This window comes from Pseudomonas sp. LBUM1648, assembly GCF_059716145.1.
In genome coordinates this window covers 3,245,400-3,303,070 of record NZ_CP166808.1, presented here as the reverse complement: position 1 = coordinate 3,303,070, position 57,671 = coordinate 3,245,400, and the positions used below count along the sequence as shown (strand labels likewise).

Genomic DNA, 57,671 nt, shown 5'->3' with positions numbered 1-57,671 from the left:
TGGGCAACTTGTTGCTCAATCCTAAGGCTGGATTGGTCTTTGTCGATTTCTCGTCAGGTGATGTGCTTCAGGTGGCAGGGCGCACTGAGATTATTCTTGAGGGGCCGGAAGTCGCAGCATTCCAAGGGGCGGAAAGACTCTGGACTTTAACGGTAGAGCATGTCGTTAGAAGGCGAGGCGTACTGGCCCTGCGCTGGGCGCTTGAAGGTTTCTCGCCTAATAGTCTGATGACTGGCAGTTGGGAAAAAGCAGAAGGCCGCTTAAAGGCCGATGCACTACGCGACCAATGGCGGCATCTGCGCGTGACCCGTATCGTTGAAGAGAGCAGCACCATCAGTTCTTTTTATCTGGAACCTGACGATGGGGCAGGATTGCCGCGCTTTGAGGCTGGCCAACATTTACCCGTACGGTTTCACCTGGCTGAAGGACAGCCACCCCTGGTCCGAACTTACAGCGTGTCGAGCGCACCTTCTGACACTTTCTTCCGGATCAGTGTCAAGCGTGACGGGTTGGTTTCGTCGCACCTGCACAACCAGATTCGGGTGGGGGATCTCATTGAAGCTCGTGCCCCCCAAGGTCGTTTCACAGTGCACGCCGATGAGCATCGGCCATTGGTTCTATTGGCCGCTGGCGTTGGGGTCACGCCGTTGCTGTCGATGCTGCGCGAAGTCATCTATGAAGGAGAACGAATCCGTCGCACTCGGCCGACCTGGTTCATTCAAAGCGCGCGTAGTCTGGCGGAGCTGGCATTTCGCGATGAACTGTTTGAACTGGCGACCCGTGCAAAAGACAAGATTCGCGCATTGCGACTTCTAAGTCAGCCGGAGCAACACGCTCGCGAGGGCGAAGACTTCGAATTAGCTGGACGTGTGGACGTAGCTTTACTCAAAGCGCTGTTGCCCTTGGATGATTATGACTTTTACTTGTGCGGTCCGGGCGCCTTCACCCAGGCTCTATACGATGGGCTACGAGAACTACGCATTGGCGATGATCGCATTCACGCCGAAACATTCGGGCCTTCGACTCTGGTTCGATTACGCGATCAGTTGACCCCGGCGGTAGAGCAAGTTCCGCCAGCCAGTGGACCGGTTAAAGTGCTGTTCGCGACTTCTGCGAAAGAGGCCCGTTGGGAACCAGGAAACGGCAGCCTGTTGGAGCTGGCTGAAAGTCGTGGTCTGAATCCGGACTTCAGTTGCCGCGGCGGGTCATGTGGGACTTGTCGTACAAAATTGATCAGTGGCGAAGTGCACTATTTGAACTTGCCCGCTGAAATGCCGGCGCAGGGAGAGGTCTTGATTTGCTGCGCAGTACCAGCGCAAAGCAAGGAGGGCGACGCCCCCCTGATTTTGGATCTGTGACATGAACGCCTTCTCTATCGCTCATCCCGCGAGACGCGGGTTGAGCGCTTGAGCCAAACCGCCTTCACGGTCGAGTTGAGCGAGGTCGTCAAATCCACCCACATGCCAGTCGCCGATGAAAATTTGCGGAACCGTGCGACGGCCGCTGCGATTTATCATTTCGATCTTCTGATCAGCTGACTGAACGTCGATTTCGGTGAAAGAAATACCTTTAGAGTCAAGCAGCTGCCTAGCACCACGGCAGTAAGGGCAGGTGCTAGTGGTATACATAATGATTTCAGGCATGAAAACTCCTCCTCGTTTAGACAATGTCAGGCTGCGGCTTTTTCTTCGCGAGCGTGTGCAGCGCAGGTATCAGGGTACTGTGCCAACGATTTGAAGCTGCGGTTATCAGAGTCAAGAGCGTCAACCGATCCGGTTTCGATGTCGTAAACCCATCCATGCAAATTCAACAAGCCTTTTTCCTGAGCGATGCGCACGCTCGGGTGAGTCTGGATGTTGGCGAGTTGGGCAATCACGTTTTCTCGAACCATCGAGCTTACTTTTGCCGCGTCATTGACGTGAGAGCGAGACTCGTTGATTACTTTTGCGGACTCTGCATGCTGCAGCCAACCGGCGACGGCGGGAAGGTGATCCATGCATTTGCACTTGGCGACAGCCGTCATTGCACCGCAATCCGAATGGCCGCAGATCACGATGTCGGTCACCCCGAGCACCGCCACGGCATATTCGACCGTTGCCGACACACCGCCTGGATGGGGGCTGTACGACGGCACGATATTGCCCGCGTTCCGGATTACGAACAGCTCGCCAGGTTCTTGTTGCGTTAACAGTTCCGGTACTACGCGGCTATCTGAACACGTGATGAACAACGTGCCTGGATGCTGTGTGGTGGCCAGGTGTTTGAACAGGTCTGTCCGTTGCGGAAATGCTTCTTTCTGAAACTTCAAAAAACCTTCAATGAGCGCTTTCATGGGATTGGCCTTTAGCAGGTAGTTAAGTTGGGTGACATTCAGTTAGTACAGCCGCGACCTATCACGCTGTATTCAAGAGCACGAGTGTCACCGTGCGAATCTTTGTAGGTCATTTGCACTGGCACTGGACCGCAGATGTCTGCTGCTTCAGTGATGTTGATGACCTTGGCAATATCCAAGTGCATGCCGTAGACATACGGAGTGGCTTTTGTCGCAACTGAAACTTCCTGTGCATAGGCCGACAACGAAGCTGACAGGGACAGGGCGAGAAACAGAAATTTTTTCATGACGAATCCTCCATTTAGATTTGGTGAGTCGGTGAAATGGGTAAATGTGTTTGGGCTGGCCCGCTTCGAGTGCGAGCCGAATTACATTTCCAGTCGCTTTCTTAGAAAGGACGCAGTGGCAGGAACTTGCCGTCGAGGGTGATCAACGCGCGGTGGCCGCCTTCAGGATCCTCAACTTTTTTCATATCGAGCTTGAAGTTAATCGCGCTGATGATGCCGTCGCCGAACTGTTCGTGAACCAAGGCTTTCAAAGTAGTGCCGTAGATTTGGATCATTTCGTAGAAGCGGTAGATGGTCGGGTCTGTAGGGACCCCCGAAAGGCTTCCACGCAGTGGGATGATTTGCAGGCGCGCTATCGAGTCGGCGTCCAGGTCCAGTTTTTTACCGATCACTTTCGCGGCAGTTTCTGGAAGTGGGTGCTGGCCGAGGAGGGCGGCGGTCACGTAGGCCAGACCGAGGCCAGTGCCTTCTGCCATGTCTTCGAAAGACAGGTTTTTGCGGGCTTTGGCGTCCAGAATTTTAGCGGTCAGTTCAAGACTGGTGTCGTTGTAAGCGTGGGACTGTTGCATGGTGTTTCTCCTATCGGAATGCTTGGGTTAGTGCGGCTTGGTGTGAAGCTATGTTCTGCCGTTTGCTTGATAGCGTCCAAGACCGATAGACAATGCTTCGCATAAGCTCAACCTATAGATTCGAGTCGGGAGAGTTCATGAACGTTTAAAACTCGGAAGCGATATTGCTGATTACTGGCGGTTACTTGGTTTGGTTTGGTTTGGTTTGGTTTGGTGCAGTTGAACGCGGTTCCCGAGAAATCGCAGTGTTGGCTGAACCAGGCACAGAAGCTCAGCCTTTCTTTTTACTGATCAGATTCTCCGACACAATCTCACGGACAACGTTGACGAAAGCCCGAAGCCCCGCAGGCATATGACGATTCGCGGGATAGTAGAGACGCAGTCCCGGATACGGAGGTGTCCAGTCCTCCAGTACGCGGATGAGTCTTCCGGACGCAATATGGGCTGAAGCGGCGAAATCATTGGTCCAGGCTATGCCGGCACCTTGCAAAGCAGCCTCTAACATCAAGTGGTGGCTATCGAGGGTCAGCGATCCTCTGACATCGACTGATTGCTCTTCACCGCGCTTCTCGAATTCCCATTTGTAGATCGTGCCGCTGGGGAAGCGCACGCGTATGCAGTTGTGTGCGAGCAGGTCTGCCGGAACTTTTGGTTTTTTGCATTTCGCGAAGTACTGAGGAGAAGCAACCACCGCAAAACGGAGCGGTGGAGTGATCGCAATGGCGATCATGTCCTGCGGAACGCTTTCCGCCAACCGTATGCCGGCGTCGAATCCACCAGCGACGATGTCTACCAGGCTTCTATCGGTGACGATGTCCACCCGCATGTCTGGATAACGCCTCAAATACTCCAGTACCACCGGGGTTAGCACCATTTGCGCGGCACCTTCGGAGGTGTTCAGCCGCAGGGTTCCCGCCGGTGTATCGCGGAACTCGCTAACCGCCTCCATGGCCGCGGATATATCACGCAGAGCGGGCTGCACTCGAACCAGAAATTGCTCGCCTGCTTCAGACAGCGAAACACTGCGCGTGGTCCTGTGGAACAACCTCACGCCAAGGCGTTTCTCCAGGGCGGCGATCGCATGACTGAGTGCTGATGGCGACATTCCCAATTCCACTGCCGCACGACGAAAGCTGCGATGAGTGGAAACGGCGACCACAGCGTTAAGTTCGAGGAGCCCGGATTTCTGCATTGTGCTAATTCCTGCATCAGTTCATACGATATTAGCCTGATTGTTTGCGACAGTGCTGAGGCCTATCTTGATCGCAGCAACTTAACTGGATCGGGCCCCTATAGCGGGAATGGTGACATCCCAGGCGCCCAGCAGCCATTACACATGCGAGGACTAATTCATGACGCGTATCACTACACCGTTCGGGTTTCACTCAACCGCACAAGAGGTCATTGAAGGGGTCGACCTCACTGGTAAACGGGCGATCATAACGGGAGGGGCCTCCGGTATCGGCATTGAGACAGCGCGCGCATTGGTCAACGCCGGCGCAAACGTGACGCTTGCAGTGCGGCGTCCGGAGGCGGCGGAATCGGTAGCCGCCGAACTGCGCTCGGAGGGCAGGGGTAATGTTGATATCCGTTCAATCGATCTGGCGGATCTGTCCTCTGTGAAATCGTTTGCTGAGGCTTGGTCCGAGCCACTTGATATCCTGGTCAATAACGCAGGGATCATGGCAGTTCCTGAGCGCGAGTTGACAGCGCAGGGTTGGGAAATGCAGTTTGCAACCAACTTTCTCGGCCATTTTGCGCTCGTGCTTGGGTTGCAGGACGCCTTGACCAAAGCCGAGGGAGCCCGAATTGTTTCGCTGAGTTCAAACGCTAATCTTTTGGGGCCAGTGGTTTTCGATGACCTCAATTTCGACTTCCGCCCATACGATGCTTTCGCGTCATATGCCCAGGCCAAGTCGGCATGCGCGCTCATCGCAGTAGAGATAACGCGCCGCTGGGCAGAGCGAGGCATTTTCGCTAACGCTTTGAACCCAGGGGCAATCGCAACCAAACTTCAGAAGCACACCGGTGGGCTTAAGACGCCAATTGAACGTCAGAAGAACGTGCAACAGGGGGCAGCGACATCTGTATTACTGGCGGCGTCTGCGCTGTTGGAAGGCATTGGTGGTCGTTATTTCGAGGACTGTAACGAGGCGCTGGTAGTCACCAAACGGCCCGCCGATTACACGGGCGTTGCACCTTACGCTGTTGACCCTGATAACGCGCAGCGCTTGTGGGAGATCGCCACTCGAATGATTGGGTGAAGTCATCTCCAGGAAAGAACCTTAAAACATTTGTGCTCCACGCCTCCAATCATTCGACGTCATCGCTTGGGCGCTTGAAATCGTCGAAAGGTGCTTCGGACGCTTACCGCAAAATTCGATGTTGTCTGCCTCTCAAGAGCCGGCACATTTATTGCTTTTCTAGCAATAAATTGACTTATAGCTAGCAAAATATGAGAGGCCTTTGATTATGATTGCCACGTCGCGCCGCGCGGTTGTCTGTACACCTCATGCTGAAGCGAGTGCTGCCGGCATGCGCGTTCTCGACGCGGGAGGCACCGCGATCGACGCGATGTTGTCGGCCAGCGCCATGCTTGCAGCGGTTTTTCCGCACATGACCGGGCTGGGCGGCGATGCGCTGTGGATGATCCATGATCGTCAGGTACGCACCATTGTAGGGATCGGGCAGGCCGGGCAGCGCTTGCCAGAGGCCGGCAAGATCAGCCTGCGTGGACCGGCTTCGGTCGCCACGACGGCGGGTGCCCTGGCCAGTTGGCAGACGGCGGCGACTATCAGTCGGCATGAGTGGGGCTCGAAACTGGGCTGGGCCGATTTGCTGGAGGACGCGGCATTCATGGCCGGGCAGGGCACGCCCGTCTCACAATCGCAATTGTTCTGGCAGACCCTGCGCCAGCCGCTGATCGAGCAACTACCGGGTCTCCATCACCTGTGCAAGACCGAAGGTCGCTGGTTGCGCGAGGGCGACATTCTGCGCCAGCCAGAACTGGCCAATACCCTTCGCCATCTCGGGCGACACGGTGTTGAAGACTTTTATCACGGCGAACTCGCGCAAGCCTTCGGCGCTGCATTTGACCGCTTGGGTTGCGGCTTGACGGCCGCCGACCTGGCTCAGACCCGAGCCCTTGAAGCCGCACCGATTTCCGTGCGTTATCGTCAGGGCACGCTGTACAACGTCGCGCCGCCCTGTCAGGGGCTCTATACCTTGCAAGCCATGGCCGCGCTGCAACACAAGCCACTGGCCGACGTCGGCAATGGCAGCGCGCTCTACTATCACTACCTGGTTGAAGCGATCAAACAAAGTCTGCTGCGCCGCAATGCGCAATTGTGCGATCCGCTGACGTCTGAGCGGGATTTCACCTCAAGCCTGCACGCGGCGCAGATTCAAGCCTATGCGGATGCCATCCATGATCAGCGTGCGGCGCCCTGGAACGAACCCGGTCGTCCCGCCGACACCGTCTGGATGGCCGCAACCGATGAGCAAGGGCGTACTGCATGTCTGATCCAGAGCCTGTTTCATGATTTCGGCTCCGGCTGCGTCCTGGGCGATACCGGCGTGCTCTGGCAGAACCGTGCCGCCGGGTTCAATGCCGACGCCAGTCATGTCAACGGCTGGGCGCCGGGCAAGCGTCCGGCGCATACCCTGAACCCTTCCTGCTACCTGGCCGACGACGGGCGTCGCTGGTTTTTCGGGACGCAAGGAGGCGATGGCCAGCCACAGACGCAAATGGTCCTGGCGACGCAGTTGATCGACTATCAGCAACCCATTGACCTTGCCCTGCAGACCCCACGCTTTCTGCTCGGCCGCAGCTTTTTCGACAGCACCGACAACCTCAAGCTGGAAGGCGATATCCACGAGTCGACGATCACAGGACTCGCCGCACTGGGCCACGAAGTGGAAGTGATTCCGGCACTTAGCGCCATGACCGGCCACGCCGGGATCATCGCGATTGGCGCCGATGATCACCGCAGTGCAATGCACGATCCCCGGGGGGAGGGCGTCAGCCTCGGTCAATCGAGCTGAGCTGCCGGTCACAAGGTTTGCCGCCGCCCGGGCGGCTGGCGGATAATGCCGCCCATTGCTTACCGTCAGCAGTTTTGCGCGACGGCATGAGGCCTTTTTTGAAAAAGAGGAAAGGATGGGCTTGACCACAGTCACCGCCAAACAGCTTGAGGTCCAGCGCATCGTCGATGCGCTGTATAAGGCCATCGCACAGCATCGTCTGCCGCCTGGCACGCGATTGATCGAAGCGCAGATCGTCGAAACGCTGCAAGCCAACCGCAATCATGTGCAGGTCGCATTGCAGCGTCTGGCCATGCAAAAAGTCGTGACCATCGAAGCCAACCGAGGCGCAATGGTTGCACAGCCAACCGCGCGCGAGGCGAAGGATATATTCAGCGCTCGGCGGGCCATCGAGCGGGCCATTGTCGAAGCGATCACCCCGGCGGTCATGCGCAAACAGCGCCAGCGCGTGGCCAGCCACATGAACAACGAACGCAAAGCCACCAACGACACCGACCGTCGCGCCATCGTCAGGGAACTGAGTGAGTTTCACTTGATGCTGGGCGAGCTCTGCGGCAATACCGTGCTCAGCGATATCCTCGCCAACCTGATGGTGCGCAGTTCGTTGATCGTCGCGCTGTATCAGCGTAACGACGTACCGTCCTGCGCGTCCGATGAGCACCAGGAAATCATCACGGCGCTGGAAGCGGGCGATAACGCCAAGGCAGTCAAGGTCATGATCGAACACCTGGACGAGCTGGAAGGGCAACTGGCTCTGGAAGAATCAGCGCCTGAAGAGTTCAATCTCAAGCAGGCGTTGAGCGACTGAAATATTGCCGCAAGCCACGCTATGGCTTGAGTAATACCCCTGCTGGCCTGCTGAACGTTTGACGCCCAGCCTTGTAGCCCATTAGCGGCGCGCTGATCTCGGCAATCACCGCTGCCGGTGAAGGCGCGTCGAAGACGATGAAATCTGCACGGCAACCAGGTAGAAGGCCGTAATCCGTCAGGCGGAGCAGGCGCGCCGATTCACTGGACACCCATGACAGGCATTGCAGCAACTCCGGCACAGTGCCCATCTGACTGACGTTGGCGAACAGATTGGCCTGGCGAATCAGCGAAGCGTCACCATAGGGCGTGAACGGGTTGCCGATGTTGTTGGTCGAGACCGAGCAGGTCACCCCGCAGGCATGCAGTTGAGCCAAGGGTGCAAGACCGCGTGGTTTGTTATGAAAGGCATCGCGCCCCATCAGGAACAGATCGGTGCTGGGCAGGCAAGTGACCTGCACGCCAACGTCCGCCAACTGCCGGCCCAACTCCATCAACTGTTCACGAGGCAACGTCGATAGTTTGGTGACATGGCCGATGGTCACTCGACCGCCCCAGCCATGCAGTTGCGTACAGCGGGCAACCTCCATGACGGTCATGCCTTCAGGATTCAGATCGAAATCCAGGTGCAAATCCAGATCGCAATCGTAAGTTACGGCCAGTTCGAACAGGCGCTGAATCTGCCCGAGAGGATCACTGTCCATGTAGGGGCAGCCACCAAGCACCGTGGCGCCGCTCTCCAGCGCCTGGCAAAGCAGGGCTTCGGTTCCGGGGTTGTTGAGCAGTCCCTCTTGAGGAAATACGCAGATCTGGAGCGTGATCGCCCAGGCGTAATCGGTCTGCAGGCGTCGAATCGCATTGAAGCCGATCAGCCCTATTTGCGGGTCAAGTTCGACGTGGGTGCGCATGAACGTGGTGCCCTGCAGAATCGCCTTGTCCAGCACCTGTGCACCGCGCAGATAGATGTCTTGCTCGGTGAATTCGGCTTTCGCCGCCCGAGTCTGGGCAATTGCTTCGGCCAGCGTGCCTTGCTGCAAATGGCAGCGCTGCATGATGCACGCCTTGTCCAGATGGATATGGGTCTCGACCAGCCCCGGTAGCAACAGGCGGCCCTGCAGGTCGAGGGTTTCCCATGCGGTAGTGGCCGGGTGAAAGGCCGGGACGAAACAGCCATTCTCGATGTACAACACCGCGTCCGCAGAGGTCTTTTCGCCGACGCGTGCATTGATGATTTTCAGGGCACTCATGCGCTGACGCCTTCGCCCAGATACGCGGCGGCCAGTTCGTCGTCGCCGCGCAACTGTGCGGCGCTCCCGGATTTGACGATGCAGCCGGTTTCCAGCACGTACGCCCGATCGGCGACTTGCAAAGCAAGGTTGGCCATTTGGTCCACCAGCAACAAGGTCACACCATCGTCGCGCAGGGCTGCCAAGGCGTCGTACAGCTCGCCGATCATGGCAGGGGAGAGGCCCAGCGACGGTTCGTCGAGCAGCAGTATTTTGGGTTTGGCCATCAAGCCGCGCCCCACGGCAACCATCTGTTGTTCGCCACCGGACAGCAGGCCCGCCGGGCTGTCGATGCGGTCGCGCAAACGCGGAAAGCGCCGCAGGAACGCCTCGATTTCGGCATCGGCGTCGAACGCTTCGCGCCGCGAATAACCACCCAGCAACAGGTTGTCGCGCACTGTCAGGTACGGGAATACCTGGCGACCTTCCGGAACCAGTGCCAGACCTTTACCGGCGATGCCACTGGCGCTGACCATCTCAATGTTTTCGTTGTCCAGCAGGATGCTGCCGCTGGCGGCCCGATGCAGCCCGGCCAGGCACTGCAAGATGCTTGATTTACCCGCGCCATTGGCGCCAAGGATCGCCACCATCTCGCCGGGATTGACCACGAGGTTGACCTTGTTGACCACCGGCGCTGCGCCGTAATCGATCACCAGATCTTTGACGTACAAGCGTGCGTCGCGACTGCCATCCCAAGTCTGTTCACGAGGCGTCGCCTGATAGTCGGTCCCGCCCAGATAGGCGGCTATGACCTGTTTGTTCTGGCGGATTTCGGCCGGTGTACCGAAGGCGATGGGCTTGCCTGCGTCCAGCACCAGCAGGCGTTCCGACACCGACATGACCAACGCCATGTCGTGCTCGACCAGAATGACCGTCAAGCCGAAATCCGCCAGTTTGCGCAGCAGCAGCGCCAGGTCATCGGTGTCACGTCGGCTCAGGCCAGCGGCGGGTTCGTCGAGGAGCAGCACCGCCGGCGCGGTCGCCAATGCCCGGGCAATTTCCACCAGACGACGATCCACGTGGGGCAAGTCCTCGGCGGCGATGTTGACCGCGCCGCGATAGCCGACCAATGCCAGCAGATCCAGCGCAAGGTCGCGCTGCTCGGCACTGCAAAGCCTGAACGGTGATCCGAGGCGGCCTTTCTGCATGGCCACCAGCAGATTGTCGAGCACCGACATATCGCCGAATAACTGAGTGGTTTGGTAAGTGCGCGCAATCCCGGCGCGGGCCGTTTTCCAGGCGGGTAAACCAGCGAGGGCGGTTTGCAGTTCGATCTGGCCACTGTCAGGCGTGTAGAAGCCACTGATCATGTTCAGCACCGTGGTTTTGCCTGCACCGTTGGGCCCGATAATGCTGGTGATGCTGGCGGCGGGGGCATCCAGATTGACGTGCTGCGCGGCCTGGACGCCGCCGAAGCGAATGCCGATGTCGGTGACGCGTAAACCGCTCGAAGCCCCTCGACTTTGCAGATGCGCGGCCAGCCTCGCTTGATTGATCGTGTTTGGTGGTACCAAGTGCGTTGGTTTGATCCAGCGACGAGCGAGCGCACCCAATAACCCGTTGGGGGCGATCCACAACACCACCAGAAGCAAGGTCGAGAAAATCAACAGGCGGTATTCGGCGAAATCCGAAAGTAATTCCGGCACCAGCACAATCAGCAACGCCCCCAGTAAAGGGCCGAACAATGTCCCGCTGCCACCGACAATGACGGCCAGCACGAACAGGATCGATTGCGAGAACGGAAAGGATTCGGGGTTGATAAACATCAACAGTGGCGCCAGCACAGCACCCGCCAGACCGGTCAGCGCGGCCGACAGGGCGAAGGCCAGGGTCTTGCTCAGAACCGGATTGAACCCCAGCGAGCGGGCGGCAATCTCCGATGCCTTGACGGCGAGCATGGCTTTGCCACAACCGCTGTGGCGCAGACGCTGATAAAACGCAAGGGCGCCGATCATCAAGGCAGTGGCCAGCAGTGCCAGGAGGATGGCCGGATCGAGTCCGGCGAACTGCGGTAACGGAATGCCCATCAAACCGTTGGAACCACCGGTAACGTCACGCCATTCGATCAGGCTGTGATGGACGATGAAGGCAAACGCGATGGTGATCATCGCCAGATAAGGACCGCTGACACGCAACGCAGGAATCGCCAGCAAAGCGCCGATCAGCCCGGTGACGACAGCCGTCACCGGCATCGCCAGCCACAACGGCCAGCCCGCGATGGTCAGCAGTGCCGAAACATAGGCGCCGATGGCATAAAACGCGATATGGCCGAAGGAGATCTGGCCACTCAGGCCAATCAATATATTCAGCCCTACACCGACCACTGCCGCCAGCGCGCAGAGGGTGAAGACCAACAGGGAATAACTGTCTAGCGTGAACGCCATGACAACGCAGAGCAGCGCCAACAACGCAATGAACACCGGGCCGAGCAGAGTTTTGAAGTCATTCATACTTTCACCAGTGCCTGACTGCCGAACAGGCCGTTTGGACGGATCGCCAACGCCAGAATCACTAGGGCGAAGGTTAATATCTGCGTGAAGGCCGAGCCGAAATACAGGGTGATTAGCGCCTCCGAGAGACCGAATATCAAGCCGGCGGCAAAGACCCCTCCGGCGCTGGTAATCCCGCCAAGGATCGCTACGGCGAACGCCTTGAGGCCGAACAGCAAACCCATCTCGGCATTGACGCTGAACAGGGGCGCAATCAGCAGACCCGCCAGGGCCGCGAACACGGTTGAGATGGCGAAAGCGATGGCAACCACCCGATTGACGTTGATGCCCATCAGCATGGCCGCACGTGGATTTTGCACGCAGGCCTCCAGCACCTTGCCCAACCGGGTGTAACGCCGGACCAGAAATAGCGCGAGCGCGATGGTTCCGCCGGCCAAGGGGATCAACAGTTGCAGCGCGCCAACACTGGCGCCTGCCAGCTCGACATTGACGTTGAGCAGACTGCTGGTGAATTGCCGAGGCTCTTTGCCGAAGGTGAACAACGCCAGGTTATCGACCAGAATGCCGCCGGCCACCGTTGCCATCAGCCAAGCCTGAGAACCACGACTGTGAAACGGCCGCACCAGCCAGCGCTCGATCACCAGGCCATACAGCGCACTGAGGATCAGCGTTGCCGGCAGTGCCAGCCACATCGACCATCCCCAGGTGATGCAAAAGGTGTAACCCAGAACGGCGCCGACCATCATGGCGCTGCCTTGAGCGAAGTTGACGGTGCGTGAAACCACGTAGGTCAGGTGAAAACCCAGCGCCAGCAGGGCGTACATACTACCTAGCCCAAGGCCGGTGACGATGGCGGCGGTGAACATGGCGAACTCCTCAGGGCTTGAGTGGAACGATCTGGCCGTCGACGAAATGAGTGAACAGATAGTCGTCCGGCCCCAGCGCGTCATGTTTTTGTGCCGTAAACGGCTGCTGGTACTGTTTGATCAGGCCGTCATAGCCCTCGATCGCATAGAAGCCGTTGCGCACGGCAGGGCCATCGGTATTGCCTGCCTTTTCAATGGCCAGAGCACTCAAGTGCAGAGCATCGTAAGCATTGGCAATGCCCACGGCGGGCGTGACGTCGGCCAGGCCTTTGATCTGCGGATAAGTTTTTTTCAGTGCGGCGAGCACTGCATCGCCCTTGGCGCTGTTGTGTTCTGTGAACACGTAGGTCTGGACGAAGTGGACCCGCGAAGCGTTCGGGCCGGCCAATTCACCGAAGCGGCCACCGGCCGGGCCCCAGTGTGAAACCACCGGCACGTCCCACCCCATGCGATCCAGAGACTTGACCACTTGCGCCGATGGGCCGACGTTGCCGACCATCAGCAGGGTGTCGGCGCCGGCGTTTTTAAGGCGAGTGAGCTGAGGCACCACATCGAGATCGCTGTCCTGGATACGCTCGACGCCGGCATTGGCCAAACCGCGTTTCTCCAGGGCGCGCTTGAAGCCCGCTTCATTGGATTCGCCCCACGGGTTATTGATGAGGATCATCCCCGGCTTCTTCATCCCTTTCTCGACGCCGTATTCCACCAGCGCTTCGTCCACCAGTTCGTCGACGGCAGAGACGCGGAACACATAGTTATCCGCAGCACCGTTTTCGGTGATTTTCGTGCCGGCGGCCCAGATGCCCATGAAGGGCACTTTCAGCTGGTTGGCCAGAGGCACGATGGCCAGGGAAACCGGGGTGTCCAGCCCACCGAAGAGCACGGTGACTTTCTCGCGCTGAACCAACTCGCGCGCCGCCAGCATGCCTTTGGACGGATTGCTTTCGTCGTCGCGACGCACCAGCTCGAGTGGTCGGCCGAGCACGCCACCCTTGGCATTGACCTCATCGATGGCGATGGTCAGGCCGCGAGTCAGCGCTTCGCCGGATTTCGCCGACTGACCCGAAAGGGCTGCGACCAGACCAACCTTGATCGGAGGCTCGGCCGCCTGGGCACCACCAAACAAAGCCATATTGAGCGTGACTGCCGCAGCCACGGGAAACACAAGACGCTGCAGGTTTAAAAGCGGGAAGGCCATTGATCGTTCTCCTGATTGCTAGCATTTGCATAATTATTGCTAGCAAGTAGGATGCCAGTCAGCCGCCCCAGTAAAACCGGGTGACGGGGCACAAACAACTTGGACTAAACGCGCCAAATTAACGCGCCCTGCACTAAGCAGAGGCGTCGATCCAGTGCTTATCAATAGTCAGTCAGGAGATTCGACGATGTCGCAGGCAAATACAGACGTGCAGATTGTTAGCAGCTTTCTCGAGGCCTCCATGGCGCCCGATCCCGTCAGGGCCGCAACCTTCATGAGTGCCGATGTGAAGATCACTTTCACCGGCGGCCGGGTCATGCCCGACCCACAGGCCATCACGGCGTTCAACGGTTCCCGTTATGCCTGGGTAAAAAAAGCCTTGGGCAACTTCGACTGGATGGATCGCGGTGATCACACCGTGGTGTATTCCAACGGGACCTTGTATGGCGAGTGGTCCGATGGCCGCAGTTTTTCCGGAAATCGCTATCTGGATCGATTCGAAGTGCGCAACGGCAAGATCACCCACATGGATGTCTGGAACGACAGCGCCGAATGGCTTCTGATGCCGGAAATCGCCAAGGCTTGAGTTCACGCAGTGTTGAGGCGACAGGTCGGGTCACCGGTCAGGAACAAGAAGCCAGCGCAACAATGTTCAGAAGTTGTGTCCTGATTTTATGTGCATACAAAAACGCCGCTCAATGAGCGGCGTTTTCGGAGCAGGCAGTGAAGCACCCCTGAATGTTGCGAGCCTTAGGCGTCGCCGTTCCAGGGGCGGTCTCCATTCTCGTCCTTGATGCGGGTCGGCAGACCCATTACATCCAGTGCCTTGAGGAACGGCTCAGCCGGCAGCTCCTCGACGTTGGCCATACGCTGGACATCCCACTCGCCGCGGGCGACCAGCAGGGCAGCAGCGACTGGCGGTACGCCAGCGGTATAGGAAATGCCCTGGCTGTCGGTTTCGGCAAAGGCTTCCTCGTGGTCGGCCACGTTGTAGATGAACACTTCACGCGGCTGGCCATCCTTGGTGCCTTTGACCAGATCACCGATGCAGGTCTTGCCGGTATAGCCGGGCGCCAGCGAACTCGGATCAGGCAGCACGGCCTTGACCACTTTCAGCGGCACAACTTCCAGGCCTTCGGCGGTCTTGACCGGTTGCTCGGACAGCAGGCCGAGGTTCTTGAGTACGGTGAACACGTTGATGTAGTGCTCGCCGAAGCTCATCCAGAAGCGCACGTTGGGCACGTCCAGATTCTTCGACAGCGAGTGCACTTCATCGTGACCGGTCAGGTACAGATTCTGCGACCCTACGACTGGCAGGTCGTCGGTGCGCTTGACTTCGAACATGGTGTTACTGGTCCACTGGCTGTTCTGCCAGCTCCACACCTGTCCGGTGAACTCACGGAAATTGATTTCCGGATCGAAATTGGTGGCGAAATACTTGCCATGGGAACCGGCATTGACGTCGAGAATATCGATGGATTCAATTCGGTCGAAATACTGTTGCTGCGCAAGTGCAGCATAGGCGTTGACCACACCTGGGTCGAAACCCACACCGAGAATGGCAGTGATGTTCTTCTCTTTACACTCTTCGAGATGATTCCACTCGTAGTTGCCGTACCAGGGCGGCGTCTCGCAGATTTTGCCCGGCTCCTCGTGAATGGCAGTATCCAGATAGGCTACGCCGGTATCGATACAGGCACGCAGTACCGACATGTTGAGGAACGCGGAACCGACGTTGATGACGATCTGTGATCCAGTTTCGCGGATCAGCGACTTGGTCGCCTCGACATCCAGCGCATTCAGCGAGAAGGCTTTGATGTCGGCGGGTTGTTTGAGGCTACCCTTGGCCTTGACGCTATCGATGATGGCCTGGCATTTGGAGATGTTGCGCGACGCGATAGCGATACGACCGAGTTCATCGTTATGCTGTGCGCACTTGTGGGCCACCACCTTAGCGACACCTCCTGCACCAATGATAAGAACGTTCTTTTTCAATTGCTTTTACTCTCCTTTATCTGTCCGTTTACGAAAGGCTGGACAGGTAGTCTTCATAACCAAATTGGCGCACCACTTCGACCGTTCCGTCGAGTTGCTTTACCACGATGGATGGCATTTTCAGGCCGTTGAACCAGTTTTTCTTGACCATGGTGTAACCCGCGGTATCGATGAATGACAGTCGATCTCCGATGGCCAGCGGACGGTCAAATTGGTACTCGCCGAAGATGTCCCCGGCCAGGCACGACTTGCCGCACACCATGTAGGTGTGTTCACCGTCGCTCGGTGCCAGTTTGGCGTTGAGGCGATAAATCAGCAGGTCAAGCAAATGGGCTTCAATGGAGCTGTCCACCACTGCCAGGTGCTTGCCGTTGTAGAGGGTGTCGAGCACCGTCACTTCCAGCGAGGCACTGTTGGTGATCGCCGCTTCGCCGGGCTCCAGGTAGACCTGCACGCCGTACTTTTGCGAAAACGCCTTCAACCGCGCACAGAAAGCATCCAGCGCATAGCCTTCACCGGTGAAGTGAATACCGCCGCCCAGGCTGACCCAGCTGACCTTGTGCAGCAGCTCACCGAAGCGTTCTTCGATGGTGCAGAGCATTTGGTCGAACAGACCGAAGTCACCGTTCTCACAGTTATTGTGGAACATGAAGCCGGATATCTGATCGATAACGCCTTCGATCTTCACCGGGTCCCATTCGCCAAGACGGCTGAACGGACGCGCCGGGTCGGCAAGCAGATAATCGGAACTGCTGACTTGCGGGTTGACTCGCAGGCCGCGGACTTTGCCTTCAGCGCGCTTGGCAAAGCGTTGCAGCTGGCTGATGGAGTTGAAGATGATCTTGTCGCAATTGTCGAGCATCTCCTCGATCTCATCGTCGGCCCAGGCCACGCTGTAGGCGTGGGTTTCGCCTTCGAACTTCTGCCGGCCGAGCTTGAGCTCGTACAGCGACGACGAGGTGGTGCCGTCCATGTATTGCTGCATCAAATCAAACACCGACCAGGTCGCGAAGCACTTGAGCGCCAGCAGGGCCTTTGCCCCGGACTGTTCGCGCACATAGGCAATCTTCTGCATGTTGGTCAGCAGTTTCTGTTTGTCGATGAGGTAGTACGGTGTTTTGATCATTTCGAGGCCTCCGGCAAGGCCAGCCAAAAAAGGATGCGCATTGTGCCCGGACTGACTCCATATCGAAAGAGCTGAGCGTACGACTCATTGAGCTAATCAACACGCAGGGCGCGAATGTTGGCTGATGTCAGGCTCTGAGCAAGGGGTTTCGAAACGAACTTGATTGAGGGGAGGGAAGTGCACCATCGCGGAAGGGATGCGCTGATGGAATTGCTGAATTGAGGTTAGAGTGGTCGTCCATTTCTGTTTTCGCGCAGTTGCATCAAGCGGTGCCAGCGAACGTCCAGAGCCAGAAACTGTACATCTATCGCTATGTGACCAATGAATCGTCCGCTGTTTATTTCTCTGGATGGGCCCAAGGGCACCGGTAAAACCACACTGTTGGAGGCCGTTACGAAAGTACTGAGGGCTGACAATAGGAAAGTTGTCCGACTTTGCGAGAGGAAAAGCGATCCCTACAGGGGTAAAACCATGGCCCTGGTTAACAAGCTTGCCAGACATCCTTCCAGGGATCTGGAGTGGGCTGTGTGCCAGAGCTTTGCTGAAAGCCGCTGCTGGATTTCCCGACACGTACTGACTAAACAGCCGCTGGACAGCATCATCTTGATCGATCGCTGGTATCCGTCTGATGCCGCGTTTCGACAAACAATCCCGTTTGCCGAGATTCTCCAGATGAACATGGATCGAGACGTGCGAGTGCCAGACCTGCATGTCGGCGTCGTCACCGCGCCGGATATTTCATGGGCAAGGGCCGCGACACGATCGCGGGGACTGGGCGGCACTGTGATCCAGAAGTACGCAGAGCACGTCGCGTGTACCGAGTTGTTCGAACAAGCGATTGCCGATCACGGCTGGGTTCTATGCCGTAATGAAGGAACGATTGAAGTCGCAACGATGCAGGTGGTTTCTGAGATCTATGAGGTGTTGGGCTGATTGTCGAAATAGAGGCAGGTGTTGCTGCAGGGATGTATAGCGCAATACACGATTTAACATAATATACATTACACGTAACACGATGTTTCGGGATTAGCCCCGTTGCTGTCGAGATTTTTTAAATATGCGAATAAACAGCTAAATATGAAACGGCCGGAAAATCAGCCCCTTTGTGGCCCCCCCTTAAAGATGGCGCCTTAAGTGGCGCTACCATTTTTGTTTCGAAAGCCTTGTAGGTCGTGCCTTTGAGAACATTCCCCACTCTCGGAGACGCCATTTCAGTGCTTTTTAATCTGGCGGAATAGGCCCTAACACGTGGTATGACTACTTTTTCTTTGGTTCGGGGCGCCGTATGCCGCGTAGAAATGCTTCCACACGTGCTAGTAAGCGCCCATTTCGAGCATGTTGCACCAGTGCAATAAAGAGCCCGAATGCACGACCATTTTTAAAACTGGCTAAAACCTTTAAAAATGACCCCGTCTGTAGCCCAATGAAAACGATGGTTTGCGATTTTCTGAAACCTAAAAATCGCTTTCAATATGTGCTTGGCCGCGTAGGTTCGATCGTTCGCATCAGAATATTCCAGTCTCATCGACCGGTAGGCGAAGATCCAGAAAGATCGAATATCAGGGCAGCAACCCGGAACTACACCTAGGTAGTCTAAACCTCGCCTGCGCCATGAAAGCTAAGCTTGGTTGAGGGCGTGCAACACTGGCGCGCGTTGCGTGGATAAACATTGGAGTGAGCGACCGATATTTCGGCTCGGAGAGATTCAATTGGGAGGGTTAGCGCTATATAGGCGAAAGAAGCGTATCGAAAGGTGTATTCCGGGCTGAAGCTTCGAAGAAGCTTCATTATAAAATCACTAACTGTTCTGAATTTCAAGAGTATTTTTCATGGGCTGATTACTGGCTGTTCAAAAAACACCTTCATTTGAAACAGCTTTGAAACAGCTTTTAAAAATGATTGAAACCTTTAAAACTGGTCAGGCCCACTAATTATGGCGGTTGATGCCGGACAGCCCGCATTATTAGGGCAGTGCAGCTAAAACACTTTTAAAAATGGCTGAATCTTTTAAAAATGGCCCTTGGATTATGGTTGTCACAAAGCCCTCCATCTAAAGCGTTATGGGCACCTCTCAATAGTTGGGTAATTTGAGTACAGAACCCGCACAGCCTCGGGCCTTCAGCCGTGCGGTCGGCGTTCCTCAGCAGGGCTCGGTCAAAGCTTGTCAATATATAACTAATTAGTCTTTAGTTGCCTGATCATCAGTCAAGCTTTGTAGAGAAATCTTGCAAAGACATGTTTGCCATGTATAACCTACATGCCATCAATCAAATGGTTAGGGCTATGCGATGATCGACTCATCCAAGCAGACGAGCACGCTCGCCTCGAACAAACGGAAGAATACGCACCCTACTTCCGATAACTCCCAGAATCGGAAGTGTGCAATCCAGCATTCAAAGAAGGATGGCGAGATGCCGAGCCCATATCCGCTGTTTAACACCTATAAAGAATTCATCAACCACACTAGCGATGAGCCCGACCCGAGCCTACCGCTGGTGATGAACTATCTAGCGAACTTTGATGCTTTGCTAAAACCCATAGACGGTTTCGAAGCCGTCAGTGGTTTTCTGCGTTCATACTCCAACGTCGAGGCTACATTCGTTTCGTATCGCACACATGCCGAGCGCCTGCTGCTTTGGGCATTGTTGATCAGAAAGAAGCCCCTCATGGAGCTGCGTCGCGCAGATGCCGAAGCCTTCTTGGAATTCTGCATGAATCCACCCACGGGCTGGCTTGGCCCCGTGACACGCAGCAGATTTCTGATCAAGGCGTCAGACAAAGATTCAGGGTTGTGCACAAATCCACGCTGGCGACCATTCTCAGTGAAGTCAGCGAATCGCACGCCTGATGCCGCTGATCTTGACGGCCCGGGTACCGGCGCTCCGTATCAGCCGTCCCGAGGGAGTATTTCCCAGATTTTCTCGGTTTGCAGCAGCTTGTACGAATATGGTCTCGATGAGGGTCTGACGTCGGCGAATCCCTTCAGAGCGATCAAACAGAAGTCGCGCTTCAAAGCGTCGCGCTCAATGGAGCAAACCGGACGCGCCCTTACGCCTCTTCAATGGGACTTCGTACTTACCACCGCTGAAAAAATGGCAGCAACGGCTCCTGAGCGCTATGAACGCACCCTGTTCATCGCCGCGACGTTGTTCTCGATGTACCTACGCGTTTCAGATGTCTGTGGTCGAGTGAATTGGCAGCCCACAATGGGCTCATTCAAGGCAGATCATGAAGGCAACTGGTGGTTCCACCTCATTGGTAAGGGTGACAAAGCCGCCAAGGTAGCGGTTAGGCCGGAATATATTGATCGGTACCTAAAGCGCTACCGGCGGTTCATGGGGCTGTCCGAACTGCCACTACCTCATGAGCAAACCCCTCTGATTGCGACCTTGAATGGTCGTCCAGGGTTATCCACTCGAATGGTTCATTCGATCATCAAGGAACTGTTCGACCGAGCCATTGATGAGATGGTGAGCGAAGGTCGTCAGTCGGGCGAAATCGAGGCTCTGCTACTGGCCTCCACTCACTGGTTAAGGCATACGGCTGCGACACTTGATGCCCCCTGGCGAGACGCCAAGGACTTACAGATGGATCTACGTCACAACAATTTGTCGACAACTCAGGACATCTACTACAGCAGTTATGAAGATAAGCGCTCGTACTCTCTTAAAAAATTGGGTTTGAAAAATCGCGACTAATTTTCAGAGACAAAAATCAAGCGCCAAAAGTGCCAACTAACGTTTCTTTGCGTGGCGTGGTTAGGATATAGCAGGCCTGCCCTACTCTTTGCAGGTTGTTTCTAGCAAGTCATTATAGCTCAACTAAATAGTTATTTAGTTGAGCTAACTATACTAATTTGTCTGTGGGCTGAATCTCTACATCAGCCACACGACTTGATGTTGAAAGCTATCTTGACTTGGCATTGCTCCTCCTCAGCGACTGGTGGGATACGTGGTTTAGGCAACACTCCTCTTATTAGGCTTACGTGCAGCAAATAGCTAGATGACTTGTTGTGCGATATTGCAAGCTTCCAAAAGCTCCTGACCCCTCATGCAAAATCCTGAAAGCTCATCCTGTGGGGGGCTCTCCGAGCTCGACTGTCGCGAATCAAGCCGCCCGCAAGGCGTCCGTCTTGACACTGCTCACGCCTGAGCGCTCCGCTTGCTTGTTCCTGCGTGGCGGCCATAGCGGCGCTCTCAACGAATTCGGCGCTCGATACGAGTCCCCTGCGCGAGGCTTCAGGCTCTGTTCTTGCGAAATTAACGCTACGCACAGCGATATCCTTTCGCTCTGCCCTGATATCATTACCCTCATGAGCGCCCTGCTCCTTTCAATTATGGCACCCACACCGGCAGTTTGGAGTTACCAGGTTTGTCGATGATGATCGCCAGGCTTTGCTTTGCCCGCGTAGCTGCAACATAAAAGGCGGCTGCGGGAGTTGATTCCAGGTAGATCTGCTTCTGGATAAAGGCCTTGATGGGCGCGGTAAGCATGATCAGCACACGCTCGAATGCGGCGCCTTTCGAAACCTTGAAATTCATAAAGTCAAACGAGAGCTCCTTACCTGAAGCTTGGTGCTGCGAATACACTGAGGCCGGAACCGCTCGACATGCTTTGAATGCACCAAGTACAAGCCATCATGTTCAGACACCGCGTGGTTCTCTGACGTTGTTCCTGGAAAGCCCCATGACGCATCAACAATGGAGTCAGAGAACGTCGCGATCTCAGTTCGGCAGCGGTAAGTCGTTGTCGCATAGTCAATGCTCAGCAGCCCTCCCTTTTCGCGTACAAGGAACCACTCAAGCGCACCTGCGTACCCATACTGTTTGTTTTTCTGTCCCCTCGGGTTGGTCGAAAGCACCGCTTGGCGCACGTCACCAACCATTCGGACGTCGATCCGCAACTCAAGCAATTCATGGACGATTTCCCAGTCGTAGCCACTCAAGTCTTGCACCTCGTCGATCAGAATTTCGTCGTAAAGAAACTCAAGTCTTCGTAACAACACCGGCGTGGCGGCCATCAGCTCTCGCGCGAGGCGTCCGAGCTCGCATGCGAGTTCAGGTAGGCCTACAACCCGCTCATTGTCTCTAAATGATCCAGTGGCTCACGCCCCATCGCCTCCATCAGCGCATTAGCAAGCCAAACGGCATCGAGCATGCTGAATGAATAACACATGAATTCGAAAACAAGCTCAACTCCCCCGTCTTCAACTGTGTATACCCCAACTCTTTCAGTTTTTTCGCTCTCATCCACCGCAAGCTCAACAACATAGGATCCGTCTTCTGTTTCGTGGCATTTGAACCTACCATCGGCGCAGTAACTCCATTCTTCAGATATTCTTTTTCGATATGATCTTTTCAAAATACTATCGCGATCGGCCGGCGTTGGTACAAAACCTGCCTGATTTCCCACGGTTATGAGTACGGCATCGTAAAGGCAGCGCGCGATATCTTCAGCTACGGCGTCGGCAAACCTAAAAGGCATGATGTCTAACTTTAAACTGACATACTGATCAACTTGCCTGGATACTTGGCACGGATACAGTTCGTCAAAGTCTCGACCACGCCAGCATATGAATTCGCGTTCTGCAAAAAACGCTGCCGATTGCATTTCAATTTTGCTCACAAAATTCACCATCGCTATGTTCGTAAAAATAACAACGGATGCTTTATAGAAAAACTTTAGCGAAAAGTTTGATATTTTTTCTGGGGCGGATACATATAACCTTAAGAATCAGTGCTAGGGCAGCGCGAGGTTTGACCACCTAAGCTTGAGACCAAGCTCCGAATCCGCAGGAAAAAGTCTGAGCCTTAGCTGAGCTTGCTGGGCCCGAACAGACGACAATCGGTCGATGCGCACTGACCTTGTTCCTGGTTGCGTCTTTGCCACGGCAAGACTGAATAATCATGGTTGGCACAAAAAGCCCAGGACATTTACCCGCTCTTCAGCAATCATGCTCCCATAAATCTTGGCGTTCAGAGAAAGACATGAATAGGCTCGGACAGTGCATGGCGTGGTTTTGGCGGGACAAGAGGTCTCGATCTGAGCAGACGCGTGAGCGTGCGTTTATCGACTCAGTAAACGGGTTGAAGACTTTGAAGGTCACGCCTGACGGCGGTATGTCGATAGATCCCCAGGAGATACGCGACCGAGTAATTGCGAGTCGGCATGCGCTTAAGCATTTCGTTAGGAAAGCGTAAGAAAACCTCCCCTCTGCGGGCTACCATCAGCACGTTTCCGGCCGACGAGGCTCCGCGTCTCCTCGCGCTTTTCGGGGCCTTACTGAGGCTAGCTGTAACGTAACTTTTTCACTTGTAACGTAGGCAACGTTACAGAGCAAAAAGAACGTTACAGACCAATGAATTCAGGCATTTCGTTGAAGTGGGGTGTCTGAACAAGCTTGAGGTCGCTAATGACACATAACCCGCTCCTCTCTTAACAACGTCGAAATCAGGCTTAACCTGCCTATGAATGACAATGCTGTAATTGGAAATGGAAGATGAAGCGCTGCATGAGGTGGCTAGGTCTATTCATAAAGGTCGTTTGTCGAGACAAGAGAAACCCATGTGCAAGCAATTTTCCTCGCTATCAATCATGGCGATCATTTTGAAATCGGCGAGATGACTAAATACGCGACAAGGTATCCCTGCTTGCTCACAGAGGTGTTTCACCGAGAATGCTTCAACTCTTGTGAAAGGCTGTGGCATCCCCCATCAGTGAGCGTCAGCGGCTAATTTTATAACCATTGGAGACCGCATTTTAAGATCCCAGAGCTAGGATCTCTAGCGCTGCGATGATGCAAGCTATCGGATGCTATCGACAGGTGAAACCAGAGCCACAGTGCCTGCTTTGCAGTGAATTCCATCATATAACCGCCAAATACCATCTCAATGGTGTCCCCAATTTTCGTCGCCACAAACATGCGGAATATGGCCTCTTCTCGACTGCGAAATTCAATCCTTGGGTCGGGGTCAACAAACTTACCACCAGCAATGAACAGGTAATCAGGATCAGGCAAAGTCTCTAAGGATCCCTGCCCATCTTCCGGAAACATTGTGCCGCTAGTCCTATCGCTAGCAAAACACTTGAATACTTCTAGATATTTTTTTGCCTTGGTCGAAGAATCGATAGGCAAGAAAAGTCTAGGTTTAATCTCTTCCATTGCTACGAGCGCATCGAAAATGCACCAGGCGACATCGGCCGCTTGATGCACCGTATAGTACTGTTCGAAATCATCCAATGTCATTCTGATTATCTGGCCTTGTAATGCTATTGATGCTTCGTAAGTGTCACCAGTACGTCCCGGCCAATGGAATTCTTCAAATTCCTCGCACTCCAGATCAGTGCCGTATTCAAGGTCGCAAACATTCTGTGAGTAGGTCATCACGCATCTCCCTTCGACAATCTTATTTATGCTTAATAAAAGAAACGGATTAAAATGAGCAAAACTTTAGCGTGGAAGCAAAATAAAATTTCTCCCATCTAAATTTCAATGCGTGGTTTCAATTTAAGAAAAATCGTCGTGACCACCCTTCCCCACAGACATAACCCCAACCTCATGCAACCATTATTGAACGATCGTCACTCTGTCGAGTTAAAAACGGGCATCTGTTAATGACCCAAAAATGGGACATTAAGTGTAAAAAACGAGGTTAATGTCCCTTTTTGGGGTCTTTAAAAGGGGCGATGATTCATCACCTGACATCCCGTTACGGCAAAAAAATCTTCTATCGCGCTCAAGGTTTTTCAAAACGATCCGTTTTTCATCTGTACGTACACAGTGAGAAATCAGCATTGAGCCTATCGACGATTGCATTCATCGAGTGCCTGCAGAGCGCTATTTCGTTTTCCAAGACGACCCAAGGCAATCGCCAGCGGAGATCGTGGGAGAGACTCATCGATTACATCGAATCATCCAGCTCCCTTGCTGAGTTTGACAAAGCTGCGGCCCGGGCGGAGGGGTATGCTCAAGCACTGGTAGACAGCGAACAGATTTACAGCAAATCCACTGAGCGCGACCTACTGATAATTGCGACCATTGATGCATGGCGCCGGCACCATATTCATTCAAATACTCCGATCAGCGTGTAGCACTACCCTCCCCTAAGGAAATCGATGTCCACTATTATTCAGCGCTACGCCGATGACGAAATTTCAGATTCCACGATCCAAATGCCTCAGCGGATATTGGCCACATCGACTCATCAGTACCCGATTGATGTGCTCGCGGCCGATTGGAGAAGTACCAGACAGATCCGTCGGATGCCCTAGACCGATATCCATGGGCTGCACGGTTTGTGATGGGCATTCCCGTACCATCCTGGGCGCTTCCCCTGGTATGGAATGTCGGGCAGAAGTCTCGCTTTATTGCTGCTGTGTGGACGGGCTCCGATTTGGGGAGCTATCTAACTAACGAATGGTTCAGTTCAGCAGGTGTGGGCAGGACTCTAGCGGAGAACAGTGAGATCCTTCTTGATGGCCAGCAACGGCGGCATAGCCTTGAGGAGTATTTTCTTGATCGACTGGCTGTCCCAGATGCTAAAGGGCAGCCGAGGGTGTAGTCTGAGATTGGAAATGGCGAACGTAAACGTTTCCTGTCGACGATCTTCGCTCAATCCTACGTGTCTTCTGGCGATGAGGAAGCGTTACGGAAAACGTATGATCTTTGCGCAATGGGCGTAATGTCTCGCACGCACGATCAGCGTGCGGCTCGATAAGCTTCGCTGTTCGATTGTTGGGGCGTGCCCCGTTGGGGTCGGCTGCATGAATCAAGCGGCCTTCTACTCGACAAATCTTTCGTGTTGCGGGATTCCTGATCAAACCTGAGTGGTTATATCCTGTTCGCGGGGATCTACCCTCCTCTTGCGTCAAGCATTACAAAGAATCTGTAGATCACAGCCGATTGTTTCCTTCAGATAAACCATGGCAGCGGCGATGACCATGTCCTGATCTTCGCTGCGGTTTGATGCTGAAATACCAGGTTGGGCGATCAGCACTTCTGCCTCGATAGGTTTGAATCGACTCTGCCTAAGGAGCTCGTTGAGCCTAGGCGCATTGCCCTTGAAAAAGCGTGTCGGCCTGGCCATGGTTTTCAGCCGCTCCTCACGACCAAGGAGATGGCGACAGAGATCATTAAACTTCCATTTCCATTTGGCTGAACGTACCGCTTGAGAGCAGACCTCGACGGCATCCTTGATACGTTCTCCCGCTGAGGCAGCACCAGAGAATTTGCAGTGAATCAGCGTGAGTCGGATGACGCTTTCCTCTTCCTTGAGACAAACCAGATCGGCAGCCTCGCCGGCGGAATCATCATCAAAGACGACATCAAACCCGCCCTCCATGTAGACCTGGGCGACCTTCCATTGTATTGAGTCTTCGCGACCCGCCCCTTCTTTCCAAAAGCTTTCTTTCGTCAGGTCGACGCCAGTCCAATCCCAAGGTTCAAACTGGCTAGGGTTAAGTACTAGCTCCCGAGGGTTCCTCGGCTGGATCAGCAAATTGCCGTCCAGCTCACTCAGGTCTACAAAGCGGGCCAGTGGTGGGTAGTCGCAGAAGAATTCGTCGAGCCGGCGCGTGTGCCTGCCCAATGTGATCATCAGAGGATCACCACCAACTTGCTCAGCTTTGAAACCCAATTGGGGGTCGAGACGAAGGACGAACTGAGCAACACCGGCTTCATCCTCCGTCACCAGCGAAAAACGCAGCGAATTAGGATCGAGCGACACAAAAGTGATTTCAAACATATAGAGGGGTTGCGGGCTATCGACGGAAGCAGGACTCAGTACAATTCTCTCCTCCGACATGCCTAGGAGTTCCGCAGGCCACTCAAGAGCGAGCACGACCCTATCAGTCGGGAACTCGTCGATCTCAGCCGGAACCAGGACGTTAGCGATTATGTCTTCGATGTTTATCGTGTCATCAAGTAGCTTTGTCCCCACCCTCCTACACCAAGACAAGAGCGCTGGGATCGATCCCTGATCTCGCGACCACACTCGGCCTTTAACAGAGCATCCCACCGTCGCCCGGGCTCCCAGTTCCCACCCTGCTCCGCTCACATTGTTTTTGACCGAATTCTGACGTTCTGTGAGCCCTAGGGCCTCGTCTACGTTTCCCCCGGTATACATCGCGAAACTAAGATTTCGCCGTCCGTGCTTTTTAACCCCTAAATTCTGGAATACCAACCGGTTGATATAGCCGAGACTTCGAAACATAACCTGACCTTTGATCAGCACAGCCTCGCCGGCGACAGCTGAGGCGAGTTCGGGAAACAAAGAATCATGATTGGTAGAGGACAGATACAGCAGACCACGCTCGGTGTCGTGGTGCAGAACGAAAAGAGCCCACTCGCTATCCCGAACACCTTTTGTATTCGTCCATAGAACACGTGACTCGCTGCGTGTGACGAAATATAAGGTAGGACTGTCGGTGTTTTTCCAAACAGCTAGAGGGATAAGATGGCCTGGTAGACCGGCGTGAAAGCGGTCTGGTAAGAACTCCGTGGCTCGGTAAACTGCGGTGCTGAATTTAGGCTTTAACAGATGGGGTGAAAGGACGATTGCATCTGTTGGATCATGCTCGTCCACGCGGCGGGAGGCTTGCAGGAATGCTACCAGCTCTGCATGATCCTGCGCCGCAGCCGAACTCATTTCTGACAGGATCAGATTCCAGTCAGCATCCTCACTGTACAGACGCTCAAGTGCGTCCGAGACGTTTTTATCTCCGATGTTGGCTACGACCGTCGCATCACCGATGTTGTCACCGGCAACTCGCGTGAACCGCCCAACAAACTGCAACAGGATTGCCAGGCTTCGGTGCATGTCGTGCACGGCTGCAACCTTGAGTTGAGGCAGATCGAATCCCTCGCCGAGCATGCCTACACAAATAACAATTTTCGCCTCACCCTCTTTTAACGCGGTGAGCCGTACTTGGGCCTGATCAGAGTCCGAGTGAATCAGTACCGGATTCAGGTCTGCGGCAATGGCACGGTATATCCTCTCAACCAATGTCGCCCGTGCGATGGAAGAGCATCGCGCCATCAGCCGGTGGTCTTTGTTATGGTTTAGGTCATGCCGAAGCTGCCTTACCGCTGCCTCGGCAATAGCTTGATCTGCATGGTGCGGATTGACCTGCACTGGCTCGAATCGGATGTTTTTGAAATAACCATCCCGTTGCGCGGCGGCCAGCGGGTAATTGAAGATGACCTTGCCATCGACAAGCTGTGAATCGCGACGAAACGGTGTCGCAGTGAACTGAAGTGTTGGAACGCCCTGAAGAGCGTTTTTGAGGTGTGTCCATGTCGTGGCAGGTACGTGATGCGCTTCGTCAAGAACGAGCGCGCAGCAGCGACTGGCGATCTCCTGGAGCAACGCGTTGGGAAGACTCGTACCGATCGCGCCGATGGTACAGACCACAACGTTGCAATGCGAAAACATCAACAGATCAGCAAGTGTCCTGGGTCTTTTCGTCATGACCCCAACAATTGGGTTCGGCACATCCTGCGGCAAAACACCTAAAGTCTTGAGCAACCCAAAGGTTACAAATTTATATGCGGTTTGAGCTCGCAAGGCGTCCCAAGGCACTACTACTAGAAAAGGCTCTCGACCGTATGCCGCCAGCGCTGCGAGCATTGTCTCTGTCTTGCCAGTACCGGTAGGCATGACAATCGTGGCCGGGGATTGCTCCAGGCTCCAGTGCGCGCCGATAGCGTGAAGGGCTCCTAGTTGTGGCGGACGTAAACCGCTTTCAGATTGCCCACCATTCGTTCCACGTCGCTCGGCTCTGAAGCTAAAAACGCCTCGCCAGGTTGTAGCTATCTCTCGTGCATGGGATGAGGGCCCAACCTGCGCGCGATGGTTTTTGAACTCTTCAATTAATCGATGCCTGGCCCAAACAAATTTGCCATCAGCTTCGAAAAGCACTCCGTCAACACCATCCGGAAGTTGTACATCTCGGCGTGAGGTGAGGATGACTCGCTCCTCGTTATCGAAGCGCTTCAAGGGCTGCTTGATTCGAGCAGAGATATTAATCGAGGTTTCAGTAACAAGCGTCACTTGCTGCGCTGGGCGAATGAGATGCTGGACAACACCGATCGAATGGCGCTCCTCAAAGACAATGGCAGGCAGCGTAAACATCTTCAGTCGTCCATGGCTAATGATTGATTGTCGTGCTGAGCGCCAATGAAGAACTCAGAGGACGTTTCCATCGACGCAGTCAAAATGATACTACAAGGTATCGTGTGCTTATCTCAATCCTCGTGAGGCGGGGGCATTGCAGGCCAAACCGATCATCGTGCTCTGCCTTCCTCATGCCTTCCAGCTTAGGCGCGAACGAGCATTAGTGTCAGATTAAGCAAGGCGTGAAGTCGCCAGACTCTGCAACCGGCGGAAGAGCTGACTCGTGTGCTGGATCGTATCAATGTGAAGTTCGGAAAGAATGCCCTGCACTCTGGGCGAATGCTGATCGACGCGACGAGAGCCATGAACCCTGAAGTGATAATCAAGCGACACAACATGCGTCGCGCAGCTCATGCGCTTCATTCCAACTTAGCCTTTCCTGATATCGATGCTATGAGGGGATTATTGGGAGAGATGACAGCCTATTGCCTGGCCTGCCTGGTCACATAACGGGAATTCCAAACCTGTTAAAGTCAAGGAGCAGTGCCCGTCACCCACTCATCTTGCTTAGAATGTCACTCGACGTTCCGCCGGAGTGCCTATGCAAAAATCCATTGAGGCTGTTTTCTATCAGTGCGAACACACGGGTGCTTTTCAAAGGGGGCACGAGGCTGTTCTGGGTATTTTGAAATCACATTACGGCGAGGACTGCGGAGCCGCCCCTTATACACTTAGCCATTTCAGTTCAATCGTGGGCTATAGGTTCATACGAGAGGGAGTCGCGTGTTTCATACCACAGACCAAGATGCCTCCCACATCTAGTGGCCCGTTTCCGTTTGCGCCCCTTCTGGCAAGTAAAGATCTGATTGTTCCTCCGCTGCTGATGCCTCGCCATATGACACTGATATGCGATGCGATCAGAGCAAACGAAACCCGTCCCGACGGCTTAACCGTCGACTTCTGTTTGGCCAGCATTTATACCCCCGACGATATGGGGCGGTACTTCGAGTCCCTCTTCAATCAGATCGATTCGTTTAAACCCTACATGCAGCACATTGACGAATGCATCCGAGCGTATCTGTTCGGCTACGTTTCCGTTGCGGTGTCCGGGCTTATCTTGGCTTCCGAAGGGATACTGCGAGAGATCGGAGCAAAGATAGACAGCAGATTTGAAGGGATCACCAGTAAGGATCAGTTCATAAATGTGTTGTCAAAAATCGAAGATTTGCTCGTTGCCAAGGCCTATCACGGTGTAGAGGTTCCAGGCTTCATGCGACTCAAGGAGTACATGCTGGGCTTTGACGAACAGCTTTGCTTGGTTGATAACTTCAAAAATTACTTCACTACCCGGCTCTACGAGAAGACATCCGAGGTCAAGGGCACCATCGAAATGAATCGGCATAGCGTTCTGCACGGTTTATCCATGGACTTCAACAAGTCGATCAATTTCTACCGGCTGTTCATCATGCTGGTATTCCTCGCCTTCGTAAGCGTGCTCCTGGGCCACAACCGGGCGTCGGCATTTGTCTCGGAAACCGAGCGTTCGAAACTCAAAAGCGATTGCTACGACAAGCTCGCGAGGTTCGGCGCATCAATGAAGGCGCATTTTCCTCTCTGACCTTTCTGCCGGGGGCTGCGTGCTGCGTGCCAGGTAGAAACCGTCCCCGATGCGAATTATAGGCCCGTTAAGCTGGTTGGAATTTGCTGTTCGCCAGCATCAAGGTGAGTCGCTGATGAACCCACTGCTGGTAGTGCTCCAGAGCCCGCGCGTACGGCCGACGGCCGACGGCCTGCGCGCTGCGCGCGCTTTCTGAGGAGCCCTGTAACGTAACTTTTTGGCTGTAACATAAGCAGTGTTACAAAGCACAGAATTACGTTACAGACCATTTTAAGGGAGTCCAGCACCCGAATTTACTGTCTTCCCACAACCCTTTTCTTCAGCGTATCCAGCTCTCGCTTTACACCTATTTTTGGGTTCAAAACGATGGCTTCCTCATAAACCTGGATAGCATGTCATTTCCTCGCTGCATACATCGATGGGTCGCAATCATCGAATTGCCAATCTGGCCAACATGATTGACCCTAGACTACAAGCAGAGTCGACTGGGTGTCGGAATGCATATGACAGGAGCAATGATGCGCGTACTCATCAAATACCAAGATGGCTCGGGCCAGATTACGGAACGGGAAATCTCGGATCTGCGCAAGGAAAACGACGCCAATATTGATGCGTTTTGCCATACCAGAGAGGAGCGTCGGACATTCAATCTCGACCGGATAATGCATGCAGTGGCCCCTGATACAGGAGAGGTATTGAACCCATATCAATTAGTGCCATTGATGCGTGATCCCGAATCACTTGACTCTCTAACCTGGAAATTTCGTCAGGCTATCAAGGCACTAAAATTCTTCAGCCTGACTACTCGCGGATTCGCCAAGCGTGAACGCAAGCACGTAGACGCCTTCGTCAAATCCTTAGCCAACACCTCGTCATACACAGATGAAGATATCAGCGAGTGGGTCTACAGCCTTTGGTGCGCAGACCTGTATGACTACCGTGACGGTAACGTTGAAGAATACAAAGGGTTGTTAGAACAGATCCCGAATTCACTGCTTGATGAGTGCCGAGCATTCGCTGTACGGATCGTCATGGGTTCCGCTAGGCAGCCAGAAAACCTCGACTGGATGCAGAGGGTTGATGAAGAGTTTTGCTCTCGTCCCCTAGTGCGGAAGCCTTTGCGACCAAGCTGCGATGACTGACGCACGCCCAGAGGCTAACTATCAGTATTAGGTCTTACTGACGGCCCTTGGGCGCTGCACTCAAAAATTTCTTGTTCGGATTGGGGCTCACATTCGCGAATCAGCCCCGAAGTGAACAGTCCAATATTGTACCTGCGCTGTTAGATGCCAGTTTGGGCATCGCGGATAGCCAACCCCGGCAGGTCACCGTTGAGGTGATTTCCCTTTCCTGCGTTGCCACAGTGTGCTGCGATTCCTCAAGAAAATGACTTTCTCAGCATCCACTAATCACACATCATTCTTCATCCTTCCGGTAGCTCAACCCTTAAGCTTGGCATCAGCTAACGCCTGTGACAGATAGTTATCTGGCGATTGCAATGACTTACGAAACTCGATCGTGAAGCGATCTCCATCATAGTGGGTGAGACGACCAATCAGGTCTTCCCGGATGGAAAAGGTGTTGTTTAGTTTGCTGGCATCACCACCCTTCGCAACCGCCGTAGGATTATCGGTCTTTGCAAGCACGAGCCTAACTTCTAGTTTCCCTGCCAGGGTCATTTCAAGGTGTCTTCGCAGCAAGTTCCAGCCCGCACGATTGCTGCCGTTCCACCGCGACAGCGAGTCGACATATCGAAGAATCCCATCCGCCGGGCGTTCGAAGTATTGCTCCCAACAACTGATCACCAGAGCGCCATCTGCGGAAATGGCGGAAACGGCCCAATTAGGGTTATCAAGCTTTGCTTTGTAGCGATTAAAAGCTGTCGTGTAGTTAAGGCTTGGCATTGGCTTTACATCCTTGAATCTGGCAGTGAAAGGATCCGTATATGGACGATCTCAGTCCGAATGTAGAGAGATGCTGGTCACCACTTCCCAATGCCCTGCTCGATCAGAAGCTTCGCGAATTGATCACCATCTACCAGCTCGATCTGAATCCCCGTAGCTTCTGCGTACTCCTCGGCCGCCTTTACAGCGCTTTCCGCAATTGTGCCGGATGTGATAACCATCCCTAGATTGGCGTTCGCCGCCTCTATACCGTCAATTAGCTGCTCGACGACCTTGTTGTTCACCGGGGCTTTGTCATTCCAGTGTTTGGCTTGTACGGCGAGTGTGTATTGGAAAGTTTCAGCAACGCGAAACGTGGCAAGTATGTCTGCACCTTTATCCAAAAGTCTGGGAACAACCGTTGCCGTCTTTGCGCCCATCTGGATCAACAAATCCTTAATCAGATGCTCGAAAGCGAAGCTGTCCATATGGCCTGACCTGAGATGCTGAACTGTCTCTTTGACCAATGCGGTCTGAAGCTCGTCTTTAAACGATGGTTTGTTCCCGGCCTCCGCCCGTGCAAGAGCATCTCGAATGTCGTCGAGCACATCGGTTGCCAGGGCAGTCGTACCATATACCTTCATCCTGGAAATCAATGGAGCTTTTGCGAAATCACGTGGAATCGCTTTCTTATTGTTGAGCCACCGTACGTTACGCCGATAGCTCGTATCCTCGCCAGTGTGTTCCGGGAGATACAACGCGTCGCTTGTGATTTCAGCCAGGTAAAATTTTGGGCCGTTTGGAACGACCACGAGATCGCCCATCTTCATGTCTCGGACAAACCGCCACATATGTCCGGCAGCAGCACCAGCACGGCGGAGATTTTTTTCGGTCGTATAATGGGTGTCATGGAGTTTCTTTCTAAAAGCCTTCCAAGATAGCGTTTGATCAAGAAGTCCGGCGGTTGCAGACCAGCCGATGATTACTTGATCGCTTTTCAGCGCCAGCGGCACCTTGTTTACGTTGCTGGGTGCAATTCTGAGAATAAATGCCTGTTGCATGCTTACCGCCGTTTACCAGCCTATGTATCGCCCTAGGGCGTAGGCTGGATGGGTTGATTACGTCCGACTCCATGCGTGGAGAACACGAAGATGGTAAACCTCTTGATGCCTTTGATTGCACCTCCCTGCCACTGATCGGAGGCTGTGCTAGAACTGCCCTAGGCTTTTATTCCTTTCTTCTTTTTGCCCGTCGTTGCTAGCCCACGACGTGACTGTGCAGTTTCCTCGTTGGCCTGAAAAATCTCGATCAGTTTCTGATTGTAGTCATCCAAATAGCTTTGGAGCCCTTCTCGATCAACCAGCCTGCCAGCTGCTGTACTCGCCAATTCTTTTGCAGATCTGGTGAAGTAGGAATTGGTGACGACCATCGCCTCATCGCAACCGTAAAAAGCTTTGGTGGAGATGGCCTGCTGCACAGCGGAATTGCCCACCGAGCCAGAATTGTTTTTCGCCTGGATCACCATATTCTTGTCGAACCGGCTAACGAACAGATCAGCACCTTGGTCGGCCGTCCGTTTGGTTTCTTTGACGTCGTAGCCAATGGTCTGGAAGATCTCAACAAGGAAGTCTTCAAACTTGAATCCGTCCATGGCATCCACGAGATACATAGTCATGAACTGGTCTGAATTGAAATGCTGGTGCTGGCTCTCCAGGCGCTCCACCAAAATATCGAAATGGAGCTCCTCGCACAGGCTCAATGCGTTTCGAAATGCTTGAATTGGCAGCAACGGGACTCCAGCCGTGCTGGCAGCTTGAGGGTTGAGTTGGACTCCTGAGAAAGAGACGTCGCTCTCCCATAGTAAATAGCAGAACAAAGCGAGGTTAGCTCTGAAGCTGACACCAGCTCCCTCTATCCAAGATCGTAAGGTATCAGCCAGATTCGCCTGGAGGTGACGACTGATCTCAACAGAGAAACCGTTTTATTCCGAGTTAAACGCAGTAATCATCAATAGTTTTTCTAGTAGAGATGGAAGCTCTCAAAGCTCATCGAATCCCTTGCGGATCAGAACCTCCCTGAATAGCTCTCGCTCCGAATAGACGCCGTCTGTTCTTGGCCCTGGCGCCCCATGCCCATCTGCGCTCCCTACGCCCTCTAGTGTCGTGTTAATGAAATTAATGAAGTACTGCTGCTTTAGACCACTACACCTCAAAGTGGTTGACATTGCTCGCCATGACTTTTATTTCCCCCTAAAGAGCTGAGCACTCAAGCCCCTGAACTCCTCGCAGTGAGTTGAGTGAAGTTCAACTCGAAGTGAGCGTCAAGGTGCAGACAGGCTCTAAGCAAGATGCGACTGCGTCCTTGAGCTATTTATAAATTTGGCAGCGCCTTGATTTTCAATCCTGTTTCCATACGTTGCGATCGCAAAGCTGCTTCAAGGATTCCGCATTGGTCGTCCGTTGGCCAAGTATTCCGGAATGCGACGAAATACGTAACGGATTGCGACAGGCTGAAAGCGATAGATATCCTGCTTCCAATCATGATCTACGCTGTGGTGACCATGTCGGCAACGCGCAAGGAGTCCAAATGGCCAAGCACATCGTTATAATTCACGGATGGAGTGACGAAGGTAAATCCTTTAAAAATCTGGCATCTAACATTGCTCAATGGTCTAAAAGACCACCAGTAGTCATTGATATTGCGGACTGGATTTCGCTTCAGGATAAGGTGACCTACGCCGACATTGCTGTTGCAATGCAGCGGGCTTGGTTAAAGCTTAAACTCCCCACTACCCCTAGGTCAGTCGATATAGTGACCCATAGTACCGGCGCCCTGGTGGTACGTGACTGGATGACGCGTTTCTACCGAAGCGATAGCGTGCCGATTCACCATTTTCTGATGCTGGCGCCGGCGAACTTTGGTTCCCCCCTCGCCCATAAAGGTCGGTCATTCATCGGTCGAGTGGTCAAAGGTTGGAACAAATTCCTGGGGCAGACTGGCACCGAGATACTTAAAGGACTAGAACTAGGCTCACCCTACACCGTTAACCTCGCCAAAAAAGATCTATTCTCCAATGACACTTGGTATGGCTCCGGAAAAATCCTCGCCACTGTTCTAGTAGGAAACGTCGGGTATGATGGTGTTGAAGCGATAGCGAACGAAGATGGGAGCGACGGAACGGTAAGAATTAGCACTGCAAACCTTAATTGCTCCCTGTTGCAACTTCCTTTGGACTCAAACCAAAAAGCCAAAGGCGATTGGAAGTTACTAAAATCTAAGGGGGAGATTGCCTTTGGAATTATCGACCAGGAAAACCACAGCACCATTGTCCTAAAAAACGGAGGGCCAAAGAACCCTCATACGCTTTCGTTAATCCAAAATGCTTTAACAGTGGAGGATCAGGCCTTCTCGGTAAACAATGGCTCATTTCCCTGGCAGCAGGAAATACACGCCGCTGATCCTTTTGTTGAGGATCGGTCGCCTAGCTATTTGAATCTGGTCGCTCATGCGAGCGACAATCTTGGGCAAGACATCTCTGATTATTTTCTTCAGGTCTATAGGAAGGTAAACACCGATAGAAAATTTGAAAAAGAAATCTACGAAGATGTTTTTCGCACCGTGCATGCCTATGAGGACAATCCTGCGTACCGTTCACTGTATCTATCAGTAAAAGACCTGATGGCCATCATAGGGCGCTATACCATTGAGACCCTTTATCTAAGCATCACAGCCCAGCCAGTATTTGAACCTCCTCAGAACCCTGTGGGCTACAGGAGTATCTCGGCGGCAAATGCTGACGGCCTACCTATCGCGAAAAAAGACATCCCAACCTTTTTTACACCTCATCGTACGCTGATTGCTGAAGTGGTCATTGAGAGGCAGATAGATGACGCGGTGTTTGAATTTCAATAGCTCCGCCCCCTCGGCGGCCAATCAGATTCGAGAAGACGAGATATCGATAGTTAGCGAATGGGCCATCCGCCGGGACATGCTCTCACCGGGCTACACAAGCAGGTGGTGAGAGCTTCCGCAGTGTCGCTGAGTTCATTTGTACACGTTACCGTTGGTCGCAAGATTCCACTATTTTGGGTTTTCTAAAAATCTTTTGGGTTGCTCATCACTATATCCCTATAGGCCGTAAATCATACGCGCCAGGACTGGAGAAAATTTGATGCATATCACCAATCAAAAGCTAGCACTGAACGCCATCGTGGAAGCCCTGAAATCGTCTGCGAGTGTCGACCCTGTTGGCACTAGCTTGGGTCTTAAGCCTGGGCAGTTCACGACCACTCAGGCCATTAGAATGAGCAACGGTTTCTACCTGGCCGAACCGGTACCTGTTAAGCACTCTAGAAATGCTGCTCTAGGTCGTCGGCTCTCTTCTCTAAGTGACACGTTGCGCATTCGCAAGGTGACGAGCATGAAGACTTTTGATGATCGAGGCCGTCTAAGCACCACTGCTGTATGGGAGCATTCAGAGGTGCAGGCTTAAGTTAAGATTCAGGCGTCCAATGATCAAGTGGTCGATAGTCTGCCTGGTGATTGTTTAGGGGGCGTCGAAAGAGACTGCAAGTGATTCCCTCCGCACGGCAAAACCTGATACCGGCTGGGTGATGCGCCGGGGCATGCCTTCATCTGGTTAACCTAGAGCTGGGGCAACTACTGGAGTGCCATTGAAGCGAGCCCCAATTCAATTCACCTGCACAACCTTTGCGGGCTGGCACTGTAGCTTGTCGCCAGGGTTATAGCTGAGGCCTCGGTACCCGATGGCCATTGGTCTTGGGAAGACCTGGGTGAGCGTCACACCCGAATTGGATACGCGCTTAACGTCGCCGGTAACACCGGGAGCATCAGGCAAAAGGGCTTTTGATAATTTGTCGACCTCTGCCTCTTTTTCGCTGATCTGCAGGGTAAGGTCTTTCATGGCGTTCTGAGTCGCTTCAGTAATCGTCTGGTTCGCGTTGTTCCCTGGTGTCGTTGAAGCTGCAGTAGTAAGTGCTTTAAGCTGATCACGTAGGCCTGTCAGCTGCTCAAACCTTTCGACCAAGGCTTGAGTGCTGGCAGCAAGTTCAGCCGAGTGCGAGGTTGAGCTTGCGATAGATACATCGATAGCATTTGCGTAATACACCTCAGAAACAAGCAGTAATTCTGGCTTTGAACTGTTCCCTTGCTTGTCATGGACTGTTTGAGGATCCATGGTTTTAAGCGTGATGCACTGCAATTCATTCCACCCATCTTCGGTGTCGAAGCTTCCGCTATTCCATGCTGCCTGGAGAGCGTTCATAGGTACTCTTATGACGGTGGCGCTTGGAACAGATACCGTCATCAGGTTTTCATCCTTTCCTGCTGCGCTGCCTTTGGCCCCAACCATCCAAGCGATCAGATTTCCACCAAGCCCGGACTCGACGACCGAACCGAACTGAAAGGCTGGGAATGCGACGGCGCGGTTCAGTTTGAAATCGACCTCAGGTGCACCAGCGCACTTGAAGTTGGAGTATTTGATTTCTGCAGGCTGCCAAGGGGTCACTTCCACATGGGTTGTAGATTTCTCCCCATTCATCGAATATCCAGAAACCGGAGGTAGTTCCGGAGCATTTTTGAGTGATAGGTAGAGTTTGCACAGATCCAAGGATCCAGCAGGTATCGGGTAGTAACTGTAAAACTCGGCTGGTTTCTCGTCAGATTTGATCTTGCCAGGGTAAGTCGGTACCAAAAGTACATTCCCTGGATAAAGGCCCTCCTGGATAGGGTAGATTGCTTGAAGCCCAAGCTTTGAGATGCTCTCTGACCAGGCTTTTAGCATTGTCCCTTGTTCAGGTCTTTGGGCGCGGCCCCAAAAAATGAGGGCAAGAGCCCCTAAGGCCACGATCACGACTGGTATAAAAATTTTGAGTCGCATATATGCCCTCCATCGAGCATAAAAGCATTTCGCTACCACCGGTATAGAAGCAGCGCGCGAAAGCGCAAGAATATGGAGGGCGTTTGCTGAAGGACATGTGTGTTTTATGCCCGATTGAGTTTCATCCCGGCATTCACGTAGATCCCTTGAAGACCGCATCCGCGAATGAACGCAGCCTCGCGATACTGTGGATTGAGCGCCGCGATTTTTGGTCGCAACATTACCCTATAGTGGCCCTATGCTATAGTGCGAACCGAATGCTTTGCTTTGAATGGTTAGTTGTTGCAGGTAACACGGCTGCTCCGCACATGCATTAACTTGAAGACATCACACTAAACAACGACGGAACGTTTTAATGTCATTTTTGATACCCATCATACTCGCCTTCCTGACTTTTCCTTTCCTACAAAGCCGCCTCTGCAAAGGACAATACAGTTTTGCGAAAACCTATTTCGGATGGGGGCTTCTGGGGACAGTTGCACTATCGATTGGCATTTTCTGGCTGCTTGGCCCGATCTTCTTTCAACAGGATCATGGCAGAGGTGATAGGGCGATTTCAGTCACCTTCAGGATTTGGAGTCTCGTTACTACTTTTTACATGGTAGGGGTCTGCATTGGTCTCAATCACATCCGAAAAAGGGATAATCGTCCGCTGTTGAACCTCTACATCATCATGCTCATCGTCTGCACTGCTTTGTTGTTTCTATCCAGCTTGGCGGCAGCACCCGTTTATTGGTTCATTTACGGACTAACTGCCTTCATCGCATACAAAATTCGGACGAATCAAAATCCTGGTGATTCACCGAAATCCTGGAATGACTGAAGCAATCGCAAGCTAGCGACTTACGTGACATTACTTTTCCAATGACCAACACGAGGTCTAGGAACGAGTCGCATCGTCACTCGCCAGCAAGATTGTCTCCCCTATCAAACCTCTTCATTCCTCAAACGCATTGCAGTCAAAGCCCCCCCCCTCCCACACTCTTCGTTCCACCGTTACAAGGCATGCCACGGTGTGCCTCGTTGGCCAGCAGGACAAGTCGTCCATTTTTGTGGGCACGACAGAATCTAATGCCTCGGTACTCCCACCCATGACTTGCGCCCCTTCGACGAAGTGCTGGAGGTTGTGACCGACGTGCCGCAGTGGACTGGGAGTTATTTTGCGAGCTCGCATAAGACGAAGGCTGGTGGCCCAAGAATGTTCGCAACTACCCTACTGACGCGACAGAACTAGAGACGTGGGGCAGCGAAGCTTTCCGTTCCATCATGCACTCGTAGATGCCCGGGACATTGCGCAGATGTGCCGCAGGTAGCTGGAACTTTAGATAGGGGTCTGCATGACGGCTTTTGCATTTTTTAATCAAACGATTTCTTTTGAAGTCAAAAGTGTAGCCGCGACTACGTCGCGAAGGTGCGATTGGCTGATACATCAAAGGCTTTGTCGCCTCACCACCTGGTTTGATGAGCGAAAAAATCTAAAACCCGAAGCAAAGATTGGAAAGAAAAAGAGCAAAAGCTAAGCAATCGGATTGATCGTCCCAAGGCCACCACAATGCAAAGAAGTGTACGCCTTAGGAGATTGATGCTTTTTTTTGGTTTCAAATATAAAGCTCCGTTTGTTTTTTTTGATTTCAAGAGGGGGGCAGAAATTTTTTTGTCGAGGTGAGTTTTCAAGCGGATCAGCCTGCTCTCCATGAAGCCTATAGGCGTTTGGCCATCATGGCGAAACGTGGTCTATGCTCGGCACTGCACACATAATTGTTAGCCCTCTCGATCTAAACGCCTGTTGTCGCGCGCGTTTTGATATCAGTCCCCCAGCAATGGGCCCGGCGCAAAATGTGGGTGGGGAAAAGTGAGGCGTCATCGCCCTCGGCGGAGACGATTGCTTTGAAGGCAACCTAAAAGCAGGAGATTCATCGTGGAGCAAAAATGGATGTTGGTCGCATTACCCCTAGCTGCTTTCATCGTTGCATGGATACTTGCCAGCTGGCGCGCGCAACGCAACCAGCAACAGATGGTCAAGGACATTGAGATCACTCGTTCCGCTTTAGAACAGGCCAAGGCTGAGTTAGTAATCCAAGAGACAAAGCTCGCTCAGTTGTTGGAGCAAAAAGCCGCCCTGGATATCGCCTATGGACGGATGGAAACGGATCGGGACAACAATAAAGATCAATTAGCCAGGCTGGATGCGGAAATCGTTGACCTTAAAACCGAGCTCAAACGCGCCCAACAATCAGAACAGGCAGCCCGTGAGAGCAACTCGAGGACGCAGGAAACCGCTGCGAAGCTACAGGATCAGATAACCAGCAACGCTGCCACATTCACTGAACGATTGGCCGAGCGCGATCAACAGCGCGAGAAATTGGAAACTCAGCTATCGACGGTCGAAACTCAGATCAAACAGACTGCATCCCAGCTCGGAGAGACGCGCGAATTGCACGCGCAGACTCAGACCCAGTTACTAGAGAAGCAAAATGAGCTGAGCACCTATAAAGCGTGGTGGGAAACCACCAAGTCTGAACTCAAAATTGCGCAGGAAAACTACGCTGCCCTGGAAAATGCTCACGTAAAACTCAATACCTCATTGCAGGAAAAACAGCTGAGTTTTGACGCTCAATTCAAGCAGTTGAACGAAAATAGGGAAAGTCTTACTAAAGAATTTGAACGCTTGGCCAACGATGTGCTGGAGCGCAAGGGTAAGGCTTTCAAAGAACTCAACCAAGAAAGCATCAACAATCTGATTGCCCCACTGCAGACGGAGATGAAAGGTTTCCGCTCGCGTATCGAAGACATCCATACCAAGGACGCCGAACAAAGAGTTGAACTGCGTACCGAGCTGAAGAACCTGCAGATCTTGAACAAAGACATCACCGACCAGGCGGAAAAGCTAACTACGGCCCTGCGTGGCCAGAAGAAAGTCCAAGGCAACTGGGGGGAGTTGATGTTGGAAAACGTTCTCGACAACTCCGGCTTGCGCTTAGGCACTGACTACAAACGCGAGGTGAGCTTCAACACGGAAGACGGCCGCCAGCGTCCGGACGCCATTGTTTATCTGCCGCAGAACAAGCACATGATCATCGACGCCAAGACATCGCTGGTCGCTTACACCGATTTTATCAATGCCGAGGATGACTTAATAAGGGCCCAAGCTTTGGCCGCCCACACCGCAGCCGTGCGTGACCGCATCAATGAGCTTGCCGATCGGGATTATTACCGCCTCGCAGGACTGAATTCGCCGGAGGTGGTGATCATGTTTATCCCGATCGAATCTGCCTACGTTGAAGCACTACGCCATGATGAATCGCTTTTCCAGCGGGCGATTGAGCGAAATGTACTGGTAGCTACTCCGACTACATTGTTGACCAGTCTGAAAATCGTCAAGCAGCTGTGGAGCTTTGAAGATCGCAACAAACATACCGCAGAACTGGCCAATCGAGCCCAACGCTTCTACGAGAAGCTTCATGGTTTCCTGACAAGCATGCTGGCTGTAGGCAACCAGCTTGATAAAGCTAAGGATACTTACGAAAAGGCTTTGGGACAGCTTTACACAGGTAGGGGTAACTTGATCAAGCAAGCGTCTGAGTTCAAGGAACTGGGCGTGTCCGTGCAGAAAGAGCTACCAGCTGAACTGCTGGAGCGGGCAAAGCTGGAACTCGATACAGATATTGCGCTTGCAGTCGAAGCAGAAGTAGCCAAGCCGTTAATAGCCGTGTCATAAAAAGCTGCGGGTAATGCGAGATTTTCTGAGCATGCGAGGGCCCGGAAAATCTCGTCTCCAGTATCGAGTTAAAGAGTGATACTAGCCAAAATTATGTGGACACCCTCGCCCCTATTCCCAGAACTGCAATTCGCAAACGAACTTTTCATTCCAAAGCCTCCGCAAACTCATATCCTCCATAAACACCGGCGACCTGCTATTGATAGCCATGGCGCCTGCGCCATGGCTATCGCAGCTAGTAACATTACTGTAGAGATGTAGCAAAACTTCATTGGCACAAGAGGTCGACCCTGCAAACCAGCCGCTGCGCCACACTTGGTTTTCCGCTCTATCTTGAGGGACTTAAGCGCCCTGCCGTCAGCGATCAACGTATAATGCAGCCCCTTTCAAACGTTGATGAAGCTTTCAGATGAAGAAACTGCTGTACGCCCTATCGCTACTCTTCCCCCTAATCTCCCCTGCCTTTGCCAGCCCACCGGCGACATTCACCGAAGCGAAAGTCATTGCCAAACAAAAGGTCTACCTCGACCAAGCCAATAGCTCTATGGGCGAGTTGTACTGCGGCTGCAAATGGACGTGGGTTGGCAAATCTGGTGGCCGTATCGATCCGGAATCATGTGGTCTTAAGGCAAGAAAGCAAGAGACTCGGGCAGAGAGAACTGAGTGGGAACACATTGTTCCAGCCTGGACATTCGGCAACCAACGTCAATGCTGGAAAAACGGTGGTCGAGAGAACTGTGTCGATGATGATCCGGTATTTCGAGCAATGGAGGCAGACCTGTTTAACCTCTACCCGTCCGTAGGTGAAGTGAATGGCGACCGCAGTAATTTCAACTACGGCATGGCCTCCGGAGTCGCTCCGCAGTATGGGCAGTGCAAGACCCGGGTGGATTTCGATCAACGCGCAGCCGAACCTCGTGATGAGGTTAAAGGGTTGGTAGCTAGAACCACCTTCTACATGTTCGATAGGTACAAACTCAACATGTCTCGCCAGCAACAGCAGCTACTGCTGGCTTGGGACAAGCAGTACCCGGTTTCGCCTTGGGAGAAAGAGCGAGATCGACGCATTGCCGCAATCATGGGGCACTCCAATCCATTCGTGACTGGTGAGCGTCAATGGTCACAAGGATACAAGACGGTTGGTGATGGGGTAGTTGGTGCCCTCCCTGTTAATCCTCCGAAGGCAGCGGCCCAGCCAACCCTTGCGAGTGCGAACGGAGTAGGCACTATCATCGGCAACAGAAAGAGTCAGGTGTACCACCTCTCCGTGGGATGTCCTGGTTATGGTCAGGTGTCCGCGAAAAATCAGATCTCGTTCTCTTCGGAATCTGAAGCCCAAGCAGCGGGATACCGCAAAGCAGGCAATTGCAAATAGTTGCTGCACCTAGTAGGTCGACCTCGCACAAGCGAGGCCGACTGCATTTTTACCGGTGCTATCACATCGATTTACGAGAACTTATCTAGGGCCTCACTACCAGAACTATAGGCCACTTCGTTCTGACACTGGGTTGAGGTGCTTTGCTTTGCTAATGACTGCATTCTAGTAAAGAGGCCACATCACAATAAATCGAGGTCTGAGTGGTCGACCACGCGATCTCATCGCATGCCAAAAGGAACTAGAGCAGGTCGTCCAATATCTCGCTTCTACTCGCTCTCTCATTTAACCTTTCATGCGCATCGCTGAAATGCTGTCATGGAACACGAAATCAGGAGTGCAGCATGAAGTGGTTCGGTCGATTGATAGGACTCGTTTGTCGGGACAACATATCTGGCCAAGAGCAGGCCAGAGAACGGGCGTTCATAGCTGCCCTCAACAATCTGAAATCTCTGCGCGTGACACCAGACGGCGGTATGTCGATTGATCCTGATGAGATACGAGAGCAAGTTATAGCGAGTCGCCGGTCACTCAAGCGTTTCGTACGATAACCATTTGCGATTCATTTGGCGTATTGAGCTGAGCCGGTGGCTCGAAGGAACGATAGAAGGACAGCATTGCATCGCGCTCGGCTACCACCTTGTGAATCACACAGGCACTCCCCTCGCCGCTTGCGCCCAGGCGCCTTCTTAGCCGGCCAGCATTTTTAACCATTAGCGCATTTGCGTGCCAGGGAGTTATCTCAGCGGCAGGCACATGTAGAGGTTAACAGCAGCGACCTTGAGCTACGGTGCTGCTTCAAGATTGCATCGCGGCGGGCGGGAGGACTTCCAACCGGCGTAGAGTAAGACCGCAACATCGGTCGCGTCGGACGCGCCAAAGCCTGTCGTTCAGGAGAGAGCTTCGGGCCATGGATGAGGATGGGTGATAACTGACCTCAACGCACGAATTTGGTACTGGTCTTATCTATAAATCCCCCCAACGTGCTCGCTACCGTCTGCAGCTCTGCCTCAAGCCCAGGCCCTTTCCCTACAAATGAATCGCTGAAGAGTTTTACCAGAACCTCCAATGTTGAGATGGCTGAAGGGAGCGTGGATGCAAACAGCTTGAACGCCGTCGCCGCATCCAGATCAATCGAACCGACTCTCGGAGAAAAAGGCACGGCGTGCTTCTCTACTACACGACCAAAATTTCTGTTCGAGCTCGCGATGACAGGGGCGAGCATGACCCAGGCGTCCGGCATCATCTTTAGTGATTGCTTGTTGATGACATGATCCGCATCGAGGGTTGAGTCAAAAGTCTTAAGCAGGCTCCGCTCTTGCTCTCCTGCATTTTCCCATGTGGCTGCACCAGCCGATGAGGAAGCTGCCAGACAGTCTGCGGCCATGGCTCTGAAATCACTGACTTGCTTGGCCCGGCGCTCTGCGGGCATTTTCTTGCGAATCAGCCCACGCTCCAAGGATTGGGCTACATCTTCGTAAACTGTGGCGGCAGCGTCCAGCACGCTCGCAAGCCCTCGATCTTGCCGAAGATAATTAAGCCACAGAACCATAAGCTCCCTGTAGGGTGAAGTAGCTTTAACCCAAAGGAAGGAGACGCCTACCATCTTTTCCGAGGAGAACGTCTGACTGACTGTGATAATCGCATCAGTTGTAATGGGCCAGATCTTTAAGCGTTGAGTTCCCACCCAATCGTAAAGCTCAGCTTCGGAGCTGAAAGCCCCAGGTAGGGCGCTAAAGGAATCACCATGCTCCACAACCGTCTTTACTGAGGTTTGGAAGTTTAAATAGCAATAGACATGATGATCCCACCTTGCTCCGGTTGAGGCCGCATGCTCCATATGCTCAACCAAGGTTTGGGTCAGTGGGGATGCCATGTAGATTGTCACCTGATGTGGTTTGAGTGGTGGTTCGAAAAACTTGAATAGACCGCATGGGCTTGACCTGCAGTGGTCAACTAATCCCCGACACGACGTTAAGTTTTTTCTCGGCCTGAGCCGGGGCCAGCCCATTATTAAACTGATGCGGTCTAATCCAGTTGTAACTATGCATCAGGTAATAACTGATGTCGCGGTGCGCCTCTCGAGCTGTCATTTAGCCCACGGTCGGTATCCATTCAGTTTTCAAGCTGCGGAACACACGCTCCATCGGCGCATTGTCCCAACAGTTCCCACGACGGCTCATGCTCTGGCGCATGCGGTAACGCCAGGGCAGTTGGCGAAACTGGTGGCTGCAATATTGCGAGCCCTGATCCGAGTGAAACAGCAGCCCTTGGGGGGCCGCAGTGCGAGGCGAGGCAGATGTTCTGGAAAACCAATCAGCCGAAACATATGCCCGAACGCGGCCCCTTCTTGTTGCCATCAAACCAAGCGTTGCGGGGATGGACAGCGGCTACGAATTAGGAGCCCCCATGCTTGCAGGCCCTCCCCCGAATAGTACACTGATGGCCTATAGCCAGACACTAGGATGCTAGAAGTGTCCGTAATATCTGGAGCGCAACCGTATGGGATACCACGCAGTCGCAGGCAGGGCGGCCGTGGCTTCAGGCTCGATATGAAATGGGATCGGATCCGGCTTTGACATGAGGAGTGAGTATGGGCATCAAAATGGATCACGCCTTCGACCAGAACGGCGATAGATGGGAAGCAGACACATACACCAAGGGCACGGGTGCCGAACCCCTTCAATGCAAATGCGGGACACCAGTCGCTCACAACCCACCGTACACCCGGGAAATGTATGACAAGTCTGTTTTCGTCCAGGGCTATTTTCGCCTCTATCCCAAAGGAGCTCATGCTGCGAATTGTCGATTCGGTGTGGACGAGGAAATTAACGAGATTGCCAGCACCTCCGAAGATCTGATCGAGAGCATCCAGCACAATCGCTACCGGATGCGTCTGGTCATGATCAAGGAAGCCCTAGAGAAAGGTGGTCGGAATTTCGAGGATGATGGGGGCACTCGGGCGACAGCGGGGCGGACTTACACCAACAACCCAAATCTTCTTCCTGCGTACATCAATTCCGCCAAGCGAGCCCTTAAGCTCCGCGCGCTCTGTGACAAAGACCAGGACATAGAACAGCATCTGGAGCTGGTGTTTGAGGGCAACGTGAAGGTCGCCTGGAATCAGTTCTATTTCGAGCCGGAGCGCCACGCAGAAGCTTATTACGCAGTGTCGCACAACGCCGTTCAACACCCCATCGCGATTCAGGGTGCGGTGTGCAGCGTCAGGACTGAAGTCAGGGGTGACAAAACTAAGAACGTTATCAATCTGCAGATGAACAAGTTCCGAGTCGATCCGGATGACGAAGAAAATGGCATTGGCCTGGAGGTGAGCATTTGGGCCAGGGATCCAGCGTGGCTCAAAGGCATTGAAAAGGACGATGAGGTCGTAGTTCTGGGCATGTGGAGACACTCCACAACCCCACCCGAGAAAGCCCCTAGGGAGGGACGCTTCAAAACCCTCACTAAACGCAGATTGACGTTGACCTTAGTTCTGAAAGCTCAGGTCTCCAAAATCGACCAATGAACGTTTACCCCCGCTGCCTAAGGTCAAACAGGAAACGCTCATGCCGACCATAACCAAACTCGTGCTGCACAATTTCAAAAGCTTTTGCGATCTGACTCTCCAGTTTGATGCCGGCACTAACGTATTGATCGGGGACAATGAGACGGGCAAGAGTAGCGTCCTACTGGCCCTTGACCTCGCATTGAGTGCGAGTCGCAGCCGGGTCGAAACCATTAGCTACGAAGCGCTACTGAACCAATCTGCAGTGAGGAAATTTCTGGCAGGCCCAGCTCGACTCGATTTGCTGCCAGAGGTGATAGTGGACGTTTTTCTTGAGGCGGGTGATGACCAAGGCCTGTACGGACGCCAGAACTTCACGGGGGCAGACAGCGATGGTCTGCGCATGGCCATCGTCCCCTTGGTGGAGGATTTCGGCGGAACAATTCTTGAACTGCTCCGGGATAACAAAGAGAGCTTTCCATACGAATACTACGCGGTGCAGTTCTCCACCTTCTCCGGTGCACCCCACGTCAGTTATCGAAGGCCTGTGAAACACCTACTCATCGACAGCTCTCGAATCGACACCGAATACGCCGCGCGTGAATACACACGGACTGTGTTCGGATTTCACACCCAGGTGCCAGACCGCCATCGACTCGAAAACCAATACCGTCAGGGCAAGGAAGGGTTCCAGAGAGAAAATCTCAAGGAGCTGAATGCCACGCTGGGCGAGTACCAGTTCGCTTTGCGAACCAGCGTGCGCTCGAATCTAGAAACTGACCTGGTAATCACCAAGGAAGGGATCCCAATCGAAAACCGTGGCAAGGGCGAGCAGTGTTTCATCAAGACCAATTTTGCGCTGCAGAAGCATGATGCCAGAGGTGGGCTACACGCGTTGTTACTCGAAGAACCCGAGAACCATCTGAGCCACACGAACATGAAGCGCTTGGTAGAGCGTCTGACCCGCACCCAGGGAACCCAACTCTTCATCGCCACCCACAGTAGCCACATCTGCTCACGACTTGATCTTCGTCGTGCCCTACTCCTTGGAACCGAACAAAAGGCAGGTCGACTCAAGGATCTGACGGAGTCCACTGCCGAATTTTTCATGAAGGCACCGGACAACAATGTGCTTGAGTTTGCGTTGTCGAACAGGGTCATTTTGGTCGAAGGGGATGCCGAATTCATCCTTCTGGAACATTTCTACAACAAGCACGCGGGAACCAGTCCGCAGTCAGACAACGTCCACATCATCTCGATAGGTGGTACCAGCTTCAAACGTTATCTAGAACTCGGCAAGCTCCTTGGGATCAGAGTCGCGGCAATCCGGGACAACGACCATGACCATCAGCAAAATTGCGCCGAGAACTACAAGGCGAGCCTGTACGACGGTGCCCGGATTTTCTCTGACGAGAACAATGAGCGCTCTACGTTCGAGATCGGCCTTTATCTCGACAACCAAAAAATCTGTGACGATCTATTCGGGGGATCGCGCAAGACACTAACGGTTCAGGACTACATGCTCAAAAACAAGGCGGATGTGGCGTTTGAGCTCCTTACGAAAAATCGAGAGAAACTCGTTGCACCGGCCTACATCCAGGAGGCGATCCAGTGGATAAGAGCGTGATTTTCGCGGTCGCCGGATCCGGGAAAACCAGCTTGGTGATTGATCGCCTGAGCCTTGGCCAGCGCGCACTGATCGTCACCTATACCGAGAACAACTATCGCCACCTTCGACACCGCATCATCCAAAAATTCGGGACGATTCCGCCCAACATCACTGTCATGACGTACTTCTCCTTTTTGCACGGTTTTTGTTACCGCCCACTGCTGCAATTAGAGCTGGATACCCGGGGCATGAACTTCCGACTACCAACCAACCATCGGACACCGCTCAGCGACATGGCGCGCTTTAGGGATGGCAGTCGAAGGCTCTACCACAACCGCCTGGCTAAATTGCTGGAGGTGAGGAAATGCATACCAGCCATACGCGCGCGGGTCGAGCGTTTCTATGACTGTGTCTACGTCGACGAAGTGCAGGATTTCGGCGGCCACGACTTCAACCTACTGCTGGATATCTCGAAAGCAAAGGCGGGTATGACCTTTGTTGGAGACTTCTATCAGCATACTTACGACACCAGCCGGGACGGCTCGGTTAACAACTCGCTGCATGACGACATCACCAAGTACGAGAAACGATTCCGTGAGGCCGGAATCAAGGTGGACAAAACCACTCTGGGGCACAGCTGGCGGTGCTCTACTACCGTCTGCGATTTCATCAACGCGAAGCTGCAGATCCCCATGGGGGCGCAGCAGGAGCGGGTCAGTGAGATCATTACGGTCGAAGAACCTGGACAAGCCGCAACCCTTCACGCCGACCCAAACGTCGTGAAGCTCTTCTTGAAGGAACACGACAAATACGATTGCCACTCGCTAAACTGGGGAGCAAGCAAAGGCATGGATCACTTCGAGCACGTGTGTGTCGTATTGGGAGCCGATACCTGGAAACGATACCAGAATGGCAATTTACACGAAGCCAATCCTCAAACTCGGAATAAGCTGTACGTGGCCTGCTCGCGCGCAAATGGCGACCTTTACATCGTTCCCGACAAGCTTTTCAAACCGTTCAAGAAAGCCCGGTAGCCGGCTTAGTCGTCTTTCTGGGCAAGATGATGGTGGTAGCTACATAGACCTCCAAAATCTTGGTCATGGACGCCTAGGCTACTGCTGCACACAGCGCACCCCGTATAGTCCAGTTCTGCAAAGCAGATTGCACATTGCCCATGCTCCACTAGAAAGGTGTCGTTACCGCACTCGTGGCACGTTTCGCTGCAAGCATCCCCACCATCTTTTACGTTCACGTAATTGATGCCGGCTAGCGATTCCACTAGGGCAGGCACCATAACCGCCTCGTAGCTGCTGGATTCCAGGCACACCATGCAGACGAATTCCAAGCCCTCGGGGTCGAGCGTCGGATCGTCGACCCTAACCAGCTGAGAGTCGCACTTGGGACAGCGAATTTCGTCAACAGCATTGGCAAGCTCGGGGAAAACCCAGTCAATTTGCTCCAACGACTCCAAGCATGCTTTGTATTGTTGTGCGTAGACCTGCTCGACCTCCACTAGGGATTGCCAGCATGACCGCCCCAACAGCTTCGCAGGATCTTCGTCCAAGTGGGGCTGGCAGAACTGGATGATGAGCTGCAACGAATTAGCGATGGCCTCCTGCATCTGGGAGTGGGAGACCAGGCTGTAATAATGCTCAGTTGAATTCCGTATTTTCTGAAGATTTTCAAGCAGCTTCCATTCAACCCCCGCAATGCCGAGCGATGTAAGCCTATTCTGGATCTCCATGTAATCAACGGTTTTCTTGCCCTTGCCCTGCCAGATCACGGCCTGGGTCTGAGGGTCGATGACTGGGCTGATATCGGTTTTCAACAAAACCTCATCCGACCCAGGTGGACTGAGTTGCTGCAACTTACATTTAAATAGCAGCAGCAAGCCCGCATAGAGGTTGCGAATTGCCGAGAGCACCCGTCTCGGATCGTCGCTATGGAAATCCTCCACCCCAAGCTGAATGGATGTGACAGCGTTCTGCATCATGCTCATTCGTAAGGCTCCAACGAACCTACCTGCTCCAGATTCGACAACCGTCGCTGTGAACTGCTATCCGAGGATAAACGCAGTGATGCCCAGGCCTTGGTATACGCCGCCATGGCATCCGCCCTGCGTCAGCCTGGGTTAACAGCTTACTGGGTTGGCAGATCATCTATCGACGAGGGCACCCTAGGCCGAGGCCCTGGCAGATAGCTGAAGGCTAGCATCAGCCCAGTCGACTGGTCTGCTAAATGGGTGTCCGGTTTCATTAGACCACTACACACAAAGCTCGATACCATCGAGAACACTTATGTCGTCGAGCACTCTGGGGCTTCCTGGCAAGAGAGAAGCTAGTGCCCAGAGCGCCTTTCGTCTGGCCATCTCTCGATAACTGAACTCTTCCCCACGACTCATCGCAATCAATCTCCAACCGACTTAGAGTCTGCTGTCAGGCGCTGGTAAAGCTCAGCAAGAAGTCTGGCATCGAGCAAAGCATGATGTGGAAGTTCGGGAAGCGCAATATCACCTATGTCGTCGGCTTCAAAATGCCTGAACAAGTGGATGAGATTGGTAGGCCTGTTCTCCAAATGACTCGGCCACTTGTGATCGGCATACGCGAGCTGGCAGAAGAAATCCCAGTCCCAGTCTGGAGCGTCGGAGCACACTTCGAGTTGGCCTTCGATACTGCCCAGGAAAGCGCTCAGCGCAGCTTGTGCATCCACAAGTGACATTCCGTAGCGAGTTAGACTCAACTGCGGCAAGACATGCTGGATTACGAAGTCACTGCAGTCTTCCATCTGGTAGGTATCGGTCAGTTCTACATAGAACTCGTCTCCCGCTTCTGAGACCAATGCTAACGAGATCAGCTTTGTATCCTGGTTGAGCTGAGTGAACTCACAGTCCAAAAATAGCTTCATCCTCTACTCCCTGTGAGTACCTGGTTCATGCATGCCGGTGTACCTTTGCCAAAACGATCAAAGCCGGCAGGTTTCTTTTATGACTTTAACCCAAACCAATTCCCCTTAAGGGAGTTAGTCTAAATGGCTAAAGCGGCTTGGCTGCCGATTCCAGGTAGAATAAAGGTTTTGCCCATCCCAGTAGCTCACGCGCCCCTGATCATCCAGTGACCGTTTTGCGCGGAAGACCGTATCGGCATTTTTAGAAGAAAGTACCCGGTTATCTAAAACTGGGATCTCATGCCCCTCGAGTCCATGAGTGTCTTGGCTGATAATCTGTCGTGGCAGACTCATGAGCAGAGCTGCGTGCTTGGTTTCTTTGAGGACGAGCGCAAAGCTGTTGCCGATGGTGCGATAGCCAGTGTGAGCGTGAACGACTAGCGCGTGACTGCCACCTTCAATACGATGCAGAACCGATAGTAGATGCGCATCCGACACTAATACGGACTTGTCTTGAACAATACCCGCCTGCGCTTGCTGACACCACTGAGCGACGTCCGCAGAGGTCTTCAGTTCCAATATTCCTGATGATCGATGTGCAAAATTCTGCGCCCCCTGTAAATAACGGGAGGTGGTGACAAATATGCCAAGGTCTGCACCGTCATTTGCTACCGCCCCGCGCAAAGCCTGCACCGCCTCAAGACCTATGGGTCGATTAGGGGCATATCGCTTAGCTTGGACATAAGCCAACGTATCCCCTAACGGACTCCGCTGAAGTAGTTTGACGTCAACCCCTCCATCTCCAACTCCCGGCCCCAGCGCTGATTCATATCCCAAGCTCTGGAACACGCGGTAAAGCAATATTTCGAATTCGCGGTGATGCAGACTGTAAAGCCGATCAGGGCGAGCTTGAAAATACTGATAGAGCTCAGCGTAGATATCGGCAAAGTCTTCGATGATCAGGCTACAGACCCATTTCCAGTGAAAGAAGTGGTCGTAAGCTTCTTGGAGCTCTTCGGTTGTGGCGTAGAAGTAGTAGGAGTAGCCGTCGTAGTTGTCATACCAAAAACCATGCGAGTCAGCGATTGCATCAAGCTCTGCTCGAAGCTTTGGATCTAGATCCTCATCCAGCATACGTGCGAGCTCCCCACTGCTGTAGAGAATGAAAACCACCGCCCCTTCGCCAGGTTCTCCTTGTACACGCGTCGCATAGGAGGTGAAGCCGCTGTCATACCAAAGATCGTTGGTAACAGCCCAAGCTTGTAAGTCTTTTTGGGCGGCTACGATTTTCCGCTCAAGGTCTCGATCCGTGTATGCGCCCAATCGCCCACCCCTTCTCCATTCCATCAGCCCCACCATGGTAGGAGCAGCCATTGAAGACTAATGACGTCCCTCTCCAAGAACGTCAAGTGAAGCCAGCAACTTCTCAAGCTCTGGCAAGTTCGCTGCCTTCAAAATATCGTACTCCCCGCGACTGCTCAGCATGTAGACATCACGAGCCTTCTTGATTCGTTCCAGCTGCGGCACTATTTGCCCAGAAGTCATCCCCAGGAAATCATTGATGTCAGCCCGTGTTTGGGGAATTTTGTACCCCTTGGACGCACTGGTGATGATTACATCGGAATCGCGAAGTTTTGCAATCCCGCTTGACTTGATTTTCTGGTCGCTAAGATCGCCGAACCCACGATCAGCCAGATGACTCTTTATGTCACCCATCGTCACGTAATCCTTACTGACAAACTCGCTTTGGAACCGAAGGTAGTCAAGGATGCAGCGTTGTAAGCGCTCATCTTCGTCAGGATGTTTACCTATCTTGGCGATGAACTGATCCGCCTGCTTAAGTGCCTCCTGATGCACTCGATAATCTGCGTACTGAGAACGGTCGGCAGGAGCAGCAAGCAACGATTGATATTTCGGCGGCCATTCAACGAGGCCTAGCGTCAGATTACGCAAAATCCTTTTATAGGCTTTAACGACCTCTTCTCCAGCTTTACCCTCATAGATCTGGGCGACCGAACCGGCGAAAAAATCTGCTACCTGTATGAGGACGTCGTCTTTGCTGCTCTTGGTCTGAAAGGATTGATCATCTCCAAACAGATCATCAACATAACGGGCCTGAACATACGCTTTCAGGCTCTCCTGGAACTCTGCACCGCCGTGTTCATCAACGGTCATCTGCAGATTTGGGCGGTCAACAAAGAGTCGCTGATAGAGCAGGCCGTTGACATGCTTAATGAAAGACTTTTTGAACTGAAGCCCTCCATCCCTGTACACCCTCGACTTGTCGACGACCGTGAAGTAGACCTTCAGAGGAAGCTCTGCCAAGTCACTTAGGATGCGGACACGCCGTGCTGCATCCTTGACCTTCACCTTGCTGGATTTGATCTCACCTGTCTGGAAATGTCGCACTCGCAGCGCTTCAGCGAGCTCATAAGCTCTTCCCAAGCTTGCTTCAGAAACAAGCACTGAGCACACAACGAAAAACCCGGAACTACCCTGCTTCGAGGTTTCTAGATCATGATTTCCGGATTCGTCGACAAATGCATAAGTCCTTTCCAACCCAGATACTCCTTCTCGCGTAGAGGCTTTGCTCAGCCACGAATCCACTGTAACCCACCCGGAACCGAGCCGTGCGCGAATTGAGCCAAGATGCCATCATGCAGGGTTTAAGTAGAACTGCTTGCCTCCTGAACAAGCACGGTAGGAAAGCGGATACTTAGGCCTTTTGATTCAGTAGCCCTCACTTCTGCAACGATACCCAAGCGAGAGGTGCCAGCATGCCCCGTCAGATTTATAGGACAAAGCCGCCACGCTGGCTCCTGGCGATATCAAGTGAGGTTACGCGAGACTCGGAAGGATTCCATGCCCCATCCACTGTTCGACTTTGACCTCAAACGCGTCTCGCGCCAGCACTACATAACAGGGAAAGCCGCCATCAATTTCCCCCATCCTGGAAGCACTACGGGTGGGTGGCACTTCCTTTCTTATTTTGATCGGGAATCCGGCGTGGCTAAGGTGTCCTTGGCAGGTATCCATTATCCTGACACCACCGCCTACTTTGGTGACCTTGGCATCATCGACGTGACCGATGAGCTAGCAAAGCGTGGATGGTCTATGGATGGCCATCGCCTGTTCATGGCCGATCACTACAGAGCCGCTGCGGACATGATCGTTAGATGGGCATTGAGTGAGTCCATCCACTGCAGCGTCGAGGTTGATGATTGGTTCTCCTCTAGAGCTGAAAGACAGCGACTGCTTGAGATTCTAGATACAGGAAAGTCAAAGCTTTCCGAGGTTGGTAGATTGCAAAAGGTGGAAGCTTGCCTCCGTGCGCAAACCTGAAGCTCGGGTAGATAAGTATTACCCATCGCGTGCTCCACAGACCAAGCACGGCGGGCAAGCAAAGACGGTGAGTGCAGCATTCTGGCCCCCTGTCAGCCCTGGTCGTGCTCTGCCAAAACATAGGGCAAACCCGCACCGCTTGAGACAGCGGTGAGATGAACTAGGCTCTGTGCACCATCCCAAGGAAGACCGCCATGCCAGATAATTCGAACTACAAGATCGCCACGGCGGACACCCTGACATTGCTGCTGCATAACCAGCACGCACTAGGTGCAGCAATAGAAGAAATAACCAAGTGGCTTTCAGAAAATGGCGTGGGAAGCGTCGCCGCTCATGCGATGTCGGCCATGGAAGCGCTGGACGCAAATGCTCAAGCCATCGCCGATTCCATCTTGAGGATTCGACAGTCTTAGGTGCTGCTACCCCGAGCCCTGCGCACCTATCGCACACTGCCAATTCGACTGAACGATAAGGAAAAGAATGTTCCCACCAATGGAGAATCCCAACCTCGAAATTACCGCCACTGAATTCGAGTTCTTGGTCAGAGACTGGATCCTCAAACAGGGAGGTAAACTGACGTCGCTGGAGGTGACGCACGACGTGAAGGTCGAGGCCTACGACTCAACCTACCAGATAGACGTGCTGGCAAAATTCCAAGCCTTCGCGGGCGCCGAATTTATCGTTCTGATTGAGTGCAAAAAATACCGTGACGCAGTCGAGCGGGAGCTGGTTCAGGTGCTGCACGACAAGGTCAGATCTGTGGGCGCTCATAAAGGAATGCTGTTCACCACATCAGGATTTCAATCCGGAGCGATAAAATATGCAACAGCCCACGGTATCGCGCTTGTATCGATAATCGACGGTGCAGCAACCTACCATACCCGCTCGGCTATTGCCGTTGATGCGAAGCCACCGGCGTGGCTAAACCTTCCGAAATTTGCGCTCTGGCACGTTGCTGAGAACGACGCAGGCAACATCTCGATGAAGTCGCTGGGCCGTGCTGATACCGAAATCAACGAGATGTTCAGCTAGAAAGATGGAGGGAGCAGACTTGGCTCTAGACCAAGAGCAGGCCGCAATCGAGATGGTACAGGTCATCGGTGAAACCCGTCTTGGCTCCAAATTAGAGGCAGCGCTTCAGCAGTTCAAGAGTCTCGAAACCTCCCACATGCACTCGCTTTCTTCGTCAAGGTAACTCCCTTAAATAGCCCACCTCGGCGTACATAGCTTTAGCAAGCTACAAGGTTCGTCTCGGTCTCACTAGAGCATGAAACCCAGACATATCGTGATAGGCTTCCATGTGCCCAGAATTGCTACTTCCAGCGTATCCACGACTCAAATCAGGAACGTGTTTATGTCGCTCAAAAATGCCTTCGCTGCTGTGCTTAAAGCGATGCGTGCAGGCAAAGGACTGACCCAGAGGAACCTGGCAGAAGTCAGCAGTCGAACATACGTCTCGAAATTAGAGCGCGGTCAATCAAGTCCGACGTTAGAGATGCTCACCGCGCTAAGTGGCCCACTCAACGTGAATCCTCTGACCCTAGTAGCCATTACCCTTTGCGCCGAATCGGGGCAGTCCGTCAACGCTTTGCTGCGCCGGACTCAAGAAGAACTGGAGGGTCTAGCCCATGACGGAGTTCTGAACAATTTGACGATTTCGTCTGGCGATGAGTTGCTAGCTGCACGCCCCTCTACTAAGTCCTCAAGTAATCGCTCAGCGACGAACGCCCTGCAAGTAGAATTCTGTTTCGCAGAATAGACGATCCCCCACTCAGCAAAATTGATGGAAATGCCGGCCACATCAAGCGGGGTCTTGTGCGCTTCAGAGAGCTCCCATGAAAATGCCACTGTTCGACCTTGCTCTCAAACACGTGTCACCGCAGCTCTGCATCAATGGTAAATCCAAACAACAATCGGCCTGGGAACGCGACCAGACACTACTCGCTAGACGCGATGCATGGGGATCGTTTTGAAGAAGAGTGAGCTCCCAGTCAAAACCTGCGTGACCTGCGGCCTTCCCTTCACATGGAGGAAAAAGTGGGCACGCTGCTGGGAAGAAGTGCGCTACTGCTCGGAGCGCTGCCGGCGCAGTAAATGCTGAACCGAAAGGTGGGTACGGGGAGTCAGTCTGAAGCAGCAAGCGATCAAGTCGAAAGTTTGATCAACATTGGCTTGGTGGTGAGCCCAGCATCTGATATCCCCACACTTGAGGTCGGTTTACAAGACTGGTTTGTGAAGGAGCTCCTTCGGGATTTACACACGGGTCGATAACCCTGCATGAAAAAATGCAGCTTGTTGGATAAGCACTTCGCTATTGCTGACTTGGGATGCCTGTGTACAGCTGAAATGGACGCATCCTCGTCGCACGAATTGTAAGCCACCTGCCCTCACCTTTCCGGCACGACGGTATGCAACCGATTGTCGCAGCAGCCCGAAGCCAGATTACCAAGGCAGGTTTGCCATAAGCTGACTTTGCTTAGGTTCAACGCCGCAAGGATCACGCGTTCTCGCAGCCGCTACACTGCTGATGGAGGCGCTAGCATTGAAGAGCGCCTTGTTTTGATGGGACACGAAGCTAAGGGAGGTGCTACGTGGAGACGGACATTAGATCGCTAGTTGCAGCAGGGCTAGTAGCACTCGCTGGTCTCATTTTCTTTCTTCGCTACCACATGCTGCGGCAATGGAAGCGGGAGGAACAGAGAGAATTCATGGCGACCTTGAGATGCCAGAATAACGATCAATACGAGATACTTTTAGACAAAATTA

49 protein-coding genes and 2 pseudogenes (1 of these 51 only partly in view) are annotated in these 57,671 nt (G+C 53.3%); 25 read left to right on the top strand and 26 right to left on the bottom strand.

Annotation, left to right across the window (positions count from 1 at the left end):
- On the top strand, positions 1-1,358 hold the 3' portion of the coding sequence (locus ACA043_RS15135) for a 2Fe-2S iron-sulfur cluster-binding protein (RefSeq protein WP_497657310.1). Its footprint begins 715 nt before the window's first position; only the last 1,358 of its 2,073 coding nucleotides appear in the window; its start codon lies off the left edge, out of view; the stop codon is at positions 1,356-1,358.
- A gap of 21 nt (positions 1,359-1,379) precedes the next feature.
- On the opposite strand, the gene grxC is transcribed toward ACA043_RS15135, so the two are convergent.
- The 5 genes from grxC to ACA043_RS15110 form a co-directional block, all read right to left on the bottom strand.
- Complete coding sequence (gene grxC / locus ACA043_RS15130; protein ID WP_187680565.1) at positions 1,380-1,643, bottom strand: glutaredoxin 3; 264 nt, start codon at positions 1,641-1,643, stop codon at positions 1,380-1,382.
- Between the two features lie 26 nt (positions 1,644-1,669).
- Positions 1,670-2,332, bottom strand: a complete 663-nt coding sequence (locus ACA043_RS15125) for a carbonic anhydrase (RefSeq protein WP_497613950.1) — start codon at positions 2,330-2,332, stop codon at positions 1,670-1,672.
- Positions 2,333-2,370: 38 nt separating this feature from the next.
- Positions 2,371-2,619, bottom strand: a complete 249-nt coding sequence (locus ACA043_RS15120; protein ID WP_497657309.1) for a DUF2790 domain-containing protein — start codon at positions 2,617-2,619, stop codon at positions 2,371-2,373.
- A 101-nt stretch (positions 2,620-2,720) separates the two neighbouring features.
- Entirely contained in the window at positions 2,721-3,188 is a 468-nt protein-coding gene (cynS, locus tag ACA043_RS15115; protein ID WP_187680568.1) for a cyanase, read from the bottom strand.
- A gap of 271 nt (positions 3,189-3,459) precedes the next feature.
- The gene (locus ACA043_RS15110) at positions 3,460-4,380 is read right to left on the bottom strand and encodes a LysR family transcriptional regulator (protein WP_489880485.1); all 921 of its coding nucleotides are present in this window, start codon (positions 4,378-4,380) and stop codon (positions 3,460-3,462) included.
- A gap of 160 nt (positions 4,381-4,540) precedes the next feature.
- Between ACA043_RS15110 and ACA043_RS15105 the strand changes: the two genes are divergently transcribed.
- The 3 genes from ACA043_RS15105 to ACA043_RS15095 all read left to right on the top strand — a co-directional run bounded on the left by ACA043_RS15105 (position 4,541) and on the right by ACA043_RS15095 (position 8,040).
- Positions 4,541-5,452 carry an SDR family NAD(P)-dependent oxidoreductase gene (locus tag ACA043_RS15105; protein WP_497657308.1) on the top strand — a complete coding sequence of 304 codons (912 nt, stop codon included), beginning with the start codon at positions 4,541-4,543 and terminating at the stop codon, positions 5,450-5,452.
- 208 nt (positions 5,453-5,660) lie between these two features.
- On the top strand, positions 5,661-7,232 hold the full coding sequence (locus ACA043_RS15100; protein WP_497657307.1) for a gamma-glutamyltransferase family protein: 1,572 nt from the start codon (positions 5,661-5,663) through the stop codon (positions 7,230-7,232).
- A 115-nt stretch (positions 7,233-7,347) separates the two neighbouring features.
- Entirely contained in the window at positions 7,348-8,040 is a 693-nt protein-coding gene (locus tag ACA043_RS15095) for a GntR family transcriptional regulator (protein WP_187679868.1), read from the top strand.
- A 19-nt stretch (positions 8,041-8,059) separates the two neighbouring features.
- On the opposite strand, the gene ACA043_RS15090 is transcribed toward ACA043_RS15095, so the two are convergent.
- The 4 genes from ACA043_RS15090 to ACA043_RS15075 are packed head-to-tail and all read right to left on the bottom strand — an operon-like array spanning position 8,060 to position 13,839.
- The gene (locus ACA043_RS15090) at positions 8,060-9,286 is read right to left on the bottom strand and encodes an amidohydrolase family protein (RefSeq protein WP_489880489.1); all 1,227 of its coding nucleotides are present in this window, start codon (positions 9,284-9,286) and stop codon (positions 8,060-8,062) included.
- On the bottom strand, positions 9,283-11,775 hold the full coding sequence (locus tag ACA043_RS15085) for a branched-chain amino acid ABC transporter ATP-binding protein/permease (protein ID WP_497657306.1): 2,493 nt from the start codon (positions 11,773-11,775) through the stop codon (positions 9,283-9,285). The genes ACA043_RS15090 and ACA043_RS15085 overlap by 4 nt, the downstream gene beginning before the upstream one ends.
- The gene (locus tag ACA043_RS15080) at positions 11,772-12,641 is read right to left on the bottom strand and encodes a branched-chain amino acid ABC transporter permease (RefSeq protein WP_497657305.1); all 870 of its coding nucleotides are present in this window, start codon (positions 12,639-12,641) and stop codon (positions 11,772-11,774) included. Before ACA043_RS15080 ends, ACA043_RS15085 begins: the two co-directional genes overlap by 4 nt.
- Positions 12,642-12,651: 10 nt before the next feature.
- On the bottom strand, positions 12,652-13,839 hold the full coding sequence (locus ACA043_RS15075; RefSeq protein ID WP_497657304.1) for an ABC transporter substrate-binding protein: 1,188 nt from the start codon (positions 13,837-13,839) through the stop codon (positions 12,652-12,654).
- A 187-nt stretch (positions 13,840-14,026) separates the two neighbouring features.
- Between ACA043_RS15075 and ACA043_RS15070 the strand changes: the two genes are divergently transcribed.
- Positions 14,027-14,425 (top strand): nuclear transport factor 2 family protein, encoded by a 399-nt coding sequence (locus tag ACA043_RS15070; RefSeq protein WP_401264131.1) that lies wholly within the window; start codon positions 14,027-14,029, stop codon positions 14,423-14,425.
- A 164-nt stretch (positions 14,426-14,589) separates the two neighbouring features.
- On the opposite strand, the gene ACA043_RS15065 is transcribed toward ACA043_RS15070, so the two are convergent.
- Together ACA043_RS15065 and ACA043_RS15060 are read right to left on the bottom strand one after the other, a co-directional pair.
- A complete protein-coding gene (locus ACA043_RS15065) occupies positions 14,590-15,834 on the bottom strand; it encodes a saccharopine dehydrogenase family protein (RefSeq protein ID WP_187679874.1) in 1,245 nt (414 codons plus the stop codon).
- A 28-nt stretch (positions 15,835-15,862) separates the two neighbouring features.
- Positions 15,863-16,960: a carboxynorspermidine decarboxylase gene (locus ACA043_RS15060; RefSeq protein WP_489880492.1), complete on the bottom strand. Its 1,098-nt coding sequence runs from the start codon at positions 16,958-16,960 to the stop codon at positions 15,863-15,865.
- Between the two features lie 321 nt (positions 16,961-17,281).
- Here ACA043_RS15060 and ACA043_RS15055 point away from each other — a divergent pair, with 321 nt between their 5' ends.
- Together ACA043_RS15055 and ACA043_RS15050 are read left to right on the top strand one after the other, a co-directional pair.
- A complete protein-coding gene (locus ACA043_RS15055; protein WP_489880493.1) occupies positions 17,282-17,893 on the top strand; it encodes a dTMP kinase in 612 nt (203 codons plus the stop codon).
- A gap of 1,478 nt (positions 17,894-19,371) precedes the next feature.
- Positions 19,372-20,658, top strand: a complete 1,287-nt coding sequence (locus ACA043_RS15050; RefSeq protein ID WP_497657303.1) for a tyrosine-type recombinase/integrase — start codon at positions 19,372-19,374, stop codon at positions 20,656-20,658.
- Between the two features lie 636 nt (positions 20,659-21,294).
- Here ACA043_RS15050 and ACA043_RS15045 read toward each other — a convergent pair.
- The 4 genes from ACA043_RS15045 to ACA043_RS15030 all read right to left on the bottom strand — a co-directional run bounded on the left by ACA043_RS15045 (position 21,295) and on the right by ACA043_RS15030 (position 24,344).
- Complete coding sequence (locus ACA043_RS15045; RefSeq protein WP_497657302.1) at positions 21,295-21,501, bottom strand: hypothetical protein; 207 nt, start codon at positions 21,499-21,501, stop codon at positions 21,295-21,297.
- Positions 21,498-21,980, bottom strand: a complete 483-nt coding sequence (locus ACA043_RS15040; RefSeq protein ID WP_497657301.1) for a UvrD-helicase domain-containing protein — start codon at positions 21,978-21,980, stop codon at positions 21,498-21,500. The genes ACA043_RS15045 and ACA043_RS15040 overlap by 4 nt, the downstream gene beginning before the upstream one ends.
- A gap of 47 nt (positions 21,981-22,027) precedes the next feature.
- Positions 22,028-22,585 carry a hypothetical protein gene (locus ACA043_RS15035; RefSeq protein ID WP_497657300.1) on the bottom strand — a complete coding sequence of 186 codons (558 nt, stop codon included), beginning with the start codon at positions 22,583-22,585 and terminating at the stop codon, positions 22,028-22,030.
- A 1,111-nt stretch (positions 22,586-23,696) separates the two neighbouring features.
- On the bottom strand, positions 23,697-24,344 hold the full coding sequence (locus ACA043_RS15030) for a hypothetical protein (protein WP_497657299.1): 648 nt from the start codon (positions 24,342-24,344) through the stop codon (positions 23,697-23,699).
- 302 nt (positions 24,345-24,646) lie between these two features.
- On the opposite strand from ACA043_RS15030, the gene ACA043_RS15025 reads away from it, so the two are divergent.
- Entirely contained in the window at positions 24,647-25,051 is a 405-nt protein-coding gene (locus tag ACA043_RS15025) for a hypothetical protein (protein WP_497657298.1), read from the top strand.
- A 776-nt stretch (positions 25,052-25,827) separates the two neighbouring features.
- On the opposite strand, the gene ACA043_RS15020 is transcribed toward ACA043_RS15025, so the two are convergent.
- Positions 25,828-29,091 carry a DEAD/DEAH box helicase gene (locus ACA043_RS15020; protein WP_497657297.1) on the bottom strand — a complete coding sequence of 1,088 codons (3,264 nt, stop codon included), beginning with the start codon at positions 29,089-29,091 and terminating at the stop codon, positions 25,828-25,830.
- Between the two features lie 267 nt (positions 29,092-29,358).
- On the opposite strand from ACA043_RS15020, the gene ACA043_RS15015 reads away from it, so the two are divergent.
- The 3 genes from ACA043_RS15015 (at position 29,359) to ACA043_RS15005 (ending at position 31,833) form a co-directional block, all read left to right on the top strand.
- Positions 29,359-29,583 carry a hypothetical protein gene (locus ACA043_RS15015; RefSeq protein WP_497657296.1) on the top strand — a complete coding sequence of 75 codons (225 nt, stop codon included), beginning with the start codon at positions 29,359-29,361 and terminating at the stop codon, positions 29,581-29,583.
- A gap of 91 nt (positions 29,584-29,674) precedes the next feature.
- Positions 29,675-30,691, top strand: coding sequence for a hypothetical protein (locus tag ACA043_RS15010; protein ID WP_497657295.1), 1,017 nt, complete (start codon positions 29,675-29,677; stop codon positions 30,689-30,691).
- Between the two features lie 518 nt (positions 30,692-31,209).
- Positions 31,210-31,833, top strand: coding sequence for a hypothetical protein (locus ACA043_RS15005; protein ID WP_497657294.1), 624 nt, complete (start codon positions 31,210-31,212; stop codon positions 31,831-31,833).
- A 297-nt stretch (positions 31,834-32,130) separates the two neighbouring features.
- Here the strand turns inward: ACA043_RS15005 and ACA043_RS15000 are convergent, their stop codons facing one another.
- From ACA043_RS15000 to ACA043_RS14990, 3 genes and pseudogenes are all read right to left on the bottom strand, one after another.
- Positions 32,131-32,595: a hypothetical protein gene (locus ACA043_RS15000; protein ID WP_497657293.1), complete on the bottom strand. Its 465-nt coding sequence runs from the start codon at positions 32,593-32,595 to the stop codon at positions 32,131-32,133.
- Between the two features lie 77 nt (positions 32,596-32,672).
- Positions 32,673-33,635, bottom strand: coding sequence for a restriction endonuclease (locus ACA043_RS14995; RefSeq protein WP_497657292.1), 963 nt, complete (start codon positions 33,633-33,635; stop codon positions 32,673-32,675).
- A gap of 158 nt (positions 33,636-33,793) precedes the next feature.
- Positions 33,794-34,771, bottom strand: a pseudogene (locus ACA043_RS14990) (restriction endonuclease); the annotation flags it as partial.
- A 389-nt stretch (positions 34,772-35,160) separates the two neighbouring features.
- Here ACA043_RS14990 and ACA043_RS14985 point away from each other — a divergent pair.
- From ACA043_RS14985 to ACA043_RS14975, 3 genes are all read left to right on the top strand, one after another.
- Positions 35,161-36,486: an esterase/lipase family protein gene (locus ACA043_RS14985; protein WP_497657291.1), complete on the top strand. Its 1,326-nt coding sequence runs from the start codon at positions 35,161-35,163 to the stop codon at positions 36,484-36,486.
- Positions 36,461-36,595 carry a DUF4113 domain-containing protein gene (locus ACA043_RS14980; protein WP_497657290.1) on the top strand — a complete coding sequence of 45 codons (135 nt, stop codon included), beginning with the start codon at positions 36,461-36,463 and terminating at the stop codon, positions 36,593-36,595. The genes ACA043_RS14985 and ACA043_RS14980 overlap by 26 nt, the downstream gene beginning before the upstream one ends.
- A 150-nt stretch (positions 36,596-36,745) precedes the next feature.
- Positions 36,746-37,066 (top strand): hypothetical protein, encoded by a 321-nt coding sequence (locus tag ACA043_RS14975; protein ID WP_497657289.1) that lies wholly within the window; start codon positions 36,746-36,748, stop codon positions 37,064-37,066.
- A 198-nt stretch (positions 37,067-37,264) separates the two neighbouring features.
- Here ACA043_RS14975 and ACA043_RS14970 read toward each other — a convergent pair whose 3' ends face one another.
- Positions 37,265-38,473, bottom strand: a complete 1,209-nt coding sequence (locus ACA043_RS14970; protein WP_497657288.1) for a hypothetical protein — start codon at positions 38,471-38,473, stop codon at positions 37,265-37,267.
- Between the two features lie 355 nt (positions 38,474-38,828).
- On the opposite strand from ACA043_RS14970, the gene ACA043_RS14965 reads away from it, so the two are divergent.
- The 3 genes from ACA043_RS14965 to ACA043_RS14955 all read left to right on the top strand — a co-directional run bounded on the left by ACA043_RS14965 (position 38,829) and on the right by ACA043_RS14955 (position 43,566).
- Complete coding sequence (locus tag ACA043_RS14965; RefSeq protein ID WP_497657287.1) at positions 38,829-39,296, top strand: hypothetical protein; 468 nt, start codon at positions 38,829-38,831, stop codon at positions 39,294-39,296.
- 1,095 nt (positions 39,297-40,391) lie between these two features.
- Positions 40,392-42,191 carry a DNA recombination protein RmuC gene (locus tag ACA043_RS14960; protein ID WP_497657286.1) on the top strand — a complete coding sequence of 600 codons (1,800 nt, stop codon included), beginning with the start codon at positions 40,392-40,394 and terminating at the stop codon, positions 42,189-42,191.
- Between the two features lie 409 nt (positions 42,192-42,600).
- The gene (locus ACA043_RS14955) at positions 42,601-43,566 is read left to right on the top strand and encodes an endonuclease (RefSeq protein WP_497657285.1); all 966 of its coding nucleotides are present in this window, start codon (positions 42,601-42,603) and stop codon (positions 43,564-43,566) included.
- 937 nt (positions 43,567-44,503) lie between these two features.
- Here the strand turns inward: ACA043_RS14955 and ACA043_RS14950 are convergent.
- Both ACA043_RS14950 and ACA043_RS14945 read right to left on the bottom strand, forming a co-directional pair.
- Entirely contained in the window at positions 44,504-45,442 is a 939-nt protein-coding gene (locus ACA043_RS14950) for a hypothetical protein (protein ID WP_497657284.1), read from the bottom strand.
- 76 nt (positions 45,443-45,518) lie between these two features.
- Positions 45,519-45,842: pseudogene (locus tag ACA043_RS14945) on the bottom strand (integrase core domain-containing protein); the annotation flags it as partial.
- Between the two features lie 317 nt (positions 45,843-46,159).
- On the opposite strand from ACA043_RS14945, the gene ACA043_RS14940 reads away from it, so the two are divergent.
- The 3 genes from ACA043_RS14940 to ACA043_RS14930 are packed head-to-tail and all read left to right on the top strand — an operon-like array spanning position 46,160 to position 49,714.
- Entirely contained in the window at positions 46,160-47,092 is a 933-nt protein-coding gene (locus ACA043_RS14940; RefSeq protein WP_497657283.1) for a hypothetical protein, read from the top strand.
- A 40-nt stretch (positions 47,093-47,132) separates the two neighbouring features.
- Positions 47,133-48,698: an ATP-dependent nuclease gene (locus ACA043_RS14935; protein ID WP_497657282.1), complete on the top strand. Its 1,566-nt coding sequence runs from the start codon at positions 47,133-47,135 to the stop codon at positions 48,696-48,698.
- On the top strand, positions 48,683-49,714 hold the full coding sequence (locus ACA043_RS14930; protein WP_497657281.1) for a DEAD/DEAH box helicase family protein: 1,032 nt from the start codon (positions 48,683-48,685) through the stop codon (positions 49,712-49,714). Before ACA043_RS14935 ends, ACA043_RS14930 begins: the two co-directional genes overlap by 16 nt.
- A 5-nt stretch (positions 49,715-49,719) precedes the next feature.
- On the opposite strand, the gene ACA043_RS14925 is transcribed toward ACA043_RS14930, so the two are convergent.
- The 4 genes from ACA043_RS14925 to ACA043_RS14910 all read right to left on the bottom strand — a co-directional run bounded on the left by ACA043_RS14925 (position 49,720) and on the right by ACA043_RS14910 (position 54,122).
- Positions 49,720-50,679 (bottom strand): hypothetical protein, encoded by a 960-nt coding sequence (locus ACA043_RS14925; protein ID WP_497659612.1) that lies wholly within the window; start codon positions 50,677-50,679, stop codon positions 49,720-49,722.
- Between the two features lie 407 nt (positions 50,680-51,086).
- Positions 51,087-51,584, bottom strand: coding sequence for a hypothetical protein (locus ACA043_RS14920; RefSeq protein WP_497659611.1), 498 nt, complete (start codon positions 51,582-51,584; stop codon positions 51,087-51,089).
- Positions 51,585-51,698: 114 nt separating this feature from the next.
- Positions 51,699-52,937 (bottom strand): restriction endonuclease, encoded by a 1,239-nt coding sequence (locus tag ACA043_RS14915; RefSeq protein WP_497659610.1) that lies wholly within the window; start codon positions 52,935-52,937, stop codon positions 51,699-51,701.
- Positions 52,938-52,943: 6 nt separating this feature from the next.
- Positions 52,944-54,122: a DUF3800 domain-containing protein gene (locus tag ACA043_RS14910; protein ID WP_497659609.1), complete on the bottom strand. Its 1,179-nt coding sequence runs from the start codon at positions 54,120-54,122 to the stop codon at positions 52,944-52,946.
- 303 nt (positions 54,123-54,425) lie between these two features.
- On the opposite strand from ACA043_RS14910, the gene ACA043_RS14905 reads away from it, so the two are divergent.
- The 5 genes from ACA043_RS14905 to ACA043_RS14885 all read left to right on the top strand — a co-directional run bounded on the left by ACA043_RS14905 (position 54,426) and on the right by ACA043_RS14885 (position 57,006).
- Positions 54,426-54,905 carry a hypothetical protein gene (locus ACA043_RS14905; RefSeq protein WP_497659608.1) on the top strand — a complete coding sequence of 160 codons (480 nt, stop codon included), beginning with the start codon at positions 54,426-54,428 and terminating at the stop codon, positions 54,903-54,905.
- A gap of 194 nt (positions 54,906-55,099) precedes the next feature.
- Positions 55,100-55,318, top strand: coding sequence for a hypothetical protein (locus ACA043_RS14900; protein WP_497659607.1), 219 nt, complete (start codon positions 55,100-55,102; stop codon positions 55,316-55,318).
- A 67-nt stretch (positions 55,319-55,385) separates the two neighbouring features.
- Positions 55,386-55,937 carry a restriction endonuclease gene (locus ACA043_RS14895; protein WP_497659606.1) on the top strand — a complete coding sequence of 184 codons (552 nt, stop codon included), beginning with the start codon at positions 55,386-55,388 and terminating at the stop codon, positions 55,935-55,937.
- A 322-nt stretch (positions 55,938-56,259) separates the two neighbouring features.
- A complete protein-coding gene (locus ACA043_RS14890) occupies positions 56,260-56,664 on the top strand; it encodes a helix-turn-helix domain-containing protein (RefSeq protein WP_497659605.1) in 405 nt (134 codons plus the stop codon).
- A 210-nt stretch (positions 56,665-56,874) separates the two neighbouring features.
- Entirely contained in the window at positions 56,875-57,006 is a 132-nt protein-coding gene (locus ACA043_RS14885) for a DUF2256 domain-containing protein (RefSeq protein ID WP_187679181.1), read from the top strand.
- Positions 57,007-57,671: the final 665 nt, after the last annotated feature.

Excerpts from the sequence above, each read along its gene's own strand:
- grxC (WP_187680565.1), bottom strand. The coding sequence starts at position 1,643 with ATGCCTGAAATCATTATGTATACCACTAGCACCTGCCCTTACTGCCGT.
- ACA043_RS15125 (WP_497613950.1), bottom strand. The coding sequence starts at position 2,332 with ATGAAAGCGCTCATTGAAGGTTTTTTGAAGTTTCAGAAAGAAGCATTT.
- ACA043_RS15120 (WP_497657309.1), bottom strand. The coding sequence starts at position 2,619 with ATGAAAAAATTTCTGTTTCTCGCCCTGTCCCTGTCAGCTTCGTTGTCG.
- cynS (WP_187680568.1), bottom strand. The coding sequence starts at position 3,188 with ATGCAACAGTCCCACGCTTACAACGACACCAGTCTTGAACTGACCGCT.
- ACA043_RS15110 (WP_489880485.1), bottom strand. The coding sequence starts at position 4,380 with ATGCAGAAATCCGGGCTCCTCGAACTTAACGCTGTGGTCGCCGTTTCC.
- ACA043_RS15105 (WP_497657308.1), top strand. The coding sequence starts at position 4,541 with ATGACGCGTATCACTACACCGTTCGGGTTTCACTCAACCGCACAAGAG.
- ACA043_RS15100 (WP_497657307.1), top strand. The coding sequence starts at position 5,661 with ATGATTGCCACGTCGCGCCGCGCGGTTGTCTGTACACCTCATGCTGAA.
- ACA043_RS15095 (WP_187679868.1), top strand. The coding sequence starts at position 7,348 with ATGGGCTTGACCACAGTCACCGCCAAACAGCTTGAGGTCCAGCGCATC.
- ACA043_RS15090 (WP_489880489.1), bottom strand. The coding sequence starts at position 9,286 with ATGAGTGCCCTGAAAATCATCAATGCACGCGTCGGCGAAAAGACCTCT.
- ACA043_RS15085 (WP_497657306.1), bottom strand. The coding sequence starts at position 11,775 with ATGAATGACTTCAAAACTCTGCTCGGCCCGGTGTTCATTGCGTTGTTG.
- ACA043_RS15080 (WP_497657305.1), bottom strand. The coding sequence starts at position 12,641 with ATGTTCACCGCCGCCATCGTCACCGGCCTTGGGCTAGGTAGTATGTAC.
- ACA043_RS15075 (WP_497657304.1), bottom strand. The coding sequence starts at position 13,839 with ATGGCCTTCCCGCTTTTAAACCTGCAGCGTCTTGTGTTTCCCGTGGCT.
- ACA043_RS15070 (WP_401264131.1), top strand. The coding sequence starts at position 14,027 with ATGTCGCAGGCAAATACAGACGTGCAGATTGTTAGCAGCTTTCTCGAG.
- ACA043_RS15060 (WP_489880492.1), bottom strand. The coding sequence starts at position 16,960 with ATGATCAAAACACCGTACTACCTCATCGACAAACAGAAACTGCTGACC.
- ACA043_RS15055 (WP_489880493.1), top strand. The coding sequence starts at position 17,282 with ATGAATCGTCCGCTGTTTATTTCTCTGGATGGGCCCAAGGGCACCGGT.
- ACA043_RS15050 (WP_497657303.1), top strand. The coding sequence starts at position 19,372 with ATGCCGAGCCCATATCCGCTGTTTAACACCTATAAAGAATTCATCAAC.
- ACA043_RS15045 (WP_497657302.1), bottom strand. The coding sequence starts at position 21,501 with ATGAATTTCAAGGTTTCGAAAGGCGCCGCATTCGAGCGTGTGCTGATC.
- ACA043_RS15040 (WP_497657301.1), bottom strand. The coding sequence starts at position 21,980 with ATGGCCGCCACGCCGGTGTTGTTACGAAGACTTGAGTTTCTTTACGAC.
- ACA043_RS15030 (WP_497657299.1), bottom strand. The coding sequence starts at position 24,344 with ATGACCTACTCACAGAATGTTTGCGACCTTGAATACGGCACTGATCTG.
- ACA043_RS15025 (WP_497657298.1), top strand. The coding sequence starts at position 24,647 with ATGATTCATCACCTGACATCCCGTTACGGCAAAAAAATCTTCTATCGC.
- ACA043_RS15020 (WP_497657297.1), bottom strand. The coding sequence starts at position 29,091 with ATGTTTACGCTGCCTGCCATTGTCTTTGAGGAGCGCCATTCGATCGGT.
- ACA043_RS15010 (WP_497657295.1), top strand. The coding sequence starts at position 29,675 with ATGCAAAAATCCATTGAGGCTGTTTTCTATCAGTGCGAACACACGGGT.
- ACA043_RS15005 (WP_497657294.1), top strand. The coding sequence starts at position 31,210 with ATGCGCGTACTCATCAAATACCAAGATGGCTCGGGCCAGATTACGGAA.
- ACA043_RS15000 (WP_497657293.1), bottom strand. The coding sequence starts at position 32,595 with ATGCCAAGCCTTAACTACACGACAGCTTTTAATCGCTACAAAGCAAAG.
- ACA043_RS14995 (WP_497657292.1), bottom strand. The coding sequence starts at position 33,635 with ATGCAACAGGCATTTATTCTCAGAATTGCACCCAGCAACGTAAACAAG.
- ACA043_RS14985 (WP_497657291.1), top strand. The coding sequence starts at position 35,161 with ATGGCCAAGCACATCGTTATAATTCACGGATGGAGTGACGAAGGTAAA.
- ACA043_RS14980 (WP_497657290.1), top strand. The coding sequence starts at position 36,461 with ATGACGCGGTGTTTGAATTTCAATAGCTCCGCCCCCTCGGCGGCCAAT.
- ACA043_RS14975 (WP_497657289.1), top strand. The coding sequence starts at position 36,746 with ATGCATATCACCAATCAAAAGCTAGCACTGAACGCCATCGTGGAAGCC.
- ACA043_RS14970 (WP_497657288.1), bottom strand. The coding sequence starts at position 38,473 with ATGCGACTCAAAATTTTTATACCAGTCGTGATCGTGGCCTTAGGGGCT.
- ACA043_RS14965 (WP_497657287.1), top strand. The coding sequence starts at position 38,829 with ATGTCATTTTTGATACCCATCATACTCGCCTTCCTGACTTTTCCTTTC.
- ACA043_RS14955 (WP_497657285.1), top strand. The coding sequence starts at position 42,601 with ATGAAGAAACTGCTGTACGCCCTATCGCTACTCTTCCCCCTAATCTCC.
- ACA043_RS14950 (WP_497657284.1), bottom strand. The coding sequence starts at position 45,442 with ATGGCATCCCCACTGACCCAAACCTTGGTTGAGCATATGGAGCATGCG.
- ACA043_RS14940 (WP_497657283.1), top strand. The coding sequence starts at position 46,160 with ATGGGCATCAAAATGGATCACGCCTTCGACCAGAACGGCGATAGATGG.
- ACA043_RS14935 (WP_497657282.1), top strand. The coding sequence starts at position 47,133 with ATGCCGACCATAACCAAACTCGTGCTGCACAATTTCAAAAGCTTTTGC.
- ACA043_RS14925 (WP_497659612.1), bottom strand. The coding sequence starts at position 50,679 with ATGAGCATGATGCAGAACGCTGTCACATCCATTCAGCTTGGGGTGGAG.
- ACA043_RS14920 (WP_497659611.1), bottom strand. The coding sequence starts at position 51,584 with ATGAAGCTATTTTTGGACTGTGAGTTCACTCAGCTCAACCAGGATACA.
- ACA043_RS14915 (WP_497659610.1), bottom strand. The coding sequence starts at position 52,937 with ATGGCTGCTCCTACCATGGTGGGGCTGATGGAATGGAGAAGGGGTGGG.
- ACA043_RS14905 (WP_497659608.1), top strand. The coding sequence starts at position 54,426 with ATGCCCCATCCACTGTTCGACTTTGACCTCAAACGCGTCTCGCGCCAG.
- ACA043_RS14900 (WP_497659607.1), top strand. The coding sequence starts at position 55,100 with ATGCCAGATAATTCGAACTACAAGATCGCCACGGCGGACACCCTGACA.
- ACA043_RS14895 (WP_497659606.1), top strand. The coding sequence starts at position 55,386 with ATGTTCCCACCAATGGAGAATCCCAACCTCGAAATTACCGCCACTGAA.
- ACA043_RS14890 (WP_497659605.1), top strand. The coding sequence starts at position 56,260 with ATGTCGCTCAAAAATGCCTTCGCTGCTGTGCTTAAAGCGATGCGTGCA.